Genomic DNA, 55,850 nt, shown 5'->3' on the forward strand with positions numbered 1-55,850 from the left:
GGTAGCTCGTGCCCGACGAGCTCGGCGGTCCGCTGGATGACTTCGATCAGGGCGGTGCCGGAGGCGACCTTGCGGTGGGCCTTCATATCGCCGTCGCGGTAGGCGTTGCGCAGCCGGAACTCCAGCGGGTCGATGTGCAGTGCCCGCGCCACCTGGTCCATCTGCGACTCGATGGCGAAGTCGGCGATGGTGACCCCGAACCCGCGCATGGCGCTCGACGGGGTCCGGTTGGTGTAGACGCAGTGGCAGTCGGCATAGACGTTCGGGATCGTGTACGGGCCGGGCAGGTGCGCGGCGGCCTTGGTGGCGCCGTAGGGCGAGTGGCGTGCGTACGCGCCGGCGTCCACATAGAGCATGATCTTGCGGGCGATGATCCGCCCGTCGTTCATGACGCCGTCCTTGATGTAGATGCGCTCGGCCGCCCGGGGCGACGAGACCTGCATCTCCTCCTCGCGGCTGTAGACGAACTTGACGGGCCGGTTCGTCATCGCGGCCGCGATGCAGGCGAGCGGCTCGACCATGACGTCGACCTTGCCGCCGAAGCCGCCACCGACCGTGCCGCCCTTGACCTGGAGGTCGGTGAACGGCCGCTTGAGCGTCAGCGCGGTGTTGTCGAGAGTGAAGAAGGCGGCCTGGGTGTTGCTGTGGATCAGCAGGCGGCCGCCGCTCTGCGGCACGACGATGCAGCCGGTGGTCTCGGTCGGCGCGTGCTCGATCGGGGCCGAGCTGTAGCGCCATTCGAAGATGTGGTCCGCCTCGGCGAAGCCGGCCTCGACGTCACCGAACCGGATCCGGCGTGCGTGGTGTCCCTCGTACACGAAGTAGTTCGTGCCCGCCCGCTTGAAGACGGGCGTGTCCGGGAGCATCGCCTCCTCGACGTCGAGGACGGCTTTCAGCTCGGTGTAGGTCACCTTCACCTTGCTCGCGCCTTCGAGCGCGGCCGCCTCGGAGTCGGCCACCACGGCCACGATCGGCTCGCCCTTGTAGAGGACCCGGTCCTCGGCCAGCACGGGCTCGTCGTCGGGTCCGATGCCGATCAGCCGCAGGACGCCGTACCAGTTCTCCGGAACGTCCTTGTACGTGATGACCCGCAGGACGCCCGGGACCTTCAGCGCCTCGGAGTAGTCGACGTCGTTGATGAGCGCGTGGTGGTGCGACGAGCGGTGGATCTTGAGGTGGGCCAGGTTAGGGAAGGTCCGGTCCTCCATGAACTCGGTGCGCCCGGTGACGTGGCCGAGCGCGTCCGACCGCTGGACCGCGGTGCCGATGACTTTGAAGTCCGACGCGCGTTCGTCCCTGAAATATTCTGTGTCGATGCGTGCCATCAGCGCGTGGCCTCCTGCTCTGCCGTGCCCGCACGATCGCGGCGGCGCCGCGCCGCCTCGAGGATGGCGCTGACGATCGGCGCGTAGCCGGTGCAGCGGCACACGTTGCCGCTGATCGCCTCGTTGACCTCGTCTGCGGTCGGGTCGGGATTGCGGGCCAGCAGCGCCTCCGCGGACATGATCATGCCGGGCGTGCAGAAGCCGCACTGGGTGGCGAATCCGTCGACGAACGCCTGCTGGACGTCGTTGAGCTCCTGGCCGTCGGCCAGCCCCTCCACCGTCGCCACGGCGGCGCCGTCGATGGTGGCCGCGGGCACCAGGCAGGAGACCACGGGCGCTCCGTCGAGCAGGACCGTGCACGAGCCACAGGCGCCCTGTGCGCATCCGCGCTTGGCACCCATCAAGCCGAGCTGTTCGCGCAGGGCGAGCAGCAGCGTGGTGTCCGGCTTGGCCATGAACGCCTGGTCGACGCCGTTGACCTTGACATTGACGATCCTGAGGGGCATGGGGTCTGTTTCCCTATCAGCGGCCGAGCAGCGCTCGGCGGAGGTGGACGGGGAAGACGCGGGTGCGGTACCACGCGGAGGCGTAGGCGTCGTCGGCCGGCTCGATCTCGCCGCGGCCGGCCTCCCCTGCCGCGCGCACCGTCTCGACTGTCAGCGGTTGGCCGACGAGGGCCGCCTCGACGGCGTGCGCCCGGATGACGCGCGGGCCGACGCCGCCGAGTGCGACTCGGGCACCGGTGACAATCCCGTCGGACTCGGTGACCGTGGCGGCGACTGTGACCAGGGAGGCGGAGTTGTAGCGGCGGCGGGCGGCCTTGACGTACTTGAAGGTGCCCGGCTGCGGGCGCTCGAAGGTGACGGTCGTGACGAGCCCGGAAGGCTGGTCGCCCAGCTCTTCCACCGACAGCTCGCGGCTCCCGGTGTCGTCGACGAGCGTGACCCGGGCGTCGAGCGCGACGAGCGCGACGGCGAGGTCGCCGTGTGGCTGGCGGGCGAACAGGTTGCCGCCGACGGTGGCCAGGGTGCGCACGGGCGTCGAGGCGATGCTGCGTACGACCGCGTTCAGGTCTGCCAGTCGCTCGTCGTGTTCGACCTGCGCGAGGGTGGTCGCGGCGCCGAGCTCCACGGTCTGGCCGTCCACGCGGATGCCGGCCAGCCCCGTGCGCCGCAGGCTCACGAGCTCTGTCGGCGGCGAGGCGTAGTCGTTGAGCCACGGCAACACACTGGTCCCGCCGCCGATCGCCGTGGCTCCTCCGGCTATCAGCCTCACCGCGGCCGAGACGTCGTCGGGGACGTGAACCTCGGTCAACATGCGCGCCCCCTTTATCGATATCGATAATGAACGTATACGGTCTCTCCTATGTTGGTCAACGAGTCGCCGACGGCCCGCCCGTCGAAGCCGACCCTGAGCGAGAGCATCCGGGACGGATTGGTGGAGCTCATCGTCTCGGGTGAGCTCAAGGCCGGCGAACGGCTCATCGAGACCCGGATCGCCGCGGACTTCGGCACGAGCCAGGCCCCCGTACGCGAGGCCCTGCGCGAACTGGAAGGCCTTGGCCTGGTCGAGAGCCGCCCGCGGCGCGGGCGCCATGTGCTGCCGTTCGTCGAACAGACGATCCGGGAGGCGTACGTCGTGCGCGCGGCGCTGGAAGAGGCCGCGACCCGGCTCGTGATGCTCAACGACCGGCTTCCCCGCGATGCGATGCGCGCCGACGTCGACGACATGTACCGGTGCGCGGCCGTGGACGACGTGCGGGCCATGGGCCTCGCCAGCGCGCGCTTCCACCGCCGGGTGGTGCTGGCCGGCAGCAACTTCCTGCTGGAGCGGGCCTGGGAGGGTCTGCAGATCGAGTCGCGTACCGCCATCGCGCTCGTGGTGACGAAGCCTTTGTTGTCGCACGTCGCCGACGAGCACTCCGAGCTTCTGGCGGTGCTGGAGTCCGGCGATGTGGAGGCGGCCTGCCTGCACACCCGGGCACACCAGTGGGCGTACGCGGACCTCCCCCACGACATGCACGGCGCCGCCCGGGCGGTGCGCTTCCCCTAGTCGGTGTTGAAGGTGCGTCGATAGGCGTCCGGCGCCACGCCGACCGTGCGGTGGAAGTGTCGGCGCAGCGTCGTGGCCGTGCCCATGCCGGCCGCCTCGGCGATGGCGTCGATGCTGTCGTCGGTGTTCTCCAGCAGCTCCTGTGCCCGGCGGACGCGCTGTGTCGAGAGCCATTGCAGCGGGGTGGTGCCGGTCGCCGACCTGAACAGGCGGGCCAGGTTGCGCGAGCTCATGTTGGCGTGGCGGGCCAGGTCCTCCACGGTCAGCGGCTGGTCGAGCCGGGTCATCGCCCACGGGAACAGGTTGGCCAGCGGGTGGTCGTCGCGGGCGGGCACCGGTGTGGTGACGAACTGGGCCTGGCCGCCGGCGCGGTGGGGCGGCACGACCAGCCGGCGCGCGACGGCGTTGGCGACCGTCGAGCCGTGGTCACGCCGGATCAGGTGCAGGCACAGGTCGATCGCGGCGGCCTTGCCGGCGGAGGCGAGCACGTCGCCGTTGTCGACGTAGAGCACGTCCGGGTCGACCGTGACCCGGGGATAGCGCTCGGCGAGCACGTCGGTGTGGGCCCAGTGGGTGGTGGCGCGCAGGCCGTCGAGCACCCCGGCCTCGGCCAGCACGAAGGCGCCGGTGCAGAGGGAGACCAGCCGTTTGCCGTTGGCGTGAGCGGCTCGGACGGCGTCGATCAACTCGGGTGGCAGGTCCGCGTCCACGTCCTCCACGGCCGGGATGATGACCGTGTCGGCTTGGGCGAGGTGGTCCAGCCCGGCGTCGGGTTCCAGGCGGAACCGGCCGACCCCGGTGGGGCCCTGGCCGCAGATCATCAGGTCGTACCACGGGTCGGCCAGGCCCGACGGGTCGCGGACGAAGATCTCGCAGGCCATCGCGATCTCGAAATGCAGCATCCCGTCGGTGGCGGCGAGCGCGATCGTGGTCATGTCCGAAACTGTACGGTGCTTGTCGTTCCAGACACTCCCCCGGGGCCGGCGGTTGCTGGAGGATCGTCCTTGTCAATCTTGCTTGGAGGGGTTCAGATGGTTTCGGTGGCAGTGTTCGGCGCGTATGGACACACTGGACGGTTCGTGGTGGCGGAGTTGATGTCGCGCGGGTTCGACCCGCTCCTCCTCGGTCGTGACGCGGCCAGGTTGGCGGCACCGGGCCTCCCGTGGCGCGTCGCGTCGGCTGACGACCAGGCCTCGCTCGACGCGGCGTTGGCGGGCGCGGTCGCGGTCATCAACTGCGCCGGCCCCTTCGCCTCGACCGCCGCACCCGTGATCTCGGCGGCGCTTCGTGCCGGGATCCCGTACGTGGACGTAGCGGCCGAGATCGAGGCCAACGTCGACACGTTCACGCACTTCGCCGAGAGCGCGGGCGTCGCGGTGGTGCCGGCGATGGCGTTCTTCGGCGGGCTGGGTGATCTGCTGGTCACGACCGCGATGGGCGACTGGACTTCGGCTGACTCGGTGGACGTCGCGTACGGGCTGAGCAGTTGGCATCCCACCCCGGGAACGCTCGCCTCCGGGACCGTCTCGCGGGATCGACGCGCCGGCCAGCGGGTCCGCTTCACCGGGGGCAAGCTGGAGTACTACGTCTCCTCGGCAGAGTTGCCCAGGCAGGAGTGGGACTTTCCGGCGCCGCTGGGGCGCCGCACTGTGCTCGGCGACTTCACGATGGCCGATGTCGTCACCGTGCCCAGCCATCTGCGTATCCCCGAGGTGCGCACGTACATGACCGCCGGTGCGGCCGCGGACCTGGCTGCCCCTGACGCGGCCGGGCCAGCCGCGGTCGACGACTCTGGACAGTCGGCGCAGACCTTCACGGTCGACGTCGTCGTGCGCCGCGGCGACGATTCGCGGCGCATCGTCGCCAGCGGCCGGGACATCTACGCGTTCAGCGCACCGCTGGCGGTCGAGGCGGTCGTTAGGATCCTCGACGGTCGGACACGGACGACCGGCGTCGCCTCGGCCGGTGCGATGTTCGACGCTCCTGACTTCCTTCGATCGTTGTCCGCGCACCTGCGGATCTCGTGACGCGCGCGCCGGCAGGCTGGGCGCCCAGCCTGCCGATCGCTCCTACTTGGACAGTCCGAACCCACCGATCGCCGCTGTGAGGTTCTCGGCCAGCAGCTTGCGGATCTCGGCTCCCTGCGGCGTGGCCCAGTCCTTGGCGAGCTCACCGAGGATCGCGGCCGTCGTCGTCAGCTTGACGCCGGCCTGCGCCATCCGCAGGTTCGCCGCGTTGTCCGAGATCTCGAACACCGAACCGCCGGCGTCGAGCACCGCGTACACGTCGTACCCGGCCTCCTTGGCGCTGATGGCGGTGTAGATCAGGCAGCCGTCGTTGGTCGTGCCGGCCATGATCAAGGTCCGGCGCCCGGTCGCCTCGACGGCGCGACGGAACTCAGGGTCGTCCCACGAGTCGATGATGCCGGTCCGCTTGACCCGCTTCGCGTGCGCTGCGGGGTGCAGGTCGGCCAGCTCCGGGATCCACCAGTCCTTGTTGTCGTCCTCGGTGCTGCTGGTCCAGACGTTGGGGAGGCCGAGGACCTGCGACGCCTTGACCAGCGTGACGCTGTTCAGCTTGGCCGTCTCGGGCTCCTGTGTCTTGATGAACCCCATCGAGATGACCTGGTGGTCGATCAGGATCAGGGCGCTGTCCTGCGCCTTCAGGTTGGTCATAGTTGATTTCTCCTTCTCTTAGTCGCACCCGTCCGGGGTGCACACGCCGTCGGCGCCACCGACCACCGGCAGCGGGTTGCTCTCGTTCCACGCGCGGTCGATGATCGCGCGCAGGTCGCCGGCCCCGATGGCCCCGGGCACGGCGAACCGGCCGTCGAACACCAGGAACGGCGCGCCGCGGGCGCCGAGCCGCAGTGCCTGGCGCTGGTCGGCGTCGACCCGGCCCCGGTAGCGACGACTGCGCAGGGCTTCGGCAGCGCCCTCCAGACCCACGTCTGCGGCGAAATCGAGGACCTCGTCTTCCGTCCACAGCTTGCGGGCCTGCCCGAAGTGCGCCCGGAACATCGCCGTCCAGACCTCGTTGCCGCGGCCCTGGTCCGTCGCGTACGCGAGCAGTTCGTGCGCCAGATCCGTCGGTCCGAGCGTGCGGTCGACCGCGCGGTAGGGCGTCAGTCCCTCCTCCTTGGCCTGCCGCTCGATCGGCCGAAGGACCTGGTCCACGGTCGTCGGGGGTGCGCCGGCCATCTTGATCAACTCGCGCTGCGTCACGCCCTCGCGCGGCAGGTCAGGATGGAGTTGAAACGACCGGTGGATCACCTGGACCCGATCGCCGTACGGAAGCCGGCCCAGCGCCTGGTGTATCCGGTGGTCCATCAACCCGCAGTACGGGCAGACGATGTCCGACCAGAATTCGATCTTCATGGCACCCACCTCAATTCTCACTTTCCGTTCGTAGCCCCATGATGCAGAAGAATCGTGGAGCCACAAAAGGCACATGAATGTGCCTAAACAGCGGGGTGGGTTAGATGTGCCGGCGGTCACTCGGATCGGAGGACGGCCGTCGGTCCAATAGGGACGTTGCACTTCGGTCCGGAGACCGTACGATCGGCGCAGCCTCGCCCTCGTATAGGAGTTTGTGCATGACGATCTCGGATGCCGACCTCACGGCACAGCTGCAGCCCGACATCCCGCACGCGGCCCGCATGTGGAACTACTGGATGGGCGGGACCGACAACTACCCCGCCGACCGTGCGGCCGGGGACGCCGTCGCCGGGGTCTATCCGGAGATTCGACTGATGGCCGGCCAGTCGCGCCAGTTCCTGACCCGTGCGGTGCGCTTCCTCGCCGCCGAGCAGGGCATCCGGCAGTTCCTCGACATCGGCACCGGCCTGCCGGTCATGCAGAACACCCACGAGATCGCGCAGGACATCGCGCCCGAGAGCCGCATCGTGTACGTCGACAAGGATCCGCTCGTGCTCGTGCACGCCCGGGCCCTGCTCGGCGAGGCCGGCTCGAACGACCAGGTCACCTACCTGCAGGCCGACTACTACGAGCCCGAGAAGATCCTCGCCGAGGCCGCGAACACGCTCGACTTCACCCAACCGATCGCGGTGATGTTCATGGGCGTGATGGGCTACGAGCCCGACCTCGCGGTGGTCCGGTCCATCATCGACCGTGTGGTGGCGGCGACGGTCTCGGGCAGCTACCTGGTCTTCTGGGACAGCACCGACACGACACCGTCGGTCGTGGAGGGCGCGAAGAAGCTCGTCGAGAGCGGCGGCGACGAGTACCACCTGCGCAGCCTCGCCGACCTCGGCGCCGTCTTCACCGGCCTCGACCTGGTCGAGCCCGGTCTGGCGCAGATCACCGCCTGGCACGCCGACGACGAGGACCCGGTGCGGACCGACGCGTTCGGTGGGGTGGCCCGCAAGCCCTGATCACCAGTGGCCGCGGTGGACGACCTCGTCGAACGGGCGGCGGTTGGGGCGCTTGACGGGCCGCAGCGGCCGGTCGGCGGGGTGGCCGACGCCGAGCAGATAGGCCACCTCGTGCGTCTCCGGCACGCCCAGGATCGTGCGGGCCCTGGCCTGGTCGCCCACCGCGGAATGCCCCGTGCCGATGCCAAGATCCGCTGCGGCGAGCATCATCGCGTACGTGGCCTGCCCCAGGTCGTACTGGTCCAGCAGCCGCTGGCGCTCGTCGGCCGGCACCGGCAGCACCAACGCGACGGTCGCCGCCGCCCGGGCGATATGGCCCGCCGCGGGCCACACCGTGGCGAGCTCGGCGAGTTGCTGACGGTCGGTCACGAGGACGAAGTCCCAATGCTGACCGTTGGACGCCGACGGCGCCCGCCACCCGGCCTCGGCGATCTGGGTCAACTGCTCGTCAGACACCGGGTCGGAGGTGTAGTCGCGAACATTCCGCCTGGCCCGGATCGCATCCCATGTCTCCATCAGCTCCCATTTTATTTGAATGCCGGCCCGGTAAGGCGGAATTAGGGTCTGGCGATGGACCAGCCGTGGCAGAGCGGACCCCTCTGAAGGCGGCAAGCTACGCTGTAACTGACCGTGCACTGCAATGACCCGGGAGAATTTCATGTCCGACGACGAGAACACCACGCCGGACGAGACGCCGGAGGACGAGGCGGTCGAGGAGACTCCGACCTTCGCCAACCGGGCCGAGCGTCGCGCCGCCAAGGGCAAGGGCAAGGGCAAGACCGGCCAGGCCCATCAGCACGGCGCGGGTGGTTTCACCGGCAAGGGCGGCACCTTCCAGCCTCCGCGCAACTACGGCAGCCGCCGCAGCGGCTGAGTCACATGAAGTTGCGGGTGTGCAGCGCTGACAGTTCCGCAGCTTCGTCGGGTGGGAAACCGAGCCGTTCCAGGCGTTGCCGGCGGCCGTCGTCCATGGCCGCCTGGAGTCGCTGGACTGCCGCGTAGCCCCGGGCTATCGCCGCCGGCGTCCATTCCCCGGCGGCGAGCACGACGAGCGCGTCGTAGACGTCCGCGTTGAGGCCCGCGGTGTCGACCAGGGCGTCATGGCGTCGTTCGACCGCGGCCCGCAGCCGCCCGCGCAGCGTCGGGTCCAGCGCCGCCTGGTGTTCGAGGTGGGCCACCCCGAACGCCACGTGCCGGGCCTCGTCGACCCGAGCCAGCCGGGTGACCTGGCGGGTGACCGGGTCCGGTGCGTGTTCGTCCAGGAAGGCGAGCAACGCCAGGAAAGCGCCCTCGCCCAGGACCGACAGCAGGAACGACGCCAGCGAGAAGTCCGCCTCGAACAGCAGGCTCGTCAGCGAAGCACGACCACCCGCCGACGAGGTGCCCAGCTCGCTGCCCGTCAGCAACGCCCGCCGACTGAAGACCTCGATATGCCGGGCCTCGTCGGCGGCCTGGACGGCGAGGAGCTGCTGGACCTCCCGGAAGTGTGGGTGGATCCGGGCCAGCAGCCGGGCCGGGATCACCAGGGCCGCCTGTTCGTTCTCGACGAGGTACGTCATCACCTGGACGACCGCGGCCTCGATGTCCTCCGGAAGCTCAGTCGCGGCCGACCAGTCGACCGCGACCGCCGGGTCCCACTGGGCCGCCGCGGCGTGCGCGTACAGCCGGGGCGCGAGGTCGGCCCAGACCACGTCACGGTCGGCGATGTCGAACCCGACCGGGGTCGGACCGCCGGCCTCCACCAGCGCGCCACGGGCGGCGAGGCCCCAGTGCGGTGGCGGTCGGCGAACGATGCCGTCCGGGCGGGGTCCACCGGCCCGTTCGGCGCCGGCCCACCGCTGGCGCTCCGCGGGTCCCGGCGAGACCAGGCTGCCGTGCTGGTCGGCCGAAAAGACGTGTCCGCGGCTCCGGCACCACCCGCGCAGGTGCACGGCGAGCGCCGGATCGTGCCCGACGACGTGCAGCCGGTCCCCGGGCGGGAGGCCGCGCAGGGCGCGTTCCACGAGGATGTGGGCGCCCTGCGCGAAACCGAGCCCTTCGAGGTCGAGCCGCGTCATGGTGCGTAGTCGGCCGCCGTGACCTGGCCCTTGGCGTCGTAGAAGCCCGACTGGTCGACCGCCGCCGCCAACTGGGCGTACCCGCTGGTCCGGCCCTCCTGCCAGACCTTCAGCCCTTCGAGGTCGAGCAACGGACGGACCTCGGCGTCCGCGTACGACATCGACAGCAGCAGTCCGACGAACCGGTCGGCCAGATCGGCCGGCGCGGTGTCGACGAGCGTCATGTTGCAGTGGTCGTACGGGGCCGTCTGGGCGATGATCCGCGTACCCGGCGGCAGGGTGCCCTCCTGGGTGAACGCGAGGTGGTTGGCGTCGATCATGCACGCCGCGTCGACCTCGCCGGCCGCCAGCGCACGGGCCGCGTCCCGCTCGCCGCCGACATGGTCTCCGTGCAGCCCGACGCCCACGTCGAACCGGCGGACGGTCAGGTCGGCCGCACCCGCCGCCCGCAGGTGGGCCAACGGGATCAACGTGGCCTGTGGTGAGTCGATCGCACCCACGGCGACGGTACGAATATCGGCCAGCTTCACGTCCGGGCCGGAGCGGACGACGACCACCGACGTCAGGTCGCGGTCGGTGTCGCGCATGGCGGCGGCGCGCACCGTGTGGCCCTCGGCGGCGGCCAGTCGCTCGGCGCGCACCCAGGCCAGGGGCGAGTTCCACGCGGCGTGGATCCGTCCGGCGACCAGGTCCTCGACCTGCCGCTCGTAGTTGGAGTAGAGCACGAAGTCGAACGGCAGCCCGCTGTCACGCAGCCACCGCCGGAAGCCCTCCCAGATGGTGACGACCTTCGGGTCGTACGCCACCGCGCCCATCACGAGGTCCGTCACGGCGCCTCGTCGAAGAGCGGCAGGCCCAGCGTCGCGCGGCCGACGAAGTCACGCAGCGCCGGCGTGGTCGGCGCCATCACCCGAGCGGCCAAGGTGTCCCGGAACCGGCGTTCGACACCGAGCTCCTTGCGGAACGCGGCGCCGCCGCACAGCCGCATCACTCCGTCGGCAACCTCGGAGCTGACCTCCGACGCGACCGCTTTGACCTGGAGCACGCGCAGGGTCGCATCGGGCCGTCCGGTGGCGACCGCGACCAGGGTGTCGGCGAGGAAGGCACGGGCCTCGTCGCCCCGGGTACGCAGTCGGGCGTACTCGGCCCGCGCTACCGGCTGCTCCGCGAGGGTCTGGTCGAGGTGCTCCAGGCGGGTGTTCGTCAGGTGCGTCGCGGCCTCGTCGAGCAGCGCGGTGGTCAGGCCGACGGAGAACGCGGCGTTGCCGGTCAGGAACACCGGCAGCACCGTGCCGAGCGCGATGTCGAGGCCGGCGCCGTCGTCGCCGAGCATGGCTTCGCGCGGCACTTCGACGCCCTCGGCCACGATCGGCCTGGACGCGTTGCCGCGCAGGCCGACGCCGTCGAACTGCCCGGCGACCCGCAGGCCGGCCGTTTCCGAAGGGACGAGCCACAGCGTCATCGGTCCGTCCGCGGCCAGCGGTGTGCTCGACCACACGTAGCTGTCGGCTTCACCGGCCGAGGTGACCCAGCTCTTGCGGGCGTCGAGGCGCACGGTCGTACCGTCGCCTCGTGCCGTGCTCATCGGCGCCCAGAAGTGGCTGCGCGAGCCGGCCTCGGAGAACGCCAGGGTGCTGACGTGCTCGCCACGGGCGATGGCGGCGCGGACCTCGCGGGGGCCGTGTGCCTCCAGCGCGCTGGTCGCGGCGTAGTGCATCAGCACCACCATCGCGGTGGAGCCGCAGGCGGAGGCGAGCTGTTCCACGACGTCGGCCGCGTCGAGGAGGGTGCCTCCCCGGCCGCCGACCTCGGTCGCCGACAGCAGGCCGAGGATGCCCGCCTCGCCGAGCGCGTCGAGGGCGGCGCGGGGGTAGGCGCCGGTGCGGTCCACCTCGGCGGCCGCGGGCGCGATGGTGGTCGCGATGACCGCTTCGAGGGTGGCGCGGTAGTCGGTGCTGGTCGCGGTGCTCAAGCGGGACCTCCTACAGATCGGCGTTTGCCAGCCTAAAGGCCCGTTTGGGGACGTCGCTACACGAAACGCCCGCGTCGGGCCAGCCACACCGTCCGGGTGGTGCGCACGCTGAGGTCGTCTCGGCCGGCCAGTCCCGCGACGGCCTTGTCCAACGCGGTCAGGTCCGATGTGGACAGGCGCCCCTCCAGCCGTTCGCGCATGCGGTGCAGGGTGACCTCGGCGTAGCGTGCGGCGGCGGCCGGCAGCGGTGGCCGCAGGTCGATGTCGAAGTGCCGTCGCGTCACCGCTTCGAAGCCGGCGTGGGTGGCCCGGTCGCCCCAGTTCTCGTGCATGTGCATGCCGGCCTCGTGGCGCAGGTGGGCCACAGCCTCGTGGCCGCGTCGCTCGACCTCCTCGTCGGCGGTGCCGGTCAGGAACAGCGGGAACGAGTCGAGCTCGGCGATCACCAGCAGGCCGCCTTCCCGGAGGGCCGCGTACGCCGAGGCCAGCGCCTGCTTGGGGTCGGCCATGTGGTGCATCGATGAGGCGGCCCAGACCACGTCGGCGGGCCCGAGGTCGGGCCAGGGCTGGTCGAGGTCGGCCTCGACGGTGCGGATCCGATCGCCGAGGCCTGTCTTCGCCGCCTGGTCGCGCAGGTGGGCCAGCATCTCCGGGTCCACGTCGACGGCGGTGATCTCCGATCCGGGCAGTTCCCGGGCGAGGGCGAGCGAGCCGGTGCCGCTGCCGGCGCCGATGTCGACGACGCGGGGGTGGTCGGCGGCCTCGCGACCGACCCAGCCGATCAGCTCGCGGTGGTAGTCGGCCAGGACCTCGGCGTCCAGGTCCAGCATTTCGATCATGTGGTCGTGTTCCATGCGTACGACGGTAGCCGCGCCTTGCTGGTTTGGCATAGGCTCTTGCGTATGAAGCAAGACGATGGTGTGGAGGTCCGGGTACGGCAGCGGATCCGCGGGCTGCGGGTCACCCGGGGCTGGTCGCTGGACGAGTTGGCCGCCGCCTGCCTGCTCAGCCCGTCGACGCTCAGCCGCATCGAGACCGGCCACCGGCGGATCGCCCTCGATCAGCTCACCGCGATCGCCCGGGCGCTGGGCACCACGCTCGACCACCTCGTCGAGTCGGACAGCGACGACGACGTGGTGATCCGGCCCCACCGCGACGAGGCGCGCGGCGTCACCACCTGGCTGCTCTCCCGCGACAAGGGCCAGACGGTCAGCAAGATGCGGGTCAGCCGCAAGGTCCCGGACGACTTGCGCGTGCACCCGGGCCGCGACTGGTTCACGGTGCTCTCCGGCACGATCGTCCTGCGGCTCGGCGAGCGGACGATCCTGGTCGGTGCGGGCGAGGCGGCCGAGTTCTCGACGATGGTCCCCCACGCCTTCGGCGCACACGGCGGCCCAGCCGAGATCCTGTGCATCCTCGACCACGAGGGCGAACGCAGCCACCTCGGCCCGCACGGCGAGGCTCACGCGCACGGCTGATGCGCCGCGGTGGGCCGTCCGGGAGGCTGTCGGGATGATGCCACCCGCCCTGCTCGACCATGTCTCGATCGCGGTGACCGACGCGCGGCCGGTGTGGCCGCTGTTCCGGGGCCAGCTCGGTGGCGAGTGGGCGATCAGCGGCAGCGCGCCGGGCTTCCGGTTCAGCACCCTGCGCTACGCGAACGGGATGTGCCTGGAGCTGCTGGAGCCACATCGGACGGACGAGAACCCGTTCGTGGAGCGGTTCCTGTCGCGCGGAGGGCCTGGGTTGCACCACCTGACGTTCAAGGTGGCCGACCTCTCGGCCGCGGTGGAGGCGGTGACGGCGGCCGGCTATCCCTGCTTTGGCGTACGCACCGTCGACCCGTTCTGGAGCGAGGCGTTCATCCATCCGAAGGACGCCGGCGGCACGCTGGTGCAGCTCGCGCAGGCCGGCCCGGCACCGCTGCCAGCCGCGCCCGATGACCTGCCGCCGGCGGGCGCCACGACGGCCGTGCTGCGGGCGGTCACCTTGCCGGCCACCGAGGAGGCGCGCGCGGTCGGATTGCTCCGGCTGCTTGGTGGCCAGGTCACGGGCATGGGCGAGCTCATCTTCCGCGGGTCGGACGTACGGATCCGGATTGGCGCGTCGGCCCGCCTTGAGTTCACGGGCACCGATGCGGTGACCCGGGTGGCGTACGCCGGGAGCGCGGGGATCCCTTTCCGGGACCCGCACCTGGGCGTCGACATCGTCCTGACCTGAAAACTCTCCGCCGTTCCGGTCTTGGTGAATGGATGATCGGCGCTGTCCGTGTCGGGTCGGCAACAGGGTGCGACCGGGCGGGTCTTCTCCGCGTGGTCGACCGCTCCTTATCGTCCCTTTCTGTGACCGGGACAGGTGGAGCGACCGGGCGGACTCCGCCCCGACCACGACGGCGGCGACCGCATCGCCCGTGGGATGCCGTCGGTGCGGTGGCCGGGATCGCCAGCGCACTGATCGCGGTGGTCTTCGGGATCGCCCAGTGTGGACCGTCCTCCGACCCGAAGCGAGTCAGTGACGCCACGACCAGCACGCCCACTCTGCCGCCGCCGACGTCAGAACCGGCCCGGCCGGAGACGCCCGCTGACGATCTGCTCGAACTCGTCGAGATGGAGTACGGGCAGGAGGCGGCCGAAGTCGAGGTGACCGGCATGCTGGAACCCGGGGCTCCGACCGCGGACCCGCCGGAGCCGGACACCAAACCCGTCAAGGTTCGCCCGCTCGTGCTGACGTTGCGCAACACCGGCGACAACCCGCTCGTCCTGACCGGGCTGAAGGTGGTCGTCCACGAGGTCTTGATGGTGCCAGCCTGCGCCACTGAAGGGGGAGGCGGGGTAGCTCCCACGCTCAACTACGAGTTCCGCTTCCCCGTCCCGCCGACCAGCGAGTGGTCGGCGACCGGGCCGCAGAACTTCGCGGTAGAACCGCGCAGCGTCGACGCGCTTTCGGTCACGATCGGCCCCGCCGCGAGCGGCGATGCCGTATACGTCTGGCGCTACTCCGTCCACGCGGTCGTCAAGGACGGCCGCGAAATCCTTTGGGGAGGCGGGGTAGGCACCGACGGGTTCGAGGTCTCCGTCGATGACTACCTGGCATACACGGTGTACGGCCAGGACTCGGGCGCATCGCCGGCCGCGATTCGGGCATGCGCCGACGAGGTGGTCGAGACCGTGCAGGGCTACATCGACCAGTCGACGGCGCCGGCGTTCGCGGTGCAGTCCGAGGTCGAGCACCTGATCGAGGCGTACCAGCGGCTGGCCAGCAAATAGACGGAGAGCCCGACCGATCCCTGCTGGGACCGGCCGGGCTCATCCGTTCTAGTGGGTCAGGAAAGGTCGAACCGGTCGAGCTCCATGACCTTCGTCCAGGCGGCGACGAAGGCGGTGGCGAACCGCTCACCGGCGTCCTGGCTCGCGTAGACCTCGGCCAGCGCCCGCAGCTGCGAGTTGGAGCCGAAGACGAGGTCGACCGCGGTGGCGGTCCACTTCACCTCGTCGGTGGTCACGTCGCGGATCTCGTACACGTGCTCGTCGGTCTCCGACGCCTTCCACCGCGTGCCCGGGGAGAGCAGGTTGGCGAAGAAGTCGTTGGTGAGCAGGCCCGGCCGGTCGGTGAGCACGCCGTGCTTGGCGCCGCCGACGTTGGCACCGAGGGAGCGCAGGCCGCCGACGAGGACGGTCATCTCGGGCGCGGTCAGGTTCAACATGTACGCGCGGTCGATCAGCAGGACCTCCGGCTGGGTCTTCTCCCCGGCACGCAGGTAGTTGCGGAACCCGTCGGCGCGCGGCTCGAGCACCCGGAAGGACTCGGCGTCGGTCTGCTCCGCGGTGGCGTCGGTGCGGCCCGGGCGGAACGGGACGCTGACGTCGACACCGGCGTCGCGCGCGGCCTTCTCGACCGCGGCCGAACCGGCCAGCACGATCAGGTCGGCGATCGAGATCTTCGCGCCGCCGGCCTCGTTGAACTTGCGCCGGATGCCCTCGAGGGTGTCGAGGACGGTCGCGAGCTGCTCGGGCTCGTTGACGTCCCAGCCGCGCTGCGGCTCGAGGCGGATCCGGGCGCCGTTGGCACCGCCGCGCTTGTCGGTGGAGCGGAAGCTCGCAGCCGAGGCCCACGCGGTCGAGACGAGCTGGGCCGTGGTGAGGCCCGACTCCAGGACCATCGCCTTGAGCGTCGCGACGTCGGCCTCACCCACGAGCTCGTGGTCGACGGCCGGCAGCGGGTCCTGCCAGAGCTGCGGCTCGGCGACCCACGGGCCCAGGAAGCGGCTGACCGGACCCATGTCGCGGTGCAGCAGCTTGTACCAGGCCTTGGCGAACGCCAGCGCGAACTCGTCCGGGTTCTCCAGGAAACGACGGGAGATCCGCTCGTACGCCGGGTCGACGCGCAGCGACAGGTCGGTCGTGAGCATGGTCGGCTTGTGCTTCTTGGCCGCGTCATACGCGTCCGGGATGATCGCCTCGGCGTCCTTGGCCACCCACTGCTTGGCGCCGCCGGGGCTGGTCGTCAGCTCCCACTCGTACCCGAAGAGGATCTCGAAGAAGCGGTTGCTCCACTGGGTCGGCTTGTCGGTCCAGGTGACCTCGAGGCCGCTGGTGATCGTGTCGGCACCCTTGCCGCTGGCGTAGCTGCTCAGCCAGCCCAGGCCCTGCGCATCGATCGACGCGCCCTCGGGCTCGGCGCCCACGTGGTTGTCGGCCGGGCCGGCGCCGTGGGTCTTGCCGAAGGTGTGACCGCCGGCGATCAGTGCGACGGTCTCCTCGTCGTTCATCGCCATGCGGCCGAAGGTCTCGCGGATGAAGTGCGCCGCCGCGGCCGGGTCGGCGTTGCCGCGGGGACCCTCCGGGTTGACGTAGATGAGACCCATCTCGGTCGCGCCGACGTTGTCGGACATCGTGGTGTCATCGACGTAGCGGTCGCCGAGCCAGGTGTCCTCGGGGCCCCAGAAGATCTCCTCGGGCTCCCAGACGTCCTGGCGGCCGAAGCCGAAGCCGAAGGTCTTGAAGCCCATCGACTCCAGGGCCACGTTGCCGCCGAGCACGAGCAAGTCGGCCCACGAGATCTGCTGGCCGTACTTCTGCTTGACCGGCCACAGCAGACGGCGGGCCTTGTCGAGGTTGGCGTTGTCGGGCCAACTGTTGAGCGGCGCGAACCGCTGGCCGCCGTCACCGGCACCACCGCGACCATCATGGATGCGGTACGTGCCCGCGGCGTGCCAGCTCATCCGGATCATCAGGCCGCCGTAGTGGCCGAAGTCCGCCGGCCACCAGTCCTGCGAGGTGGTGAGCACCTCGGCGATGTCGCGCTTGATGGCCTCGACGTCGAGTGACGCGAACGCCTGCGCGTAGCTGAAGTCCTCGCCCAGCGGGTTGCCCTTGGCCGAGTGGGCGTGCAGCACCGAGAGGTCGAGCTGGTTGGGCCACCAGTCGCGGTTGGTGTGCGGCCTGGTGTTCTTCGGGGTTGGCGCGTCGATCGCCGGGTTCTCGCTCTCGCTGCCGTGCGCGGTCACGGAGTCATGCGCGACCGGGCAACCGCCGCTCTGGTCCTTGTCCTGTATGTCGCTCATTCGCATCCTTCCGCAGCCGCGCCTCGACGAGGCCGATCGCCGTACGCGATGACGCTAGGCCACATTCTGGAACAATTCAAGATTACTGGCGGCGTTGGTTCGTTGACTGTTCGCGGTGCTCGCGATCATCCGAGAGGATGTTCTCCTCCGGAGAGGACAATCCAACATGACCGAGTTGTACGCGGAACGGGCTCGTCAAGCGATCGTCGAACACACCCTTCGTATGGCGGAATCGGCCGCCGCGGCCGGACCTGAGGCCGCCGTGCCGACGGCCTCCGAATGGACCGTCGCTGACCTGGTCGAGCACGTGGGTCAGACCCAACACTGGGTCGCGGAGATCATCGAGCGACGCATCACCGACCCGGCTCAGCTGCCCACGGAGATGGCCGTGTTTCCTGCCGACCCTGGCGCCTGGCCGGCGTGGCTGGCGGAGTCCGCGCGGCGGGTCGCGAGCGCGTGCTCCGACGACGCGCTCGACGCGCCGGTGTTCAACCCGGCGCGGGACGAGCGGACCGGGACGCGATTCTGGTTGACCAGCTCCGTCAACGAGGCGGTCGTGCACGGCTTCGACGCGGCCGGTGCGGCGGACCGACCGCTCGAGGTCGACGCTGACGTCGCGGGCACGCTCATCAGCAACCACTTCGCGATGCTCACCTCCCCCACCTGGGAGCTGCTGCGGTCCGAGTCCGCACACGCCATCCGGGGCAGCGGGCAGACCCTGCAGTGGGTGGCCACCGACGCGGGCGCCTGGTTCGTCGAGCGGCGGCCGGGCGGGGCGGCGTGGCAGCACGCGAGCCAGCAGGCCGACGTGACGGTGACCGGCCCGGCGCGATCTCTGCTGCTGACCTTGACCCGACGGCTCCCGCTCTCTTCAGCCACGGACGTCAGCGTCGACGGCGACGCCGATCTGGTGCGGCACTGGCTCGACAACACCGCCCACGTCGCCGACTGAAAGTTGTCGTAGGCCCGTGTGACCATCACGGACATGGATGAACGGTGGGGACTGCTCGGTGTGCCGTCCAGTGCCGGCGCGCACACACCAGGCCTGGAGAAGGGGCCGGCGGCTCTCCGTGCCGCCGGGCTGGCTTCTCTGCTGGTCGGCGGGGTCCATGACTACGGCGACGTGCCGGGCTTCCGCTGGCGGGCTGACCTATCGCGGCCCACGGCCAAGAACGTCGACGCCGTCGCGCGGGTCGCGTCCGACACCGCGGCCGGGGTCGAGCGCATCCTCGCGGCGGGTCAGTTGCCGTTCGTCATCGGTGGCGACTGCTCGATCACCGTCGGGGTGGTGGCCGGGTTCGTTCGTGCGGGCATGGGTCCGGCGTTGCTCTACGTCGACGGCGGGCCGGATCTCTACACCCCCGGCACGCGGGCCAACGGCAACCTCGACTCGATGGGCCTGGCCCACCTGCTGGCCATCCCCGGCCACGTGCCGGCGCTCGCCGGCATCGGGCCGGTGACGCCGCTGCTCTCCGCCGCTTCAGTCGTGTCCTACGGGCATGCGCTGCCGGCTGTCGACGTCGAGTTGGACCTGCTCAACGCGCTCGGCATCACCCACCTGCACGCCGACGAGGTGCACGCCGACCCGGTGCGGGCCGCCGAGCGCGCGCGTGCCGCGATCGAGTCGGCGGGGCCACGGTTCGTGGTGCACTGCGACGTCGACGTGCTCTCCTTCAACGACACTCCCCTGGCCGACGTGCCGGACTCGGGCGACGAGCCGATCGGCCTGCGACTACCCGAGCTGGCCGCGAGCCTGTCGGTGTTCGCGTCCAGCCCGCGGTTCGCCGGGCTCGTGCTGACCGAGGTGAACCCCGACCACGCGCCCGAACCGGACGTTCTCCCCCACTTCGTGACGACCCTGGCCAAGGCCCTGGCCGGACCGGAGGTAAGCCGTTGACGGCTCCTATGCTCTCGGCGTGCCGACGTTCGAGGAACTGAGGAAGCTCAACGAGCTGCTGCCGGACCCGTCCACCCTGCTGTTCGACGTGCGGCTCGGCGAACGCGACGACCCGGCCGGCCGGCGGGGCGCGGTCGAGCACTGGGCCTTCCTCGCCGGCCGCAAGGGCTACACCGTGACGCCGCGGGACGCCCGGTCCGAGCACACCGCCGCGACCTACTGCGGTGAGGTCGATGTCGACGGGCTCGGCTACGAGGTGCACCGCGGACCACGGCGACGGCTCGTCGAGATGTCCCAGGACGCGGCCGGCACGTCGCAGGGACGGTTCGTGCTTGGCGAGGCGATCTGGGCTGTGCCAGTGCCGCCGGAGCCGGAGCCGGTCTACTGCCCGTGGTGCACCGACGGCCCGCCGGACACGTTTCGGCTGGCCGGGTCGAGCACCAACGACGGCATCTTCTCCGTCTGGGCGGTCGAAAACGCGGACGGCACAGGGCGCGGCCTCGTCGTTCAGCAGGACCCTGACGAGGACGAACCGGACACCGTCTGCTTCGAGCCCGCGCACGCGGTCCTTGAGGCCGGCGTGCGCGGGTGGACGCTGTCCACCGACGAGCTGGCGCTGCACTTCACCGACGAGGCGGCCGGCGAGTTGGACCTTGCCGATGGCGCCCGCTGGCTGCGGTTCCAGCTCTCGCTGAAGCCGGCACAACACCGCAAGCTACGTGCCGGCCTCGAGAAGGTATTCGGCCCGGCCGCCTGAACCGCCCGGAGCCCGGCCGCCTGAGAGACCTGGCGTGTCGGGCTGTTGAGCGCTCACCCTGCCGGGCTGCTGCGGGCCTAGCGCTCCGGACCGCCCGGCGGCCCGGGCCGGCGGTAAGCTCCGCACCCCGGACAGCCCGGCCCGCCGGGCCGCCTGGCGGCTCATGTCGCGCAGGAGCTAAGGACTCCCGACCGCCAGAGCCCTCGGCCTGCCGGGCCGCCGCCAGCTCAGCCTTGGGCCAGGCCGCGCTCGATCGCTTCGATGATGCGCGGCCGTAGCTCGGCGGCGCTGATGATGGCGTCCACCGAGCCGACCTCGACCGCGCGCTGGATGCTGTGGACCCGGTCGAACTCCGCGGCTACCTCGCCCAGCTTCTCCGCCCGCACTGCCGACGCGACCTCGGCGAGGCGTGCGTTCAGCGCCGCCCGCTCCGCCCCGCTGGCCGACGACACGGCGGCCTGCAGGTCGGTGACGCGCGGGTCGGTGGCGGTGCGGTTGTTGACCTCGCCGGAGAAGACCACGGCCGCCGCCGGCGCGCCGCCGAGGACCGAGGCGAACGAGCCCTCCAGGGCCAGCACGGTCATGTTCGGGTTCAGGGCCTTCGAGAAGACCACGAACGCGCCGCCGTGGTAGCGGGAGATCACGCAGAAGACGATCGGGCCCTTGAAGTTGACGATCGCCCGGCCGATCTCGGCGCCGTATTCGAGCTGGAGATTGCGCATCGACTCCGGTGAGCCGTCGAAGCCCGACAGGTTGGCCAGCACGACCAGTGGGCGGTTGCCCGAGGCCGCGTTGATCGCTCGGGCGGTCTTCTTCGACGAGCGTGGGAACAGGGTTCCCGCGGTGTACGTGTCCGGGCCGTCGGTGGGCGGGAAGCCGCGCCGTGGGACCGAGCGGGACTCGATGCCGACGAGACATACGGGCCAGCCGCCGATGTGGACGTCCTGGATCGCCGAGGTCTCCGCGTCCGCCATGCCGGCCCAGCGTTCCAGCACCGCGTGGTCCTGGTCGGACAGTGCCCGCATCACCGTGCGGATGTCGAAGGCCTTCTTGCGGTCCGGGTTGTGCGCCGGGGAGAAGATCTGGCCGACCGTCGTGAAGTCGCTGCCGGCGACCACGTGCGGGAAGTGCGACACGTCGCGGTCGGTCGGGTCCGAGGTCTCGGCGCGGCGCGGGCCGGACTCGCCGGGCACGACGTACGTGTGGTCGTAGTGCGCCATCAGCACGTCGCGGGCGGCGGTCAGGTTCGGCGCCCAGTACTGCGCCTGGCCGTTGGGGCCCATCACCCGGTCGTAGCCGCCGATGCCGAAGTTGTCCTCGGCCGACACGCCGCCGGAGAAGTCCAGTGACTGCTTGCCGGTGAGCACCATCGCCGAGTCCGGCGTCATGACCAGGATGCCCTTGGTGTGCATGAGCATCGTGGCCTCGGCGTTCCAGTACGGCTGCGCCCCGACGTTGATGCCCGCGACCACGACGTTGATCTCGCCGCCGCCCTGGGTGAACGTGACGATCCGCTTGAGTGCGGCCGCGACCCAGTCCATGTTCTCGGTGCCCGAGGTCATCGAGATCCGGGCGCCGGCCGACAGCGCGAACCACTCCAGCGGCGCCCGCATCGACTCGGCCAGGTCCAGCGCCGCGATCACCCGCGCGCACTCGGGCTCCGACAGCGCGCCCAGTGCCTTGGTCGGGTCACCGAGCAGCACCACCCGGGTGATCCCTTCGGGGTGCCGGTCGGTCACGGTCGTGACTACGCCGGCCACGATCGCCGCCGTGTTCTTGCCCTTCGGCCGGTCGACGGGCGCGAGCACGCCGGAAGCGTCGAGGTCGTGCTCCACGAACGAGCCGAGCAGACCGGTCAGCTCGTACGGGTAGACGTTGCCCCGTCGGGCCGCCCGGAGCACCTTCTGCCGGTAGTCGTCCAGCGGCCGCAGCGGTTCGGTCGGCGGCTTGTCGACGTGCAGCGTCGCGTCGTGCCCCGGGTCGAGGGTGATCCGGACCGCGACCTCGGCCAACTCGCCGGCGGCGTTGCGCTGCCGCGCGATGAACTGCACCTCTTCGAGGCCCGCGCCGGCCGTGGTCGGCAGGATCCGGGCGACCAGCGCCTGGAGCTCGTCCATGGTCAGCTCGGTCGACGGCCAGACGTACATCATGATGCGGTTGGTGTCGTAGCGCTTGTTCTGCGGCCGCTGCGCCTGGATGTTGCGGATCGCGTCCAGGCCGGCCGTGATCGCGTCTTCGAGCGCGGGCAGCGCGACCAGCCGGCCGTCGGCCTCGCGCAGTGGCGTCAGGTCGCGGACCTGGCCCATCGCGATCAGCCGCTCGTCGGCCGGGTTGCTGCGGGCGGCCGCCTTGAACAGGTAGATCTCCTCGTCGGCGGACGGCAGCCGGGTGAGGTGGAACTCGCGCAGCCGGTTGAGCTGGAGCCGCTGGGCGATCTGCGGGTGCAGGCCGCGGATCAGCCGGTCCTCGACGAAGCCCGAGCCGGTCTCGGAAGGACGGAACGTGAAGTGGTGGTGCACCACCGCGCCGCTGGTGCCGGCGATCGTGGTGGTGATCCGGCGTACGCCGGCCGGCAACGAGGCCGCCGCCACCAGCGCACCGAGCCGCACCGCCACGGCGTCGCCGTCCGGCTGGTCCTCCCACGTGACATAGAGGTCCGCGACCAGCCCCCGCGAAGGCGTGTCGGTCGCGAACGCGGCGACCGCACCGAGCGCGTCCGGCAGAGCGGCGATGTCGACGGCGGTGGTCACGACCTGGGTGGCGCCGCGCGGCCCGATGTGTGACGCGGTCACGAACCGGCAGCCGGCCGTCTCGTGCACGGTGACAGCGGACAGTGCCCGGTTGCCGTAGTAGCGCCGGGTCAGCACCTCCAGCAGCGGCGCGTGGTCCAGACCGGCCCGGCCGGCGCGCTGACCGATCAGCCGGACCAGCGGCTCGTTGCTGGCGACCATCGCCTGGATCCGCTCTTCGCGGTCGGCGGCGGACGGGTTGGCGTCGAGGTAGCGCAGGTCGGCGCGGACGGCGGCGTACACCTTGGCGCGGTTGCGGCGCAGCAGCGGCTGGGCGAACCACCGGAACACCACGCCGCGCGCCAGATCGGAGACCGCCGGGAAGCGGACCTGGGTGGCGGCGATGACGTGTTCGAGGGTGAGCCCGACGCGCTCGCTGAGTGCCTCGGCCGGCGGGGCGCCGACCAGCCACTGACGCAGCAGCTCCGAGGCGATCCGGACGGAGGTGGTCATCTGCTGCTGGGCCAGGAAGATCCGGAAGACCGCGGACTCGAGCTCCGGCGTACGGTCGAAGCCGTCGATGCCGTAGTGGGCGAGAACGGTGGCCAGCTTGGCCTGGAAGCTCTCGCTGAGGCCGGCGCGCTCGATGTCGAGGCTCCGCAGGTAGCTGTGGAAGGCCTCGCGCGGGCTGTGCACCGGGCTGTCGGGCTCGGCGTCGAGCTCGCCGCCGGGCTTGTTGCGGCTGAGCTCGGACAGGTCGGCGAAGACGGTGAGCAGGCCGAGCTCGCCCTCGACGGGCTGGCCGCCCTGTTCGGTGCGGGCGGCCAGGTAGGCGGCCAGCACCCGCTTGTGGTCGCCGGCGTCGCCGTCGAACCCGAGCAACAGGCCGCGCAGGTCCTGCAGGCCGCGGGCCACGCGGGCGGTGGCCGAGCCGTTCGCGGGCGGCGCGGGCAGCTCGAGCTGGACGGCGGCCGACGAAGCTTCGGCTTCGGCCTCCTCGCCGCCGAGCGGCTCCAGCCGCATCAGCGGGGCGCCGGTCTCCACCTGGCTGCCGACGGACACCGGGCATTCGCGGACCCGGGCCCGGAACGGCGCGCGCAGCACCGTCTCCATCTTCATGCTCTCCAGCACGAGGATCGGGGCGCCGGACTCGACCTCGTCGCCGACGGCCAGCGGGGTGGCGACGACCAGCGCCGGGGCCGGTGAGCGGACGACGCCGCCCTCGTCGCGGCTGATCCGGTGGGTGACGCCGTCGACCTCGACCAGGTGCACCGGGCCGTGGGTCGCCGAGATCATCCGGAACCTGTTGCCGTTGACGACGACCTGGCCGCTGTGCTCGTCGAACCGGTCCAGTTCGACGTCGGCCCAGTCCTCGCCGAGTCCGACCCGGAACCGCTTGGGGCCGACCCGGGCGACGCTGACCCGGTAGCCGCTGCCGCGCAGCTTGAGGTCGAGCGGGCGGCCCGGGTCGTGGTGCACCTGCGGGCGGCCGCCGTGGGCGGTGGACAGCAGCCGGCGGCGGCTGATCTCTTCCTCGTCCTCGTAGGCCTCGATCGCGGCGGCGGCCAGGGCGACCGCGGAGTGGCGGTGGCTGACCAGCCGGCCCTGTGCGCGTACCCGGTCGATCCAGCCGGTGTCGGCACTCGCGTCGACGACCTCGGGCTGGTTGAGCAGGTCGAGCACGAAGCTCTTGTTGGTGGCGCCGCCCTCGATGATGACCGTGGTCTCGGCCATCGCCCGGCGCAGGCGGCCGAGCGCCTGTTCGCGGTCACGACCGTACGCGATGATCTTGGCGATCATCGAGTCGAAGTCGGCCGGGATGGTGTCGCCCTCGCTGACGCCGGTGTCGACGCGGATGCCGGGGCCGGTGGGCAGCACCAGGCGTGCGATGCGGCCGGGCGCGGGCGCGAAGTCGCGGTCCGGGTCCTCGGCGTTGAGCCGGGCCTCGATGGCGTGCCCGGACTCGGCCGGCTGGTCGCCGGTCAGCCGGCCGCCGCCGGCCACGTGGAGCTGGAGCCGGACCAGGTCGGTGCCGGTGGTGAGCTCGGTGATCGGGTGCTCGACCTGGAGGCGGGTGTTGACCTCGAGGAACGCGAACAGCTTGTCGCCGGGGTGGTAGAGGAACTCGACGGTGCAGGCGCCGCGGTAGCCGACGGCCACGGCCAGCCGCTCCGCGGACGTCTTCAGCTCAGCCGCCTGCGAAACCGAGAGCACCGGCGAGGCGGACTCCTCGATGATCTTCTGGTTGCGGCGCTGCACGGAGCAGTCGCGCACGCCCAGCGCCCAGGCGGTGCCCTCGCCGTCGGCGATGACCTGGACCTCGACGTGCCGGGCGCCGGTGACCAGGCGCTCCAGGAAGACCACGCCGGAACCGAACGCGCGCTGCGCCTCCTGGCTGGTCCGCTCGTACGCGTCGGCGAGGTCCTCCCCCGACGCCACCATCCGGATGCCGCGCCCGCCGCCACCGGCGGTCGCCTTGAGCATCAGCGGGTAGCCGATCCGCTCACCGGCGGCCAGCGCGTCCTCGAGGGTGGCCACCTCGCCGCGGCTCCACGGCGCCACCGGGACGCCGACCTCCTCGGCGATCAGCTTGGCGCCGATCTTGTCGCCCAGCTTGCGCATCGCGTCGGCGCTCGGGCCGACGAAGGTGACGCCGAGCTTCTCGCAGAGCTCGGCGAACGCCGGGTCCTCGGCGACGAAGCCCCAACCGACCCAGGCGGCGTCGGCGCCGGTCTCGACAAGTGCGCGTTCCAGGACGCCATGGTCGAGGTACGGGCGGGCGGAGGCCGGACCCAGCGGGTACGCGATGTCGGCGGCCCGCACGAACGTCGCGTTGCGGTCGGCGTCGGTGTAGAGGGCTACCGTCTCGATGCGCGCTCCGGTCTCCGCGGACAGATCCCGGACGGCGTGGATGAGCCGCATCGCGGCTTCTCCACGGTTGACGATGGCGACACGACTGAACACCGGCTGAGCCTCCCACTGACGAATGCGCGAAAGCGAAGCCCGGATCTCGGGCCGTCGCCGGCACTCGCCCTTACCCTGCCCGATTACCCTCCGGTACACCAACGCGCCACCTCGCGCATGGCGTGGCCGACATGTTGTGGAGACCCGACAAGAGGTGGACCGGATTACTTCACGGTCCGTGTTGGACCGATAACGATCAGGAGATCGTGCACCGGATCTCGCCGTGCAGGACCACGAACCAGCCGTCTTCGGCTGCCGCCCAGGCTCGCCAGCCGGCGGCCAGCCTTCGCAGGTCAGCCGGGGAAGCCAGGCCGAGTTCGATCGCGCGCTCCCCGATCGCCGAGCCGACCACCCGGTCCGCCCACATCCCGCCCCACCAGGCGCGGTCCTCCGGGCTGGCGAAAGTCCAGGTCGACGACGTCGCGATGACGTCGTCGAGACCGGCGGCGTGGGCCCAGGAGAGCAGCCGGCGTCCGGCGTCCGGCTCGCCGCCGTTGGCCCGGGCGACCCGGCGGTAGAGGTCGAGCCACTCGGACAATGCGGGCACCTCGGGCCACCAGGTGAACGCCGCGTAGTCGCTGTCCCGGGCGGCGACCACGCCGCCGGGCCGGCAGACGCGGGCCATCTCGCGCAGCGCGGTCACCGGGTCGGCGACGTGCTGGAGCACCTGGTGCGCGTGCACGACGTCGAAGGTGTCGTCCTCGAAGCTGAGCGCGTGCACGTCCTCGACTGCGAAGTCGATGGCCAGGCCGCGTTCGGCGGCGACCGCGCGGGCGGCATCGAGAGCGGCGGGCGCGGTCTCGACCGCCGTCACCGAGCCGACCCGGGCGGCCAGGTCGGCGGTGATCGTGCCGGGGCCGCAGCCGACGTCGAGCAGCCGGGCGTCGGGGGTCAGCGTGGGCAGCAGGTAGGCGGCGGAGTTCTCGGCGGTGCGCCAGCGGTGGGAGCGCAGCACGGACTCGTGGTGCCCGTGGGTGTAGACGGCCATGCCGCTGACCGTACGCCTGTCATCCCGCGATTCGGGAGGGTACTCCTACTTCTTGGGACAGCGCCTCGAGAAGCGACTGCGTGAGGGGGTCGTTGGAACGGCGCCGGGCGGTCGCGACGCCGATCCGGCGCGACGGCCGCGGCGGCTCCAGCGGGACCATCGCGAGGCCGGCGGCGTCGGCGATGAGCGCGGTGTGCGGAATCAGGCTGACGCCGACGCCGACCCGGACCAGCGCCTGGGCGAACACGTAGTCGGTGCTGCGGCAGGCCACGTCGACCTCGAAGCCGGCGAGGGCGGCGTAGTGGCCGAGCATGTCGGCGGCCGTGAGGCAGCCCTGGACGAAACGCTCGCCGGCGAGGTCGGCCATGGCGATCTCGTCGCGGGCGGCGAGTCGGTGCCCGGCCGGCAGCACGACCCACATCGGATCATCGAGCAGCGGGGTCCAGGTCAGGCCGGACCGGTCGTCGGGGCTGACCGGCGGCGGTCCGTCGAAGTGGTAGCTCAGCGCGAGGTCGGCCGCGCCCGAGCGGACCTGGAGAAGGCTCGCGTCGGGCTCGCTCTCCAGCACGGTGATCGACACCTCGGGGTGCAGGGCGGAGAACCGGGTCAGCGCACCGGGCAGCAGCCGCTGGCCACCGCTGGCGAACGTCGAGATGGTCAGCCGCGGGCCGACGTCGGCGAGCCGGGCGATCTCGCGCTCGGCGTTCTCGAGCTCTGCGGCGATCACGTCGGCCGCCTCGACGAGCACCCGGCCGGCCTCGGTGACCTCGATGCCGCGGGTGCTGCGGCAGACCACGCCGGCGCCCAGCGAGCGTTCGAGCGCGCTGATCTGTTGCGAGACCGCGGACGGGGTAAGCCGGAGCACGGCCGCCGCGCGGTTGAAACTGCCCTGCCGGGCAACCTCGCGGAAGACCCGGAGCCGCTGCACATCAATCATCAGTTTTCCTTAACACGAGCAGCCCAAATCATCACTACCGCTGAATACGGTACGGGACGAGGCTCAAGGTGTGAACAGACGAGCCTGGATCCTTTTCGCAACGGTCGCCGTCCTCTGGGGCATCCCGTACCTGCTGATCAAGATCGCCATCGAGGACCTCTCGCCGCTGATCGTGGTCTTCGGCCGGGTGGCCATCGCAGCCCTCGTCCTGGTGCCGATCGCCGCCGCGCAAGGCACCCTCTCATCGCTGCGCCGCCACCTCGGCCCGATCACCTTCCTCGGCCTCGTCCACATCGTCGGGCCGTTCCTGCTGATCACCTACGGTGAGGTGCACATCAGCTCGTCGCTGACGGGCCTGCTGATCGCCATCGAGCCCGTGCTGATCGCGCTGCTCATGCTGCGCGCGGAGCCCCTGACCCGGGTGCGCGGTGCCGGCCTGACACTGGGTCTGGTCGGCGTGGCGGTGCTGGTCGGCCTCGACGTCTCCGGCGATCGCCTGGGCCTGCTCGGCGCGGGCATGGTCCTGCTGGCGACCCTGCTGTACGCGGTGGCCACGGTCTACGTGCAGCGGAAGGCGTCCGACGTGCCACCCACGGCCCTGGTAGCCGGCACGACCACAGTGAGCACGCTGGTGCTCGCCCCGTTCGCGGCCTTCAACCTGCCGACGACCCCGGTCAGCGGCGGATCGTGGGCGGCGCTGCTGGCCCTGGGCCTGCTCTGCACCGCGGTCGCGCTGCTCGCCTTCTACCGCCTGATCGGCGAGGCGGGCCCGGGCCGCGCGGGCCTGGTCACCTACGCGAACCCGGTGGTCGCGGTCCTGCTGGGCGTCGCGATCCTGAACGAGCCGCTGCACACCAGCACGATCCTCGGCTTCGCCCTGATCGTCGCGGGCTGCTGGCTCTCCACCCGCCCGACCCGCAGTGCGAGCCCGCGGCCCTCGACCGAATCCGCCGCGCCGGTCGAGGTCGGCGCGGCGAGTCGGTAGGACCGCAGCCGCTCACGCTCGTCGTCGCCACTGACGACGAGCGTGAGCGGCTTTCGGCTTTGTGGTCCGATTGGGGTAGGTTCGATGATCATGAGATCGCAGACCCGTCGTGATGCCGGCTTCACCGCGGTGTTTCTCGGCTTCTTCGCGTCGGCCTGGTTCGGGTGGGCGCAAGCCGACCAGTCGTCGGCGTGGCTCACCGCCGGCAGCATCGTCTCGGTGCTCGTGGCGGTCATCGGCCTCGTGACCGGGCTGCGCGCGCCCGCCGAGGGCTCCGCGATGAAGGACCGGGCGGCCAGCCGGCGGTACGGGATCATCGTCGGCATCGAGTTCGCGGTGATCTTCGCGGGCGCCATCCTGCTCGGCCGGCTCGGTCAACCTGACTACATTCCGGTCTGGGTGGCGTTCGTCGTGGGCATCCACTTCGTACCGTTGGCGCCCGTGCTCGGCGACCCGCTGCTGCGTCCGCTGGCCGTCGCGACCTGCGTCGTCGCGGTCGCCGGCCTGATCACCGGGCTGGCCACCGACGTCGCGCCGAGCCTCGTGGTGGGTGTCGGGACCGGGTCGCTGCTGCTCGCCTACTCGCTGCAGGCGCTGGCCCGCGGCGCGCGTCGACGGGCAGAATCCTCGCTGTGACCACATGGGAGTACGCCCGCCTGGAGTACCGGTCCGCCGGCACCTACGGCGAGGACCAGTTCATGGACTGGAACGCCACCTTTCACCACTCCGGCGGCGCCCAGCGGTGGGGCACCGACGAGCGGTTCAACGACATGCTCCACCTGAACCGGGCCGGGGCCGCGGGCTGGCAGGCCTACGACCGCAGCGCCACCCACTTCCCCAACGAGCCTCATCGGCTGTACGGGGTCACGTACTCGCTGCGCCGCCCGGTCGAGTAGCCACGCCGTCCTCGATCGCCCAGCGCAGGAAGTCGAAGGTCTCCTGGCCGCGCTCGACAAGGTCGTCGTAAGCGGTCGGCTGCCCCGGGTTCTCGCGGATGCGCAGCGCGTCGACGGCCAGGCGGTGCCACCGCGGGTCCAGCTCCTCTGCCACGTACCGGCCGGCGCCGCTCTTGGAGGTCAGCTCGTCCTTGGCCAGCAGATGGTGCAGCCGCGCGACGCCGAGCACGATCCACGCGACGGACGGCTCGTGGCTTCCGATCGCTTCGACGCCGGCCTCCTCGATCTGCGGGACATAACCCCGCCAGTACGTGTCGAGGTTCGCGCGGGTGAACCCCCGCAGCTCGGTCCGGTCGGTACGGGTGACACCCACCGGGGCACGTTAGCCCGCCGGGTCCGTGCGACCTGCGCCACGCACAGGTTGTGCAGTTCTCGGCTACGCCGCTATAGGTGAGGCTGACGATGGGGGTACGTGATGACACTGCGGGACGACTCGACGGCGATGCAGGACGACCTGGTGCGGGTGCGGCGCGACCTGCACCGGCACCCGGAGGTCGGGCTCGACCTGCCGCGCACGCAGCGGTTGGTGCTGGACGAGCTGGCCGGGCTAGGCGGGTTGGAGATCGCCCTCGGCACCGCATTGAGCTCTGTGACCGCCGTCCTGCGCGGCGGGCGACCCGGCGCGGCGGTGCTGCTGCGGGCCGACATGGACGCGCTGCCGCTCACCGAGGCGACCGGCCTCGACTACGCCAGCCAGGTCGACGGCGCGATGCACGCCTGCGGGCACGACCTGCACACGGCGATGCTGGTCGGCGCGGCCCGGCTGCTGAGCGCACACCGCGACGAGGTGGCCGGCGACGTGGTGTTCATGTTCCAGCCGGGAGAGGAGGGGTGGAACGGCGCGGCCCGCATGATCGACGAAGGGGTCCTGGACGCGGCCGGGCAGCGGGTCTCCGCGGCGTACGGCATGCATGTGAGCTCGAACGGGCCGGCCGGACAGTTCGGCAGCCGGCCGGGAACGTTGATGGCGGCCACCGCGGACCTGAAGGTGACCGTGCACGGAGCCGGCACCCACGCCTCCATGCCGCACCTGGGCCTGGACCCCGTCACCGTCGCGGCGGAGATCGTGACGTCGTTGCAGACCATGGTCACCCGACGCTTCGACGTCTTCGACCCGGTGGTCGTCACGGTCGGGTCGATCCATGCCGGCACCAAGTCCAACATCATTCCGGACACGGCCGAGATCGAGGCCACAGTACGCACGTTCTCGGCGGCGAACCACGCGCGACTACGCACCGAGGTCACCCGGTTGTGCCGGCACATCGCCGAGGCGCACGGGCTGACCGCCGAGGTCGACTACGTCGACGGCTACCCGGTGACGGTCAACGACAAGCAGGAGTACGAGTTCGCCCGCGCGGTGGTCTCCGACGTGCTCGGCACCGAGCGGTTCGCGCCGATGGCGCACCCGATCAGCGCCGCGGAGGACTTCTCCGAGGTGCTCGACAAGGTGCCCGGCTGCTATCTCCACCTGGGCGCGAGCGTCGCCGACGATCCGGCGACGGCACCGGTCAACCACAGCCCGCGGGCGGTGTTCGACGATCGGGTGCTCGCCGACGGCGCGCTGGTCCACGCGGAGCTGGCGATGCGGGCGCTGCGCCGATCTGAGGGTATGCGGTCGGGGCCTGACTGACGCGGGCCCCGACCGCACGCCTTCAGTCGAGCTCGCGCTTCTCCTCGTTCGGCAGAGCCGCCTCGATGTGCTCCTTGCGGATCTCGCCGCTGACCGTCTGCTGCTCGGTCACGGTCTCCTTGACCATCCGCACCCGCTCGACGGGAATGGTCTCCTTGCTGATGACGGCGCGCTCGGCGAAGAGCTCGACGTCCAGCTCGGCGTCGATCAGTTCCGCGGCACTCGCCGTCGTTCCCGTGATCGGCTCCCGCACCAGGCGGACCTCCTCGTGGGAGACCGGCACGGTCATCTGCTGCTGTTCGGTCACCACGTACTTGCGCAGGTGGGCGTGGCCGATCCGTTCGCGCTCGGTGCCGACCGACAGTCGTTCCTCCGAGCGGGTCAGGAAGTCAGCGGTGCCGGTGGCCCGGTCCTCGACCACGTCGTCGGCCGTGTAGCCGGCGCTCGTGGTGGCGGAGGACCGGCTCGCGCCCTGCGGGCCGTAGTACTCGTGCAGGCGGGCGAACTCGTTGGCCGCGAGCGGTTCGGTGCTCGACCCGTCGATTCTCGGCGCGTCCTTCACCTGCGACTTGTTGAACGGCACCATCAGGCGGCCCCGCCGCAAGTTCGCTTCCGCGAGCGGAACCATCGACTCTTTCGCCCCGAACAGGCCCGTTTTCACGCTTGCCCACGCCGGTGCGCCGGAAGGGTCGCCCCATACGTGCCCGACGGTGCCGATCTTGTCGCCGTTACTACCGAACACATCTCGGCCGGTCAGCTTGGCGGCATCTTGAGTGGTGATCATCTGCCCAACTCCTCTCTCACCGCCGGTACCCGCGACCTGGTAAAACTCACCTCTTCCCAAGACCATGATGGAATTTCCCGAAGTTCGCCCTACGACGGCGATCAAGGGTGTTCAGTTGAACAAGGGGCCCTGGTATGCCAGCGACTCACCAGGTGGCGAAGACCCGGGCCTGACCGCCCGAACCTCCCTCGTACGGGATCAGCCCGACGTTGACCGTGGCTCCGTGGCGGGGCAGGCGGTGCAGGTTGGCGACGTTCTCCACCCCGTAGCGGTCGGCGCCGAGCAGGACCAGGTGGGTGTCGAAGGTGGCCGACACGCCCGGATCGATGCTGAGCGTGTCGACGCCGAGGCTGCGAATTCCCCTGCGGCGCAGCAGCCACTCGCACGCCTCCGGGCTGAAACCCGGGAAATGCAAGGTGCCGGCTGAATCCGTTCCCCGGTACGCGGCCGCGTCGCCGACCTTCGCACCCCAGCCGGAGTACATGAACACGGCCGCGCCGCGCGGGATCCGGTCGTAGCGGCGCTCGTACGCGATGAGGTCGTCGACCGTCACCGTGGTGTCCGGGTCACGCGAGGCCCGCCGGGCGATGTCGACCACCACGACCGGCGTGACGAGCTCCTCGATGCCGATCTCGGTGGCCAGCCGGCCGCCGGCGACGAAATGCCCGGGCGCGTCGACGTGCGTGCCGTAGTGCTCGAGGATCCGCCACTCCTGCATGTAGTAGCCGTTGTCCTCGATGGTCACGTAGGTCCGCCTGGCCGCTTCCTCCCCCGGTGCGAACGCCGGGAACGAGGTGGTCAGCGGGTGGGTCAGGTCCGCGATGCCGCGCCGGCCCGAGGCCTGGGCCGGTGCGGCGGGCGCCAGTGCGGCGCCGGCGGCGACCAGCGCGCCCCCGAACAGGGCCGCCCGTCGCGTGACGGTGTTGGTGGTCGGTGTTGGACACTCCTGCGTCGTACACATGCCGACATCACACCATTGACAGGGCCCGATAGCACGTGTGAACCTCACCGGCGAGGCCGAGGCGTGGGAGCCGGGCCGGGTGCGGCGCCAGGGCAGGCGCGCCGCACCTCCGTTCCGCTCCGTCCGCGCATGTCGGGTGGCGGCGGCCTCATGCCCTCCGGAGTGCGCACACACCCCGAGAGGCAGACATGCGCTCATTTCGCACGTGGTGGCCGGCCTTACTTGCGGCCGTGCTCGCCGCCGCGGCCACCCTCGTCTTCGCGCCGGTGCGGTCCACCGCGGCCGCCGCCGACTCGTACACCTGGAAGAACGTCCGGATCGATGGCGGTGGCTTCATCTCCGGCATCGTGTTCAACCCGGGCCAGCGCGACCTGATCTACGCGCGCACCGACATCGGCGGCGCGTACCGCTGGAACGCCAGCGCGGGCTCCTGGGTGCCGCTGCTGGACTGGGTCGGCTGGGACCGCTGGGGCTGGAACGGCGTCCTCAGCATGGCCGCCGATCCGGTGCAGACCAACAGGGTGTACGCCGCGGTCGGCATGTACACCAACAGTTGGGACCCGAACAACGGCGCGATCCTGCGCTCCACCGACCGGGGTGCCACCTGGCAGGCGTACCCGCTGCCGTTCAAGGTCGGTGGCAACATGCCCGGCCGTGGTCAGGGCGAACGGCTCGCGGTCGACCCCAACGACGGCCGGATCCTCTACTACGGCGCCGAGGGCGGCAACGGCCTGTGGCGCAGCACCGACTACGGCGCCTCGTGGGCACGGGTGACCGCGTTCCCCAACGCGGGCAACTACGCGCAGGACCCGTCGGACCCCAACGGCTACCTGACCGGCAACCAGGGTGTGACGTGGGTCGACTTCGACTCGTCCACCGGCACGTCCGGTTCGGCGACCCGGACCATCTACGTCGGCGTCGCCGACAAGCAGAACCCGGTCTACCGCTCGACGGACGCCGGCGCCACGTGGCAGCGGATCCCGGACCAGCCGACCGGATATCTCGCGCACAAGGCGGTCGTCGACCCGGCCGGCGGCTTCCTCTACATCGCGACCAGCGACACCGGCGGCCCGTACGACGGCGCCAAGGGTGATGTCTGGAAGCTGTCCCGGTCGACCGGCGCCTGGACCCGGATCAGCCCGGTCCCGTCGACCAGTGCGGACGACTACTTCGGCTACAGTGGACTGACCATCGACAAGCAGAGCCCCGGCACGCTGGTGGTCGCCACGCAGATCTCCTGGTGGCCCGACGTCATCTTCTTCCGGACTCGCGACGGTGGCGCTACATGGTCCCGCGTGTGGGACTTCAACGGCTATCCCAACCGGGCCAACCGCTACACGATGGACATCTCCGCCAACCCGTGGCTCGACTTCAACACCGCGCCCTCCGCGCCGGAACAGACGCCGAAGCTCGGTTGGATGACGGAGTCCCTGGAGATCGACCCGTTCAACTCGGACCGGCTGCTCTACGGCACCGGCGCCACGCTTTATGCCACCACCAACCTGACCGCGTGGGACAGCGCGAGCGGCACGTTCACGGTCCGGCCGATGGCCCGTGGCATCGAGGAGACGGCGGTGCTCGACCTGGCCAGCCCACCCTCGGGTGCGCCGCTGGTGAGCGCCCTCGGCGACATCGGCGGTTTCCGGCACGACGACCTGACCGCGGTGCCGGCCAACTTCCACGACACACCCAACCTGGGCAGCAACACCAGCCTGGACTTCGCCGAGGCGAACCCGGCGGTGATGGTCCGCGTCGGCAACGGCGACCGGGCGGCCAACCCCAACCTCAACCGGATCGGCGTCTCCACGGACGGCGGCCGCACCTGGTACCAGGGCCAGGAGCCCGGAGGCGTGACCGGTGGCGGGACGGTGGCTTTGTCGACTGACGCCAGCGCCGTGGTGTGGAGCCCGCAAGGCGCGGGCGTGCACTACTCGACGAGCCGGGGAAGCTCGTGGACCGCGTCGTCGGGCATCCCGGCGGGCGCCGCCGTGGAGGCGAGCCGGGCCAACGCTTCCCGCTTCTTCGGGTACGCGGCGGGACGGGTCTACGCGAGCGCGGACGGCGGGCGGACCTTCACCGGGGCGGCCTCGGGCCTGCCGGACGGCGGCAAGCTGAGGACCGTCGGCGGTGACGTCTGGGTGGCAGGCTCCGGTGGGCTCTACCGGTCGACCGACAACGGCGCGACGTTCGGCCGGCTCAGCACGGTGTCGGCCGCGGTCAACGTGGGCTTCGGCAAGGCGGCACCCGGGCGTTCGTACCCGGCGGTCTTCCTGGTCGGCACCGTAGACGGCGTCACGGGCGTGTTCCGCTCGGACGACACGGGCGCGTCATGGGTGCGGATCAACGACGACCAGCACCAGTACGGGAACGCGGGCGAGGCGATCACCGGCGACCCGAGGGTCTTCGGCCGGGTCTACCTGGGCACCAACGGCCGAGGCATCCTGGTCGCGGACCGTCAGGGCCCGGACCCGACCGCCTCGCCGACAACCTCACCCACGGCCACCCCGACGGCGACGCCCACGACCGGACCGACGCCTACGCCTACTGCTGGCCCTGGTGGCTGCAGCGCCACGTACCGGGTGACCGGCTCGTGGCAGGGCGGCTTCCAGAGTGAGGTGACGGTCCGCAACACGGGCAGCACGCCGACCACGGCGTGGACGGTGACCTACACCTATCCGAGCGGCACGCAGGTCACCCAGGTCTGGGGCGGCACGTACAGCCAGTCAGGCACCACGGTGACGGTCCGCAACGCGACCTGGAACGGTGCGCTGGCACCGAACGGGATCACCACGTTCGGCCTGCTCGGCAGCGGTTCCGGGACACCATCCGCAGTGACCTGTCAACGGAGCTGATTCCACGAACGGAGCGCTACCGCGCCCGGCGGTAGCGCTCCGTTCGGATCGTTCACGGACCCGAACGTTCCCAGCACACCTCGCCGGTCAGGGGGTCGACCAGGACCAGGTTCCCGCGCCAGCAGAGTGGCCGGTGGTCGTGGTTGATTCCGCAGGTCTCCCGGATCAGCAGGTGCCGCCCGTCCGGAGTGAACACGACGGCCGGGAGAAGGTGACGCACGCGGTGCGCTCGCCCGCCTCGGCCTCGCCGATGATCCGCCTGTTGGCAACGTCGACCAGGACCACCCGCTCGTCCCGGAGCGCGACGGCGACCCGGCTGCCGTCGGCCGACAGTGATTAGGCGCTTCGCGGTCGCTTCGTAGGGGAGGATTCGGTCTTCCGTGCCGTGGACGACCAGTACCGGCACGTCGATTTTCGGCAGGTCGGGGCGGAAGTCGGTGAGCCAGGTGTCGACGCACGCGTACGTCGCGAACGGGGAGCTGCCCGCGGCGACCTGGAAGCTCGCCTCCCAGGCTTGCTCGCTGATCCTCTCGGGCATCAGCTTGTCGACGTTGTAGAGGTTGTCCAGGAACCCCTTGAAGTAGGCGTAGCGGTCCTGCACGATCGCCGACTTGATGCCTTCGAACACCTCACCGTCGACGCCCTCGGGGTTGTCGTCGGTCTTGAGCAGGAACGGCGGGATCGCGCCGAGCAGCGCTGCCTTCTTCACCCGGCCCGAACCATAGGTCCCGAGGTAGCGCGTCACCTCGCCCGAACCCATCGAGAAGCGGCGCGGGGTGCGCCGTCCCGCACCGGCGACGCACCCCGCACGTTCCTTACGCGGTCTCGGCATGTACGCCGGGACGACCCTCCTCGACCACGAAGCTGGCGATCGTCGATACAGCGGCGTCCGGAGTGGACACCTGCGGCACGGCGCGGTAATCGCTGCGCCAGGTGCGGTTGTCCACCGTGCACCGGACGTAGCCGCGGCGGCCGTCGTAGAACTTCATGTGCGGGTTCGAGGCCAGCCACTCGGTGCCGCGGGTGTCCATCGGGGCGCCGTCGCCGCCCGAGGTCACCGAGGTGCCGAGGAACTCGACGCCGACCGTACGCGATGCCGGGTCGTCGAAGTTGTGTTTGAGGTCCGCGACCATGCTGCAGTGCGCGTCGCCGGTGATCACGACCAGGTTCTCCACGCGGCGCTTGACCACGCCGTCGAAGAGGCGCTGGCGGGCCGGCTCGTAGCCGTTCCAGTTGTCGTTCGGCAGCAGCTCGCCCGGGCCCGGGCGAGCTGCTGCCGGCCTTGGCCATCACGGTCTGCTGGGCCACGATGTTCCAGGTGCCGGCCGAGTGGCTGAGACCGTCGATCAACCAGCGTTCCTGGTCGGCGCCGAGCATCGAGCGGGCCGGGTCGTCGAGCTCGACCGGGTCGGTGGTCTGGTCGTCGCGGTACTGGCGGCCGTCGAGCAGGTTGAACTCGGCCAACCGGTCGTAGCGCAGCCGCCGGTAGATGCGCATGTCCGGCCCGTGCGGCACGGCGGAGCGGCGCAGCGGCATGTGCTCGTAGTACGCCTGGTAGGCGGCGGCCCGCCGGCGCAGGAACGACTCCGGGTCCTGCGCCGCGTCCTCCGACCGCTCGTCGGCGTAGTTGTTCTCCACCTCGTGGTCGTCCCAGGTGACCGCCCACGGGAATCGGGCGTGCGCGAGTTGGAGGTCCGTGTCGGTCTTGTACTGCGCGTGCCGCACCCGGTAGTCCGCCAGCGAGAAGATCTCCGTCGCCGGCAGGTGCGCCCGGCCGAGCGTGCCGGCGGCCGGGCCTTCGTAGATGTAGTCGCCGAGGTGCACGACCAGGTCCAGGCTCTCGGCGGCGAGGTGGCGGTACGGGGTGAAGTAGCCGGTCGGGTAGTTCGAGCAGGACACGAACGCGAACGCGAGCTCGCGGGGCCGGGCCGACGCCGCGGGCGCGGTCCGGGTGCGGCCGACCGGGCTCGTGGAGTTGCCGGTGCGGAACCGGTAGAAGTACTCGCGATCGGGCCGCAGCCCGTGCACCTCGGCGTGCACCGCGTGGCCGAGCGCCGGGGTGGCGCGCTCGACGCCCTGCTTGACGACGTGGCGGAAGCGCTCGTCCTGCGCGACCTCCCAGCGGACGGGGACGACGTGCCGGCTCATGCCGCCGAGGCCGTCGGGGACCAGTGGCTCGGGCGCGAGGCGGGTCCAGAGCACGACACCGTCGGGCAGCGGGTCACCGGAGGCGACACCGAGGGTGAACGGGTCGAGGTGGTGCTTGGGGTCGGCCATGACCGGGGCGGCGCTGACGCCGGCGATGGTCGCGGCCAGTCCGACGCCACCGGCGCCGGCAAGAGTGAGGAGTTGGCGTCGGTCGATACGGTGCGACATGGGTGGGGGTTCGCCCTTCCGATTGACAACGCGTGCGCCATCGATGATCAAGAGTTCAGGTGAGTGCCGGGTTGCGTCCGGCTGAGCATCCGGGGGCGACCGCCTGTCCGTTCCGGCGCGCCGCCGCCGGGCGGACGGGGTGCACCGGCCGTACCCTGGCGCTCTGTGTCGACCGTGTGGGCCGTGCTGCTGCTGGCCGTAGTGCTGGCGTTCGCCGTGGTCCGGCCGCGCGGCCTGCCGGAGGCGGCTGCCGCCGTGCCGGCCGCCGCCATCGCCGTCGGCGGCGGACTGGTGTCGTGGGCCGCGGCCCGCGACGAGATGATCATGCTCGGCCCGACCGTCGGCTTTCTGGCCGCGATCCTCGCCCTGGCCCACCTGGCCGACGCGTGGGGCGTGTTCGGTTTCGCCGGTGCGCTCGCGGCGCGCGCCGCCCGGGGCAGCCCGACCCGGCTGTTGACCGTCGTGTTCGGGATCGCCGCGGCGGTCACCGCGGTGCTCAGCCTGGACGCCACGGTCGTGCTGCTGACGCCGGTGGTGTTCGCGACCGCGGCGGCCGCCGGGGTGCGGGCGCGGCCGCAGGTCTACGCGTGCACGCACCTGGCCAACGCGGGGTCGCTGCTGCTGCCGGTGGCCAACCTGACGAACCTGCTGGCGTTCAGTGCGACGGGGCTCACGTTCCTCGGCTTCGCCGGGACGATGGCGCTGCCGTGGCTCGCGGTGCTCGCCGTCGAGTACGCCGTGTTCCGTTGGTTCTTCGCCGGCGACCTAGCCACCCCTGCGCGGCCGCAGCCGGTCGCGCCCTCCCCCGCACCCCGGTTCGCGCTGGTCGTGCTCGCGCTGACCCTGGCCGGCTTCGCCGCCGCCGAGCCGATGGGTGTGGCGCCGGCCTGGGTCGCCGCCGGCGGCGCCGTCGTGCTGGCGGTGCCGTTGGTGGCACGGGCTTCCGCGAAAGGCCGCACCGCCCGGGACATCGCCCTGTCGACGAACCCGCTGTTCTGCTTCTTCGTCTTCGGGCTCGGCGTGGTGGTGCTGGCGCTGCGCCGCAACGGCCTCGACGACCTCATCGCGGCGCTGACACCGAGCAGCGCGGACCTGCTGGGCCTGCTCACGGTGGCCGCGCTGGCCGCGCTGCTGGCCAACATCGTCAACAACGTGCCAGCGACGTTGGTGCTGGTGCCGGTGGTGGCGCACACCCCGGGGCTGGTGCTGGCCGCGCTCATCGGGGTCAACATCGGGCCCAACCTGACGTACGTCGGCTCGCTGGCCACCCTGCTCTGGCGGCGCATCCTGCACGCCCGCGACGAGCCACCGTCGACCTCCGCTTTTCTCCGCCTCGGCGCGATCTCCGTACCGGCGTGTCTGCTCGCGGCGGTTGTGGCGCTATGGGTGGCTCTGAAACTATCCACAGTGTTATGAAGGTCGTCGTCTGGTTGGCCGAGGGCACCTGGCAGGCGTGCGTCGATGCCGCCGCCGAGGTGGCCCCGCCGTCCGCGTCGATCACCCTGCTGCACGTCACCGACCCGGCTCTGGCCTCGGACGTGTCCGACGCGTACGCCGGGCTGGTCGGTCGGGGGTCCGGCACGCGCGACCCCGGTCGTGCCCTCGACGCGGAGGCCGCGCACGCCGCGGAGGCCATGCTCGCCGCCGCGGCCGCGCGGCTGGACCGGGCGTCGTCGCCCCAGCAGCGGCGTGGGCGACTGGAACGCGAGGTCGTCTCGGCGGCCGAGGGCGCCGACCTGCTGGTGGTGGCCCGCGACGGGCCGGTCACTCGGCTCGGGCCGCGCAGCCTCAACCCTCCGACCCGGTTCGTTGTCGATCACGCCCCGTGCGCCGTCCTGCTGGTCTGGCCGACGGCCCCGCCGCCGGTCGACACGATCCCGCCACCGCCACCGCACAAGGCGGCACCACCTCACAAGGCAGCCCCGCCACCCCCGCCGCACCATCGTTGATCTAGCGAGGTCTTTCGAGCTCGTCCGACAGCGGGCGTAGTCCTGCGCGCATGGCGTCTTCGTCGCGGCCGTGCTGGGAGTACGCCGCTTGGAGTTGCGCTACCGCGCGCCGGTACGAGCTCTCGTAGAGCTCCGTGTCCACGGCGGCCAGGCCCTGGTAGAGCGCGACTGCCTCGTGCCGCGCGGCGAACTCACCGGTGTGGTCACTCAACGCGCAGGACTGGATCGCCAGGTTGGTCAGGGCGCTGGCGAGAGTGGGTTGGTGCGCGCGGTTGTCGGCGGCGAGAACGCGGCAGAGGGTGACGGCCTCGGCGGTGGCGGCATGGGCCTGCCGGTGTTCGCCCAGGTTCCACAGGCGCACGCCGAAGTTGTCCAGTGCCATCGCGAGGTTGGGTTCGTGGGCCGGGTTGTCGGCGGCGAGGGCGCGATAGAGCGTGATGGCTTCGGCGGTGACGGTGTGAGCTTGCTCGTGTTCGCCCAACGCCGCGAGACGGACGCCGAGGTTGGTCAACGCCATGGCGAGGTTGGGTTCATAGGCGGCGTTGTCCGCAGCGAGGAGACGCCGGAGCGCGACGGCCTCATCGGTAGCCAGGTGGGCCTGCCGGTGTTCGCCCAGCTCCCCCAGGCGGATGCCGAGGTTGTCCAGGGCCATGGCGAGGTCGCGTTGGTGGGCCGGGTTGTCGGCGGCGAGGGCGCGCCACAGGGTCACGGCCTCGTCGGTGGCGGCGTGGGCCTGCCGGTGTTCGCCCAGCTCCCACAGGCGAACGCCGAGGTTGTTCAGGCCGCCGGCGAGGTCGGCTTGCTTAGCGGGGTTGTCGGCGGCGAGGGCGCGCCACAGGGTCACGGCCTCGTCGGTGACGGCGTGGGCGTGCCGGTGCTCGCCCAACGCCCACAGGCGCACGCCAAGGCTGTTCAGGGCCGAAGCGAGACGGGGCTGGTGTTCGGGGTTGTCGGCGGCAAGGGCACGCCACATGGTCACGGCCTCGTCGGTGACCGCGTGGGCCTGCCGGTGCTCGCCCAGCTCCCACCGCCGGACGCCGGAGCTGGTCAGCGCCGTCGCGAGGCGGAACTGGTGCTCAGGTTCGTCAGCGGCGAGAGTGCGCCAGAGGGTCACGGCCTCGTCGGTGACGGCGAGGGCCCGCCGGTGTTCGCCCAACTCCCCCAGCCGGATGCCGAAGCTGGTCAGCACCGACGCGAGGCGAGCTTGGTGTGCGGGGTTGTCAGCGGCGAGAGTGCGCCAGAGGGTCACGGCCTCGTCGGTGACGGCGAGTGCCTGCCGGTGTTCGCCCAACTCCCCCAGCCGGATACCGAGGGCGTTCAGAGCCGCGGCGAGGGCGGGCCGGCCGGTGGGGTCGTCGGTGGGCCGGGCGCGCCGACAGCTCACGATGCGCCGCGCCGAAGCGACCGCGGTGCGGGGCAACTGGCAGTCGATGATCTGTTGGTCGAGCGCTTCGAGGGTTGCCTCGTCGGTGTCCACGTCGGTGATGAACGCGGCGAGATGATGGTCGAGCGCGGCGGTGTGCTGCACGGCCACGAGCCGGATCGCCAGGAAGACCACGTCGGCGCCGCCGTCTCGCCAGAGCTGCACGAGCGCCGGAAGCGCGGCCGGGAAGACGCTCGCCGCCCGCGTCAACACCGCGGCGGCCCACCGGCGCTCCCGCTGGTCCAGATCGGCGAGCAGTTTCGCGGCCAGGTCGGGCTGCCGGGCCAGTCGATCGACGATGAACCAGTCGCCGAACAGATCCGGCTTGATCCGTACGCGGGTGTCGTCCGGCTCTGAGTAGAGGTGCGCGACCCACCGGGCGACATTGCGCAGCTTCTCCTCGGCCGCGTCGGACAGATCGGGGACGCGACGCAGCGCGCGCACCGCGGAGTCTTCGTCGGCGGCGCCCCGCAGGGCCATCGCCAGAATGCAGCGCTGCCGGGTCAGCGAGCTGAGCGAGGACACCCCCCACGTCGAGGGCGTCGCGGCCGACTCCCACCACGCCTCCTCGTGGGTGAACAGCGCCCCGATCACGTCGTCGACCGGCAGCCGCCGCACCGAGCCGGCGCTGGTGGGGTGCCCGTCGACGGCCAGCGCGGTCAGGAGCGCCCTGGCGAGGATCATCAGCATCGTTTCGTGGTCGTCGCCGACCCGCCCGGCCAGCACGGTCGCGGGCGGCGCCAGGACCTGGAGGTCCCGGGCGAACCGGCCGACGGCCTGGACGTACCAGCGCTCCCGGTCCCCGGGGCCGCCGTGTGCGCCGATCTCCAGGATCGGACCCCGGGTCAGCGAACGGGTCGTATCCGGCACCAGGGGCCGCAGCCCCGCCAGCAGCCCGGCGCCGTCGCGGGCGATCAGCAACACCCGCACCGGTGGGGCGCCGCGCTGCCCGGCCAGTGTCGAGAGGAATCCGGGCAGGTCGGTGCGGGTGTCGGCGTCGTCGACGAGGATCAGGACCGGATCGCCACACGCGACGATCGCCGGCAGCGCCTGCTCGGCCAGACCCGCGACCAGCGACCCCGCGAACCACGGCTCCGCCAACTCATCGGCGAGCTCGATGCCGAGTCTGGTCTTGCCGACCCCCGCCGGCCCACACACCACCAGCACCGAGACCGCGGCGTCACCGCCACACCACGCGAGCAGCTCGTCGAGCTCCCCGCGCCGACCCTGAAACGGCAGCGCCCGCCGCGCCGCCACCAGCAGCCCGAAGACATCACCGTCCGCGGCTTCGACCTGATCGATCGGAGCCAGCACCCGCGACCGTGCCTCGACGGCGGCCGTACGCTGGTCCCGCTGCCGCAGCCGTACCTCCCAGACCACCCAGCACCCGGCCGCCACCACGACGCTGAGGATCAACGCCCACGACAGTTTCGAGGTCGCGAGGTTCGTCAACGCGCCGACCACGACGGCCAGCAGCGTCGACACACCTGCTGGCATACCGTGCCGCGCCCATTTCGGATTCATCCGCGACTCCTCGACCGACTCCCAGCCGCCTTCCAGACTTCACTCCCCGTTGCCGTGCCGGGATCACCCAGTAGGTCAGAAATCGGCCCGGAACCGACATCCCATTCGCGAGACAGCAGGTGAGGCAATGCGGAGCCGACGCGAAATTCGGTCTCGCGGAAACCGAACTTTCCGGCCGCGGGCCGCATCCCTAGTTCGGACCTGCCGTCGGAACGTGAGATAGGACGACATGAAGAACCTCAGCCCTGGTACGCACAGCTTCACCGTGGACGGGACCCGTCAGGTCTACCACGTGGCCGGACACGGGCCGGTGATGATCGCCCACCCCGGTGGACCCGGTGTCGAGTACTCCTACCTGCGTTCAACGCGGCTCGAGGAGCACTTCACCATGGTGTACGTCGAGCCGGTGGGCACCGGGGAGTCAGGCCCGCTCCCGGCCGGAGCGACCTATGTGGACACTTACGTTGACTTCCTGCACGCCCTGGTCGAAAACCTCGATGTGCCAAAGGTTTTCCTGCTGGGCCACTCCCACGGTGGCATCGTGGCCGTGCGCTTCGCGCTCCTGCACCCCGATCGGACCGCCGGTCTGGCCCTCTACAGCGCGACCCCGTGCACCACGGACGAGTTCTGGGCGGCCGAGGAGGCCAATGCCGCCGTGTACGGGGAGCGCCACCCGGACGTTCCCGAGGCGGCCGCGATCGTGGCGGCCGCGACCCAATGGGACGAGGTGAAGACCGATGAGCAGCAGACCGCCATCCTCCGGACCTTCCTGCCGGTCTACTTCGCCGACTTCTGGGGCCGCCGCGCCGAGTTCGACGTGCTGCGGGAGAACGTCCGGGCGTGGTACACGACGTTCGAGTCGAAGAACGTCGACTACCGCCCGGATCTCTGGGCGATCACCGCTCCCACCGTGGTGCTGACCGGTCGGCACGACTTCATCTGCGGGCCGGTATGGGCGCGACTGTTGCACGAGGGCATTCCCGGCTCCGAGTTGGTGATCCTCGAGAACAGCGGCCACTTCGCGCAGGTCGAGGAGCCGGACGGTTTCCTCGATGCGATGAGCCGACTCCTGGGCCTCAACGCCCGGGCCTAGCGTCTGGATCGCAGTACTGCGATGCGGGCGGCGTGGGGTCCGGACCCGGTCCGGCACGAGGGCGAGTTCTACCGGATCACCCCGGTCGCAGGTGAACCCCAACCGGTCCAGGCCCACATCCCGATGCTGCTGGCCGCCACGTCACCGGCCGCCGTGAAACGCGCCGGCCGGATCGCGGACGGCCTGCTTCCCCTGACGTCCTCGGCGCAGGAACTGCGTGGCGTCGTGTCCGCGTTCCACGATGCCGCCCGGGAGGCGGGCCGCGACCCGCGCGACCTCACGGTGGTCAATCAGGCGCCCTGGCCGACCCCGGTCACCCGCGAGCCGATCGGGGACGGTCGCCCCTTCCTCGGCGGGTCGCCCCGGCAGATCGCCGAGGACCTCATGGCCGCCCGCGAGAGCGGCGCGACCCCGGTGTACCTCGCCGCCGGCCAGGGTCTGGGCCTCGACGTGGGCGTACAGGCCGCGGACGTGGACGAGTGGCTCGGACTGCTCGGCGAGGTGATGGAGGCAGCCGACCGCCTCGGCGTCCTCGCCCCGTGAAAGTTGACCTCAAGGCGGGTTCAGGTGCTTCGCTGTCGGACGTGAATCTTGAGGGACTGCGGGTCGCGATCACCGGTGGGGCACGGGACACGGGACGCCTGCTGGCCGAAGCGTTCGCCGAACGCGGCGCGTCGGTCTTCCTGTCGGCCCGGGATCGGGCGGCGGCCGATCGGGTCGCCGGCGCGATCGGCGGCGAGGGGTTTCACTGTGACCTCGCCCAGCCGGACTCGGTGCGCGCGTTCGCCGCTGCCCTGGCGGCCCGGACGGACCGGATCGACGTGCTGGTCCACAACGGTGCCGCCTACATCGAGGGTGCCGACCTGGGCGACGTCGCGGACGACCGGATCGAGGACGTGTTGGCCGGCAGCACGGGGACCGTGCTGCTCACCAAACATCTGTTACCGCTGCTGCGGGCCTCGCGTCGGCCCGACATCGTCAACATGATCTCGGCGTGCGGCGAGGTCGGGCACCACCGTTCCGGGGCGCATCCGGCGTTCTACGCGGCGAAGCACGCGCACGCCGGGCTCGCGGACATCTTGTCGCACCGGCTGCGGGCCGAAGGGATCCGGGTGATCTCGTTGTTCCCGCCGGACTTCGTGCAGGACGGACCGCGTCAGGCGGGCAGTGACCTCACCGCGTCGTCGGTCGTCGACTGCGTACTGTTCGCGGTCGGCCAACCGCGAGACTGCTTCATCCGGGAGTTCCACTTCGAGCAGGTCTAGGAGTCGCAGGCGGCGGCGAAGTCGGCCTCGCCGGCCCGGTGGAGCTCGAAGCGTACGGTCGGGGTGTCGCCCGTCCCTGTGTCGCCCGCGAAGCCGGCGGCGCCGTCCTGGTCGATCTGGAGCAGCGAGGTGGAGATGGTGAGGCCGTCGTGGCCGTCCCAGGCACCTTCGAGCCGGCCCAGATAGAGGCCGGCCGCGTCACCGGCGAACTGGGCGTTCAGAAAGAAGCTGGTGCCCTGGTAGTCCCGCGCATCGCCGGAGATCTCATAGGTCTCTGTCTGCGCGGCGCCACATACCTTGGCGCTCCCGCCGATCTCCGAGCCTTCGTCGCCGCCACCGACCCCGTCCCGCAGGCGCAGGACCATCGTGCGGCTGTCCCCCGAACCGAAGGCGACCTCACCCTGCCAGTAGCCGACCAGGCCGGGCTTCCACGGCGCGGCCCAGGGATGCATCAGCCACTTCGCCGGGTAGATGAGCGCGAGCCCGACCACGAACACACTGCCCGCCAGAACGAGACGCGATCGCCCATTTCGCGATCCCCGCGAACGCTGCCCGATGCCCATCGGCCCCCTTCCAGGTCGCCTCACGCTACGTGCGCGCCGGAAACGAGAAGATGAACGCCTGGTCGGGATTGCCGAAAGAGCCGATGTCGATCTTGTACGCCGTCGGGCCCTACTCGCCCTCGCCGGGCGTCCAAGCAGCCCGGCACGCCGGGTCGGTGATCTGACATGGGCCGCGGTTCTCCAGCCGGGCCGTGTCAGGATGTGCCCGCCTGGTCCTCGTGATCATGAGGCCAGGCCTAGCCGTTATGAAGGGATGCCCAGTGGTCCGGACCAGAGTCCTCGCGCTTGTTTGTCTGTCCGCGTTGGCGCTGAGCGGTTGTTCGAGCACGACGGATGACAGCCCGGCGTCTACCGGGACGTCGGCTCCGGCGAGTGCCGCGCCCGCGAGTGATGCGCCGGCCGATTCGGGGACGGTGTCCGCGGCGGCGCTCTGTGACTATCTGCGCGGCGAACTGCCGAAGGTGAAGGCGGTCGGGAGCGAGGTCGGCGCAATGGCTCAACTGACCGTCGGCTTGGCCAACTTCTTCTCCGAGAACGGCAAGGTGGCCAACGGGTCGGTGATGGACGAGTTGACCACGAAGGAATGCCCGGACGTCCGGACCGAGACGCTCAAGGCCATCGGCATGGCCAGCTTCGCCGAGCTGTAGACCTCGGTCAGTTTCGGCCGCACCTGGATCACCCTCGACACAGAGGAGGACCGCTGACGGCCGCACCGACCAGCCGATATCTCGCCACGGCTGATCTGGTCGTCGTGACGGCGCCTCGGCACAGTCATCTGTCGTCCGCGGAAGAGCGGAGCTGAGGTCGCAGTGGCAGCTCGCGTCCTGGCCAGCGGGCACGGAGCCACCGGTCGTGACTGGCGACCACGATCGCGCCCGGTCCGGTGCCCAGCGCCTCCTCCAGCTCGTCGCAGAGTCGCGGTGAAAGGTGGTTGGTCGGCTCGTCCAGCAACAGCAACTCCGGCGGGTCGGCCACCAGCAGCGCCAGGGCGAGACGGCGGCGCTGGCCTACCGACAGCTCGCCGACCGGGCGGTTCAGGTCCGCCGAGCCGAGCAGCCCCAGCGAGCGCAGCGGTACGGACTGGGCGCGCTCGGCATCCAGCGCCGCCTCGTAAATCTCCCGCGCCGTGCGGTCCGGTCGGTTGAAGGTGGTGTCCTGGACGAGCAGGCCGACCCGCAGGTCACGCCGCCGGTGCAGCTCACCGGTGGCTTCGAGACGGCCGGCCAGCACCGCGAGCAGGGTCGACTTTCCCGCCCCGTTCGGTCCGGTGATCAGCAGCCGGTCGGTGGCCGGGACGTCCAGTTCGTCGAGCGCGAGCCGCCCGGGCACGCGGATGTTCCGCAGGGACACCAGGAGCCCGTCGGCGGCGGTGCCGGCCAACGCGCTGACCCGCAGCCGGAGCGGTTCCGGTGGCCGACCGACCTGCTCGCGTTCCAGCTCTGCGAGGCGGCGGGCCGCGTTGCGTACCCGGCGCGAGATCTGGTTCTGCACTCGCCCTGCGGTGTGTCCGTAGCCCATCTTCTCGTTGTCGCGTCGGGCGCGGCCCGGTGCCACGTCGTGCACCGTCACCGCGACCGAGCCGCGCAGTTCGGCGAGCTCCTCCTGCTCCTCGGCGAAGCGACGTTGCCACCGTTCACGCTCCGCCCGCTTGGCGGCCTGGTAATCCGTGTAGTTGCCGCCGTAGCGGGTCGGGCCGTCCACGGCCGGGTCGAGGTCGATCAGGTCCGTGCAGACCGCGTCGAGGAACGCCCGGTCGTGGCTCGCCACCACCACGACACCGGGCAGTTCCCGCAACTGTCCCTCGAGGAAGGCCGCGGCATCGTCGTCCAGGTGGTTGGTGGGCTCGTCCAGCAGCAGCGCCGTTGGTCGCCGCACCAGGAGGGCGGCCAACGCCACCCGCCCGCGTTGCCCGCCGGACAGGGATGCGAGCGTGCGGTCGGGTGGCAGCGTCCCGAGGCCGAGGCCGGCGAGCATCAGCTTGGCGCGCCGGTCGGCGTCCCAGGCATCGGTCGCCTGCGCGTGGTCGAGCCGAGCCCCGTACGCGGCGAGCAGGTCCTTGTCCTCTGGGGTGTCGGCCAGCGCCTCGCTGAGCCGGTCCAGCTCGGCGAGCTCCGCCCGGGCCTCGCGCAGCGCGTCGTCGAGCACGGCGGCGATCGTCGCGGATGGGTCGAAGGGCATCTCCTGGTGCAGAAAACCCAGCTCTGGCGGGCGTACGACGGTGCCGGCGTCGGGCTCGTCCGCCCCGGCGAGCAGTCGGAGCAATGTGGACTTACCCGTGCCGTTCTCGCCGATCAGCCCGATCCGCTGGCCCGGCGCGGCGGTCAGGGAGACACCGTCGAGCACCCGGCGCGCGCCGAGCGTGCGCACCAGGTCGTGGGCGAGCAGGGCAGATGTGGACATGTGGGCGGTCAGGAGACGTCCGGCGCGCTGGTCTCCAACAGGCGGCCCTCGGTCAGCCGCAGCCAGCGGTCGACCTTGATTTCCCGCAGGAACCGCTCGTCGTGGCTGACCACCACCAACGCTCCCTCGTACGCGTTGAGCGCGCTCTCCAACTGAGCGACGCTGACCAGGTCGAGGTTGTTGGTCGGCTCGTCGAGGAGCAGGAGTTGCGGCGCCGGCTCCGCGCCAAGGACGCAGGCCAGGGTGGCGCGCAGCCGCTCGCCGCCGGAGAGCACTCCGACCGGCAGGTGTGCCCGGGGGCCGCGGAACAGGAAGCGGGCGAGCAGGTTCATCCGCTGCGCGTCCGGGGTCTGCGGCGCGAACGCGGCCAGGTTCTCCGCCACGGTGCGGTCCAGATCCAACAGATCCAACCGTTGCGACAGGTACGCGATGCGTCCGTCGGCGCGCTTGATCTGGCCACCGTCTGACTCCAGGTCGCCGTTGACCAACCGCAGCAGGGTGGACTTGCCGGCGCCGTTGGGGCCGAGCAGGGCGATCCGCTCCGGCCCCCGGATCGTCAGGTCGACGCCGTCGCCGGCGAACAGGGACCGGGCCTGCATCCGTTCACCGGCAAGGAGAGTGCGTCCGGTGGGTACGTTCGTGCCGGGCAGCTCCAACGAGATCTTCTGGTCGTTGCGCAGCGCGCGACCGGCCTCGTCGAGCCGGGCCTTGGCATCGGTCACCCGTGACGAGTGCACCTCGTTGGCCTTGCCCGCGGACTCCTGCGCGTCCCGCTTCATGGTGCCGGCGAAGATCTTCGGTAGGCCGGCGTTCTTGAGGTTGCGGGAGGCGTTGCTGGCGCGGCGGGCCGCCCGCTCGCGGGCCTCCTGCATCTCCCGCTTCTCGCGTTTGAGCTCCTGTTCGGCGTTGCGGACGTTCTTCTCCGCCACATCCTGCGCGGCGCTCACGGCCGCCTCGTACTCGGTGAAGTTCCCGCCGTAGAACCGCATCTCGCCGCGGTCGAGCTCGGCGATGCGGTCCATCCGGTCGAGCAGGGCGCGGTCGTGGCTGACCAGCAGCAGGCAGCCGTTCCACTGCTCCAGCACGTCGTACAACTTGTGCCGGGCCTCGAGGTCGAGATTGTTGGTCGGCTCGTCCAGGAGCAGCAGGTCGGGGCGCTTCAGCAACTGCGCCGCCAGGCCGAGGGAGACGACCTGGCCGCCGCTGAGGGTGTCCAGGCGCCGGTCGAAGGCGAGGTCGCGCAGGCCCAGCCGGTCGAGTTCGGCGCGGGTGCGCTCCTCGATGTCCCAGTCGTTGCCGATGGTGGTGAAGTGCTCCTCGCTGGCATCACCGGATTCGATGGCATGCAGTGCGGCGATCAGCGGAGCGATCTCCAGCACCTCGGCCACGGTCAGGTTGCCGACCAGCGGGAGGCTCTGCGGCAGGTAGCCCAGCACGCCCTCGACCGAGACGGACCCGGCGTTGGGGCGGTACTCGCCGGCGATCAGCTTGAGCAGCGTGCTCTTGCCGGCGCCGTTGGGCGCGACCAGGCCAGTGCGACCGGCACCGATCGAGAAGGACAGGGTGTCGAAGACCGGGGTGTCGTCCGGCCAGGAGAAGGACAGGTTCGAACAGACGATAAAAGACATTGGGAAAACAACCTCAAATACGAGGGCAGGCGGACCCTAGCCGCCCGACAGGGGGACATGGCCGAAAGGAACGACGAAAGGACCACGGCCACACGCGCTCGTAGGCGCGGGCCGGTGGTCGGTCACATGTCCGGTCTTACCCGGAGATGTCGTCGTCACCCACCATGTCTCGTCTCCCATGCTTGTCTGATTTCAGATCAGTCGCGATCTACCGTAGCACCGGCTGCGGCGGCCACCCCATCGGCCGGCGCCGTTCCACAAAGGACCGTCCTGGCGTCTGGATCGTGGGGTTTGTGGGCCGGATTCGCGTGGCTGGCCAGGTCAGACGGTGCCAGCCTGGAGAACATGACTGTCAGTGATTCGTCCCTCCCGCCGGTATCGCGGGAGGACGCCGCGCAGCTCCTGGCCGCGGTGGTAGGTGAGGTTCTCCTGCCGGGCGACGACGGGTACGACGAGGAACGCGCTGTCTTCAACGTCAAAGCTGGTGCCCGCGGTGATCGTGGTGCCGGAGAACGCGGTTGATGTCCAGGCCGCCGTCCGGTTCGCCGCGGGGCAGCAACGACCGCGGCCAAGGCCGGGCTGGCACCGCTGAACGGGTCGAATCCCACGGTGGGCGTGTCCGGGTACACCCTGGGCGGCGGCCTCAGCCCGACCCTTGGCCGCTCGCACGGCTACGCCGCCGACCATGTGCGCTCCCTCGACGTGGTGACCGCGGACGGCGAGCTGCGGCACGTCGACGCGGGTCCGAACCCTACCTGTTCTGGGCGCTGCGCGGCGCGGGGTGGCGCCGCTGCGGGCGCTGGGTCCGGCGGTCCTGGACACCGTGCGGGACATGCCTTACACGGAGGTCGCGTCGATTCACAGCGAGCCGACCGAACCGCTGCCCTACTACGAACGAAGCATCACGCTGCGCGAGTTCCCGGCGGCGGCGCAGGACAAGCTGGTCGAGCTCGTCGGCCCGGATTCAGGGACCACGTTGGTGATCGCCGAACTGCGTGCCCTGGGCGGAGCGTGGGACCGGGAGCCTGCGGTGCCGAACGCGGTGGCGACCAGAGGCCTGCCGTACGTCCTGCTGGGCGTCGCGTCCGGTGAGGTCTCGCAGGAGCAGCGGCTCAAGAGGTCGGTCGCCGAGCTCCTCGACGGGCTGGCGCCGTGGCAGGGCGACCGGCGCGTGGTGAACAACCTCGCGCCGGAAGAGGCGACCGACGGGGCGGCGATCTACGGCCCGGAACGCTTCGCGCGCCTGGTGTCGGTCAAGAAGAAGTACGACCCGGCCAACCTGTTCCGCATCAACCACATCGGGCTGAACTGAATCGCCTTGGTCGCATAGGATCCGTCGACATGAACGAGCCGCGCGGAACAGAAATCCTTCGGCATCAGTCGTCGCACGACGGGTGGGTGGCGCCGCAGGGGCCGCAGGAGGACTTCGTCGAGGCCATCGGCCGGCATATCGAGCAATACTTCGGGCCTGTCGAGTTCGTCTATCACGAGGTCGCGTCGCACCTGGTCCGCATGCACGTCATGGTCGTGGAACCGACCGAGCAGCGCCCGCACCGGACACTGATCACGTCCGGGATGAGTGACCTGCCGATGACGGTCCCGGAGGGTCAGGACATCAGCCCGTACGCCGAGCTGATGATCAGCTTGCCGGCGGATTATCCGCTGACGAGGTCGGCCGGGATGGACGACGATCCGGCCGGCTGGCCGCTGCACGTCCTCAAGCAGGTGGCCATGCTGCCGCACGAATACTCGACCTGGATCGGCGAGTTCCATACCGTGCCCAACGGCGATCCATGCCAGCCGTACGAGGCGGAAACCCCGTTCGCCGGAGTCGTCGTCGCACCGATGCGGCGGGTCCCGCCCGAGGCCCGCACCATCGTGGTTCGCGACGGCGTCGAGATCGCGTTGCTCGCCCTGATCCCATTGCACCCCGACGAGATGGCGGTCAAGCTCGAACGCGGCACGGACGCGCTGATCGAACTGCTCGACCGCGGTCGGGTCAGCGAATTGCTGAAGCCGGACCGGCCTTCGTACGCCTGATGCCGATCGCCAGCAGTCTCCTGGAGCGTTTCGACGACGCGGCGTTCTGGCAGGAGTATCGGTTGGGATGACCTGGTCCACTGGCACCCGTACGCGTTCAGGTGGTCCGAGCTGGATCTGGTGTGCCGTGCGGCGGCCGTCCTCGACCCGTCGCTGCCCCATCCTGGTCCCGCGCTGCTCCTGCTGAGCCGGTTCGTCGGTGTCCATGGTGGCGACGACGTCGAGCTGACCGGACGCTGTGCAGCTGACGCAGTTGCGGATCAGACGTGTCCCGCCTGGTTACCGACTTCTACGGGTGACAACTCCGGCCTGACGTCGGCCGCCGCCGCGACCCTGCGGCAGGACCAGCGACCGGACCGCCTGGCCCGCGGGCGCGTCTGGTCGCGAGACCTGCGGTACCGCTGCGACGAGGGAGCCGGCGCGGGGGTCGCACGGTTCCCGCGGTGCCGGAGCACGAGGGCGGCCGTGGCGGCGAGCATGGCCACGGCGACGATCGCGTCCAGCCAGTAGTGGTTGCCGGTCGACACCACCACGAGCAGGGTGATCAGCGGGTGTGCGAGCCACAGCCACCGCCATCTCCCCCGGCCGGCCGCGACAAGGGCCACCGCGACGGCGAGCGCCCAACCGACATGCAGCGAGGGCATCGCGGCGTACTGGTTCGTCAACGTGTCCGTGTCCGGCGGCCCGTAGACGCTCGGACCGAACAGCGCTCCGGTGTCGAGGAGGCCGGTCGCCGGGACCAACCGCCCCGGGGCGAGCGGGAACCAGACGTGCACGACCAGCGCGGCCGCCGTCAGCCAGGCAAGGACCCGGCGCGTGCGCAGATACAGCGGCGCGCGGAAGAGATAGAGCCAGATGAGCACGGCGGCGGTTGCCGGGAAGTGGACGTAGGCGTAGTAGCTGTCGGCCGCGGTGACCAGCCAGCCGTGGCCGAGCAACGTGTGCTGGACGGTGAGCTCGCTCGGCAGGTGCAGCCACCGTTCGAGGCGCCAGACCGATGCCGCGTTCGCCGTAGCCTCGCCGGCATGACCCGAGATGATTTGACGGCCGGGTTTGTACGCGAGAAAGAGCGCGACGACCAGCATCAGTTCCCGAATAGCGGGGCGTAGCTTGCCGCGGCGTGCCTCGGGCTGTGCGACGGGCCGAAGCTGCCGCCTGGCTCCCGCGGCACCGGCTCGACGAGCCCGCATACCGGTCCGGCACGGAACGGTCCGGACGACGGGATTCTCCTGCGGTTCGGAGATGGTCGCCTGGGTGTGCGTCAGCCCGTCTGCGCCCTGGTCGGCTGCGGCAGCGGTCGGGCTGGTCATCTCACCTCGGAAAATGGATCTTCGACCTTGACCATGGCAGCTCCGCGTTCGCCGATCAAGGAGGAACGTTCACGTTTGTCCTTCGTCACATGCCGTAGGTGCGTTAGATCTCGATATCGATCGGCTCGTTGCCGTTGAGGTAGAGCACGTAGCCCGCCTCCTCGTCACCGAGCAGATCCACGGGCACCACCTCGATGACAAGCTCCGGCCGCGGCAGAAATCCGCAGTCGGCGGGTGGCTCGCGGGCGTCGAACGCCTCGGTAGAGATCAAAAGCCGGTCACCGACGGCGTAGCGTCGAACGAATCAGGTGCATTGCTCCGCCAGCCAATCACCGGGCAGCGCCTGCCGCACCGACACGATGGCGTCGGCCGATGTCGCCCTGGCCCACAGCCACGTCTCAGCGTCCTGCCGCAAGATCGCCCCGACTCCTTCGAACCACCGCATCGGGCAGCGGCGGCCGAGACGGCGGCCAGGTGCGTCGCGCAGCTGAGCATTCACTTATCAGTCGTGGCGATCTCGTCTGCTCGTTTCGGTTCTTGCCCGACCCGCTGGCCACGGCGTTCGCTGGCGGCATGTCGAGCCCTGGGCCCGTGGCGCCGACCGCCGCCGCGGCCTGTCGGCTGCGTCCGCTGCCGCTTGGTGCCGCCCGGATCACCGGTGGTGTCTGGGCCGTGCGGCAGCGGGCCAACCGCGCCGCAATTCGCAAAGGGTCGGCCGCGGACGTCTACGAGTGGCTGGAGACCGCCGCCTGGGAGTACGGCCGGGAGCCGGACGCGGACCTGCTGCGCGCCCTGCGCGCGGTGACCCCGCCGGTGCGGGTCGGCCAGGCCGGTCACCTCCTGCGGGCCGCCATCGCGCAGGTGCGCGCCACCGGCGACCGTCGCCCGCTCCAGGTCGCCACCGAGGTCGCGGACGTGCTCGACGGCAGCGACGACAGTCACCCCGCTCTGGCGATGGCGCTCGTGGAGCTGTTCCGCGAGACAGACAACCACCGCTACCTGGACCTGGCCCGGCACATCGTCGACACCCACCGACCGACCAGGCCTGGTTACCTTGCCGCCGGTGCGGCCGACGTCGCCATCGAGCAGGACGACGGGGACCTGCTCGATGCGCTCGCCCGGGACGAGCCCGCCGACAGCGGTCCGGGTGGCCTGCACTGGGCCTGGCGGATGTTGCTCGCGACCGGCGAGCCGCACTACGCCGACCTGGCCGAGCGCCTGCTGGACACCAGTGACCCGCGCACCCTCGCGAGCCTGGACAACTACCTGGCGACCAGCGACGCTGACGGCGTCCAGCTGCACCTCTATGCCCCGTGCCTGGTGACCGCACGGTTGGGCGAAGGACAGATTCAGGTGGCGGTCGAGGTCGAGGGCAACCGGATCCGGGCGCGCATCCTCGACGCACCGCGCCGCGAGTGGACGCTGTCCATCCGCGTGCCCGCCTGGGCCGGCGCCGCACAGCTCCGCGTCGACGGGGGCGCGCAGCGGGCGTGGGCCGGCACGTACGCCGAGGTCGTGCGCGCCCATCGCCCCGGGGACACGATCGACCTCGTCCTGCGCTGAGCGATCTTTCTCGTTTCGTACCCGGCCGATCTGTAATTGCGAACATCAATTCGTGGACGTCCTGTCCGTGGGGCGGCGAGGCTCAGTCGACGCGCCGGCGTGGAAAGGACGGGAGCCATGACGAACCATCCCGATCCGCGAGGGATCACCCGCCGCCGACTGCTGGGAGTCACCGCCGCGGCGGTCGGGCTCGGCGCGACCGGTGCGTGCTCCTCGGTGGCCAGCGGCCTGAGCACCTCCCGCGACACGGGCACGCTCGACTTCTGGAACCTGTTCGGCGGCGGCGACGGCGTACGCATGCAGCAGATGCTCGACGCCTTCCGCGCGGAGCACCCGGAGATCGAGCTCGCCGCGGTCACGCTGGCCTGGGGCAACCCGTACTACACCAAGCTGTCCCTGGCCACGCTCGGCGACCGCCCGCCCGAGGTCGCGATCGCGCACCTGACCCGGATGAAGAACCTGGTGCGCGCGGACCTGCTGGAGGAACTGCTGCCCGAGGACCTGGCCCGGCACGGCATGACGCCGGACAAGTTCAACTCGCGGGCCTGGGAGGCCGGGCTGGTCGATGGCAAGGCGTACGCGCTCCCGATCGACACGCACCCGTTCGTGATGTTCTACAACACCGACATCTGCAAGGAAGCGGGCCTGCTCGACGAGGCCGGCAAGCTCAAGCCGTTCGACAGCGAGGCCGGGTTCGTCGACGCGATGACCAAGGCCAAGCAGGTCACCGGCACGTACGGCGGCGCGGTGGCGTTCACCTCCGAGACCTCGACGCCGTGGCGGATGTTCCAGTCGTTCTACTCGCAGCTCGGTGGCCAGATGCTCGCGGACGACGGCACCCGGGTGGTGATCGACGACGCGAAGGCGACGCGGGCGCTCGAGTTCATGGCGGGCCTGACCCGTGACGGGCTGTT

The 55,850-nt window shown here is 70.9% G+C and carries 52 protein-coding genes and 2 pseudogenes (2 of these 54 cut by a window edge); 27 read left to right on the forward strand and 27 right to left on the reverse strand.

The features are described 5' to 3' along the window. The 3 genes in view from BLV39_RS28720 to BLV39_RS28730 are tightly spaced (at most 16 nt apart) and all read right to left on the reverse strand, a layout consistent with a single transcriptional unit that may run on beyond the window. Positions 1-1,325 carry the 5' portion of a xanthine dehydrogenase family protein molybdopterin-binding subunit gene (locus BLV39_RS28720; protein ID WP_090799658.1) on the reverse strand. The gene continues 52 nt to the left of window position 1, outside the view, so only the first 1,325 of its 1,377 coding nucleotides appear in the window; it begins with the start codon at positions 1,323-1,325; its stop codon lies off the left edge, out of view. After that, on the reverse strand, positions 1,325-1,831 hold the full coding sequence (locus tag BLV39_RS28725; protein WP_090799662.1) for a (2Fe-2S)-binding protein: 507 nt from the start codon (positions 1,829-1,831) through the stop codon (positions 1,325-1,327). Before BLV39_RS28725 ends, BLV39_RS28720 begins: the two co-directional genes overlap by 1 nt. A gap of 16 nt (positions 1,832-1,847) precedes the next feature. Further along, complete coding sequence (locus tag BLV39_RS28730; protein ID WP_090799664.1) at positions 1,848-2,642, reverse strand: FAD binding domain-containing protein; 795 nt, start codon at positions 2,640-2,642, stop codon at positions 1,848-1,850. A 48-nt stretch (positions 2,643-2,690) separates the two neighbouring features. On the opposite strand from BLV39_RS28730, the gene BLV39_RS28735 reads away from it, so the two are divergent. Further along, a complete protein-coding gene (locus tag BLV39_RS28735; RefSeq protein ID WP_090799666.1) occupies positions 2,691-3,377 on the forward strand; it encodes a GntR family transcriptional regulator in 687 nt (228 codons plus the stop codon). On the opposite strand, the gene BLV39_RS28740 is transcribed toward BLV39_RS28735, so the two are convergent. Then, complete coding sequence (locus tag BLV39_RS28740) at positions 3,374-4,312, reverse strand: helix-turn-helix domain-containing protein (protein ID WP_090799669.1); 939 nt, start codon at positions 4,310-4,312, stop codon at positions 3,374-3,376. The two genes, BLV39_RS28735 and BLV39_RS28740, sit on opposite strands and share 4 nt — an antisense overlap. A gap of 96 nt (positions 4,313-4,408) precedes the next feature. On the opposite strand from BLV39_RS28740, the gene BLV39_RS28745 reads away from it, so the two are divergent. After that, complete coding sequence (locus BLV39_RS28745; protein WP_090799672.1) at positions 4,409-5,404, forward strand: saccharopine dehydrogenase family protein; 996 nt, start codon at positions 4,409-4,411, stop codon at positions 5,402-5,404. Positions 5,405-5,446: 42 nt separating this feature from the next. Here the strand turns inward: BLV39_RS28745 and BLV39_RS28750 are convergent, their stop codons facing one another. Then, a complete protein-coding gene (locus tag BLV39_RS28750; protein ID WP_090799675.1) occupies positions 5,447-6,052 on the reverse strand; it encodes an isochorismatase family protein in 606 nt (201 codons plus the stop codon). 18 nt (positions 6,053-6,070) lie between these two features. After that, positions 6,071-6,754: a DsbA family oxidoreductase gene (locus BLV39_RS28755; RefSeq protein ID WP_176985119.1), complete on the reverse strand. Its 684-nt coding sequence runs from the start codon at positions 6,752-6,754 to the stop codon at positions 6,071-6,073. A 218-nt stretch (positions 6,755-6,972) separates the two neighbouring features. On the opposite strand from BLV39_RS28755, the gene BLV39_RS28760 reads away from it, so the two are divergent. Further along, positions 6,973-7,770, forward strand: coding sequence for an SAM-dependent methyltransferase (locus BLV39_RS28760; protein ID WP_090799681.1), 798 nt, complete (start codon positions 6,973-6,975; stop codon positions 7,768-7,770). Here the strand turns inward: BLV39_RS28760 and BLV39_RS28765 are convergent, their stop codons facing one another. Beyond that, positions 7,771-8,286: a nitroreductase family protein gene (locus tag BLV39_RS28765; RefSeq protein ID WP_090799684.1), complete on the reverse strand. Its 516-nt coding sequence runs from the start codon at positions 8,284-8,286 to the stop codon at positions 7,771-7,773. A 142-nt stretch (positions 8,287-8,428) separates the two neighbouring features. Here BLV39_RS28765 and BLV39_RS28770 point away from each other — a divergent pair, with 142 nt between their 5' ends. After that, positions 8,429-8,644, forward strand: a complete 216-nt coding sequence (locus BLV39_RS28770) for a hypothetical protein (RefSeq protein ID WP_143049915.1) — start codon at positions 8,429-8,431, stop codon at positions 8,642-8,644. A gap of 1 nt (position 8,645) precedes the next feature. Here the strand turns inward: BLV39_RS28770 and BLV39_RS28775 are convergent, their stop codons facing one another. Genes BLV39_RS28775 through BLV39_RS28790 form a run of 4 tightly spaced genes read right to left on the reverse strand, consistent with a single transcriptional unit; the run spans position 8,646 to position 12,653 of the window. Further along, positions 8,646-9,827, reverse strand: coding sequence for a hypothetical protein (locus BLV39_RS28775; RefSeq protein ID WP_090799690.1), 1,182 nt, complete (start codon positions 9,825-9,827; stop codon positions 8,646-8,648). After that, positions 9,824-10,657, reverse strand: coding sequence for a phosphate/phosphite/phosphonate ABC transporter substrate-binding protein (locus BLV39_RS28780; protein ID WP_239083424.1), 834 nt, complete (start codon positions 10,655-10,657; stop codon positions 9,824-9,826). Before BLV39_RS28780 ends, BLV39_RS28775 begins: the two co-directional genes overlap by 4 nt. Then, positions 10,654-11,799 (reverse strand): acyl-CoA dehydrogenase family protein, encoded by a 1,146-nt coding sequence (locus BLV39_RS28785; RefSeq protein ID WP_090799693.1) that lies wholly within the window; start codon positions 11,797-11,799, stop codon positions 10,654-10,656. The genes BLV39_RS28780 and BLV39_RS28785 overlap by 4 nt, the downstream gene beginning before the upstream one ends. A 56-nt stretch (positions 11,800-11,855) precedes the next feature. Next, on the reverse strand, positions 11,856-12,653 hold the full coding sequence (locus BLV39_RS28790; protein WP_176985120.1) for a class I SAM-dependent methyltransferase: 798 nt from the start codon (positions 12,651-12,653) through the stop codon (positions 11,856-11,858). Positions 12,654-12,701: 48 nt separating this feature from the next. Here BLV39_RS28790 and BLV39_RS28795 point away from each other — a divergent pair, with 48 nt between their 5' ends. From BLV39_RS28795 to BLV39_RS28805, 3 genes are all read left to right on the forward strand, one after another. Continuing rightward, a complete protein-coding gene (locus BLV39_RS28795; RefSeq protein ID WP_090799700.1) occupies positions 12,702-13,277 on the forward strand; it encodes a helix-turn-helix transcriptional regulator in 576 nt (191 codons plus the stop codon). 34 nt (positions 13,278-13,311) lie between these two features. Further along, positions 13,312-14,019: a VOC family protein gene (locus BLV39_RS28800; RefSeq protein ID WP_090799703.1), complete on the forward strand. Its 708-nt coding sequence runs from the start codon at positions 13,312-13,314 to the stop codon at positions 14,017-14,019. 209 nt (positions 14,020-14,228) lie between these two features. Beyond that, positions 14,229-15,065: a hypothetical protein gene (locus tag BLV39_RS28805; RefSeq protein WP_090799705.1), complete on the forward strand. Its 837-nt coding sequence runs from the start codon at positions 14,229-14,231 to the stop codon at positions 15,063-15,065. Between the two features lie 56 nt (positions 15,066-15,121). Here BLV39_RS28805 and katG read toward each other — a convergent pair whose 3' ends face one another. After that, a complete protein-coding gene (gene katG / locus BLV39_RS28810) occupies positions 15,122-17,362 on the reverse strand; it encodes a catalase/peroxidase HPI (protein ID WP_176985121.1) in 2,241 nt (746 codons plus the stop codon). Positions 17,363-17,528: 166 nt separating this feature from the next. Between katG and BLV39_RS28815 the strand changes: the two genes are divergently transcribed. Genes BLV39_RS28815 through BLV39_RS28825 form a run of 3 tightly spaced genes read left to right on the forward strand, consistent with a single transcriptional unit; the run spans position 17,529 to position 20,016 of the window. Next, positions 17,529-18,314 carry a maleylpyruvate isomerase family mycothiol-dependent enzyme gene (locus BLV39_RS28815; RefSeq protein ID WP_090799711.1) on the forward strand — a complete coding sequence of 262 codons (786 nt, stop codon included), beginning with the start codon at positions 17,529-17,531 and terminating at the stop codon, positions 18,312-18,314. 33 nt (positions 18,315-18,347) lie between these two features. Beyond that, complete coding sequence (locus tag BLV39_RS28820; protein WP_090800764.1) at positions 18,348-19,259, forward strand: arginase family protein; 912 nt, start codon at positions 18,348-18,350, stop codon at positions 19,257-19,259. Between the two features lie 19 nt (positions 19,260-19,278). After that, on the forward strand, positions 19,279-20,016 hold the full coding sequence (locus BLV39_RS28825; RefSeq protein ID WP_090799714.1) for a hypothetical protein: 738 nt from the start codon (positions 19,279-19,281) through the stop codon (positions 20,014-20,016). A 227-nt stretch (positions 20,017-20,243) separates the two neighbouring features. Here the strand turns inward: BLV39_RS28825 and BLV39_RS28830 are convergent, their stop codons facing one another. The 3 genes from BLV39_RS28830 to BLV39_RS28840 form a co-directional block, all read right to left on the reverse strand. Next, a complete protein-coding gene (locus tag BLV39_RS28830; RefSeq protein ID WP_090799716.1) occupies positions 20,244-25,709 on the reverse strand; it encodes an ATP-binding protein in 5,466 nt (1,821 codons plus the stop codon). Positions 25,710-25,905: 196 nt separating this feature from the next. Further along, complete coding sequence (locus BLV39_RS28835) at positions 25,906-26,697, reverse strand: class I SAM-dependent methyltransferase (protein WP_090799718.1); 792 nt, start codon at positions 26,695-26,697, stop codon at positions 25,906-25,908. 19 nt (positions 26,698-26,716) lie between these two features. Further along, a complete protein-coding gene (locus tag BLV39_RS28840; protein WP_090799720.1) occupies positions 26,717-27,634 on the reverse strand; it encodes a LysR family transcriptional regulator in 918 nt (305 codons plus the stop codon). A 70-nt stretch (positions 27,635-27,704) separates the two neighbouring features. Between BLV39_RS28840 and BLV39_RS28845 the strand changes: the two genes are divergently transcribed. From BLV39_RS28845 to BLV39_RS28855, 3 genes are all read left to right on the forward strand, one after another. Beyond that, positions 27,705-28,619, forward strand: a complete 915-nt coding sequence (locus tag BLV39_RS28845) for a DMT family transporter (RefSeq protein WP_090799722.1) — start codon at positions 27,705-27,707, stop codon at positions 28,617-28,619. 90 nt (positions 28,620-28,709) lie between these two features. Continuing rightward, positions 28,710-29,255 carry a hypothetical protein gene (locus tag BLV39_RS28850; protein ID WP_143049916.1) on the forward strand — a complete coding sequence of 182 codons (546 nt, stop codon included), beginning with the start codon at positions 28,710-28,712 and terminating at the stop codon, positions 29,253-29,255. Further along, positions 29,252-29,515 carry a hypothetical protein gene (locus BLV39_RS28855; RefSeq protein WP_090799727.1) on the forward strand — a complete coding sequence of 88 codons (264 nt, stop codon included), beginning with the start codon at positions 29,252-29,254 and terminating at the stop codon, positions 29,513-29,515. Before BLV39_RS28850 ends, BLV39_RS28855 begins: the two co-directional genes overlap by 4 nt. On the opposite strand, the gene BLV39_RS28860 is transcribed toward BLV39_RS28855, so the two are convergent. After that, positions 29,484-29,888, reverse strand: coding sequence for a hypothetical protein (locus tag BLV39_RS28860; protein WP_090799730.1), 405 nt, complete (start codon positions 29,886-29,888; stop codon positions 29,484-29,486). The genes BLV39_RS28855 and BLV39_RS28860 overlap by 32 nt on opposite strands. 102 nt (positions 29,889-29,990) lie before the next feature. On the opposite strand from BLV39_RS28860, the gene BLV39_RS28865 reads away from it, so the two are divergent. Further along, positions 29,991-31,205, forward strand: a complete 1,215-nt coding sequence (locus BLV39_RS28865) for a M20 metallopeptidase family protein (protein WP_090799732.1) — start codon at positions 29,991-29,993, stop codon at positions 31,203-31,205. A gap of 22 nt (positions 31,206-31,227) precedes the next feature. Here the strand turns inward: BLV39_RS28865 and BLV39_RS28870 are convergent, their stop codons facing one another. Next, the gene (locus BLV39_RS28870) at positions 31,228-31,989 is read right to left on the reverse strand and encodes a PRC and DUF2382 domain-containing protein (protein WP_090799735.1); all 762 of its coding nucleotides are present in this window, start codon (positions 31,987-31,989) and stop codon (positions 31,228-31,230) included. A 145-nt stretch (positions 31,990-32,134) separates the two neighbouring features. Next, the gene (locus tag BLV39_RS28875; protein ID WP_090799737.1) at positions 32,135-32,950 is read right to left on the reverse strand and encodes a cyclase family protein; all 816 of its coding nucleotides are present in this window, start codon (positions 32,948-32,950) and stop codon (positions 32,135-32,137) included. A 188-nt stretch (positions 32,951-33,138) separates the two neighbouring features. Here BLV39_RS28875 and BLV39_RS28880 point away from each other — a divergent pair, with 188 nt between their 5' ends. Then, complete coding sequence (locus BLV39_RS28880) at positions 33,139-35,802, forward strand: cellulose binding domain-containing protein (protein ID WP_090799739.1); 2,664 nt, start codon at positions 33,139-33,141, stop codon at positions 35,800-35,802. Positions 35,803-35,854: 52 nt separating this feature from the next. Here BLV39_RS28880 and BLV39_RS43725 read toward each other — a convergent pair whose 3' ends face one another. From BLV39_RS43725 to BLV39_RS45145, 3 genes and pseudogenes are all read right to left on the reverse strand, one after another. Further along, complete coding sequence (locus BLV39_RS43725) at positions 35,855-36,511, reverse strand: alpha/beta fold hydrolase (RefSeq protein ID WP_218137098.1); 657 nt, start codon at positions 36,509-36,511, stop codon at positions 35,855-35,857. 106 nt (positions 36,512-36,617) lie between these two features. Further along, positions 36,618-36,992, reverse strand: a complete 375-nt coding sequence (locus tag BLV39_RS45140) for an alkaline phosphatase D family protein (RefSeq protein WP_373315201.1) — start codon at positions 36,990-36,992, stop codon at positions 36,618-36,620. Positions 36,993-37,131: 139 nt separating this feature from the next. After that, positions 37,132-38,178 (reverse strand): annotated as a pseudogene (locus BLV39_RS45145) (alkaline phosphatase D family protein); the annotation flags it as partial. Between the two features lie 165 nt (positions 38,179-38,343). On the opposite strand from BLV39_RS45145, the gene BLV39_RS28895 reads away from it, so the two are divergent. After that, complete coding sequence (locus tag BLV39_RS28895; protein ID WP_090799741.1) at positions 38,344-39,594, forward strand: ArsB/NhaD family transporter; 1,251 nt, start codon at positions 38,344-38,346, stop codon at positions 39,592-39,594. Further along, positions 39,591-40,127, forward strand: coding sequence for a universal stress protein (locus BLV39_RS28900; protein WP_090799744.1), 537 nt, complete (start codon positions 39,591-39,593; stop codon positions 40,125-40,127). Before BLV39_RS28895 ends, BLV39_RS28900 begins: the two co-directional genes overlap by 4 nt. Position 40,128: 1 nt before the next feature. On the opposite strand, the gene BLV39_RS28905 is transcribed toward BLV39_RS28900, so the two are convergent. Next, positions 40,129-43,074: a tetratricopeptide repeat protein gene (locus BLV39_RS28905; protein ID WP_143049917.1), complete on the reverse strand. Its 2,946-nt coding sequence runs from the start codon at positions 43,072-43,074 to the stop codon at positions 40,129-40,131. Between the two features lie 229 nt (positions 43,075-43,303). Here BLV39_RS28905 and BLV39_RS28910 point away from each other — a divergent pair, with 229 nt between their 5' ends. The 3 genes from BLV39_RS28910 to BLV39_RS28920 are packed head-to-tail and all read left to right on the forward strand — an operon-like array spanning position 43,304 to position 45,432. Further along, positions 43,304-44,167, forward strand: coding sequence for an alpha/beta fold hydrolase (locus BLV39_RS28910; RefSeq protein ID WP_090799747.1), 864 nt, complete (start codon positions 43,304-43,306; stop codon positions 44,165-44,167). 21 nt (positions 44,168-44,188) lie between these two features. Further along, entirely contained in the window at positions 44,189-44,710 is a 522-nt protein-coding gene (locus BLV39_RS28915; protein WP_090799750.1) for an LLM class flavin-dependent oxidoreductase, read from the forward strand. Positions 44,711-44,751: 41 nt separating this feature from the next. After that, positions 44,752-45,432 carry an SDR family oxidoreductase gene (locus BLV39_RS28920; protein WP_090800766.1) on the forward strand — a complete coding sequence of 227 codons (681 nt, stop codon included), beginning with the start codon at positions 44,752-44,754 and terminating at the stop codon, positions 45,430-45,432. On the opposite strand, the gene BLV39_RS28925 is transcribed toward BLV39_RS28920, so the two are convergent. Continuing rightward, positions 45,429-45,923 carry a hypothetical protein gene (locus BLV39_RS28925; protein ID WP_143049918.1) on the reverse strand — a complete coding sequence of 165 codons (495 nt, stop codon included), beginning with the start codon at positions 45,921-45,923 and terminating at the stop codon, positions 45,429-45,431. The two genes, BLV39_RS28920 and BLV39_RS28925, sit on opposite strands and share 4 nt — an antisense overlap. 563 nt (positions 45,924-46,486) lie before the next feature. Between BLV39_RS28925 and BLV39_RS43175 the strand changes: the two genes are divergently transcribed. Then, the gene (locus BLV39_RS43175; RefSeq protein ID WP_176985122.1) at positions 46,487-46,642 is read left to right on the forward strand and encodes a hypothetical protein; all 156 of its coding nucleotides are present in this window, start codon (positions 46,487-46,489) and stop codon (positions 46,640-46,642) included. A 124-nt stretch (positions 46,643-46,766) separates the two neighbouring features. Here BLV39_RS43175 and BLV39_RS28935 read toward each other — a convergent pair whose 3' ends face one another. Together BLV39_RS28935 and abc-f are read right to left on the reverse strand one after the other, a co-directional pair. After that, on the reverse strand, positions 46,767-48,395 hold the full coding sequence (locus BLV39_RS28935) for an ABC-F family ATP-binding cassette domain-containing protein (protein WP_090799755.1): 1,629 nt from the start codon (positions 48,393-48,395) through the stop codon (positions 46,767-46,769). Between the two features lie 8 nt (positions 48,396-48,403). After that, positions 48,404-50,023: a ribosomal protection-like ABC-F family protein gene (abc-f, locus tag BLV39_RS28940; protein ID WP_090799756.1), complete on the reverse strand. Its 1,620-nt coding sequence runs from the start codon at positions 50,021-50,023 to the stop codon at positions 48,404-48,406. Positions 50,024-50,368: 345 nt separating this feature from the next. Between abc-f and BLV39_RS43730 the strand changes: the two genes are divergently transcribed. From BLV39_RS43730 to BLV39_RS28955, 4 genes and pseudogenes are all read left to right on the forward strand, one after another. Beyond that, positions 50,369-50,545 carry a hypothetical protein gene (locus BLV39_RS43730; RefSeq protein ID WP_204082580.1) on the forward strand — a complete coding sequence of 59 codons (177 nt, stop codon included), beginning with the start codon at positions 50,369-50,371 and terminating at the stop codon, positions 50,543-50,545. A 93-nt stretch (positions 50,546-50,638) separates the two neighbouring features. After that, positions 50,639-50,698 (forward strand): annotated as a pseudogene (locus tag BLV39_RS45150) (hypothetical protein); the annotation flags it as partial. Positions 50,699-50,855: 157 nt separating this feature from the next. Continuing rightward, complete coding sequence (locus tag BLV39_RS44375) at positions 50,856-51,335, forward strand: BBE domain-containing protein (protein ID WP_239083423.1); 480 nt, start codon at positions 50,856-50,858, stop codon at positions 51,333-51,335. A gap of 29 nt (positions 51,336-51,364) precedes the next feature. After that, positions 51,365-52,063, forward strand: a complete 699-nt coding sequence (locus tag BLV39_RS28955; protein ID WP_090799760.1) for a suppressor of fused domain protein — start codon at positions 51,365-51,367, stop codon at positions 52,061-52,063. Positions 52,064-52,323: 260 nt separating this feature from the next. Here BLV39_RS28955 and BLV39_RS28960 read toward each other — a convergent pair whose 3' ends face one another. Both BLV39_RS28960 and BLV39_RS43180 read right to left on the reverse strand, forming a co-directional pair. After that, positions 52,324-53,148 carry a phosphatase PAP2 family protein gene (locus BLV39_RS28960; protein ID WP_239083422.1) on the reverse strand — a complete coding sequence of 275 codons (825 nt, stop codon included), beginning with the start codon at positions 53,146-53,148 and terminating at the stop codon, positions 52,324-52,326. A 328-nt stretch (positions 53,149-53,476) separates the two neighbouring features. Further along, a complete protein-coding gene (locus tag BLV39_RS43180) occupies positions 53,477-53,644 on the reverse strand; it encodes a hypothetical protein (RefSeq protein WP_176985123.1) in 168 nt (55 codons plus the stop codon). Between the two features lie 302 nt (positions 53,645-53,946). On the opposite strand from BLV39_RS43180, the gene BLV39_RS42505 reads away from it, so the two are divergent. Together BLV39_RS42505 and BLV39_RS28970 are read left to right on the forward strand one after the other, a co-directional pair. Continuing rightward, positions 53,947-54,936 carry a beta-L-arabinofuranosidase domain-containing protein gene (locus BLV39_RS42505; RefSeq protein ID WP_176985124.1) on the forward strand — a complete coding sequence of 330 codons (990 nt, stop codon included), beginning with the start codon at positions 53,947-53,949 and terminating at the stop codon, positions 54,934-54,936. A 117-nt stretch (positions 54,937-55,053) separates the two neighbouring features. Beyond that, a protein-coding gene (locus tag BLV39_RS28970; RefSeq protein ID WP_090799762.1) for an extracellular solute-binding protein crosses the window boundary here: on the forward strand, positions 55,054-55,850 show its 5' portion. The gene runs 541 nt beyond the window's last position; the window shows 797 of its 1,338 coding nt (coding positions 1-797); its start codon is at positions 55,054-55,056; its stop codon lies beyond the right edge, outside the window.

The organism is Asanoa ishikariensis, from assembly GCF_900107455.1.
Classification (GTDB): Bacteria; Actinomycetota; Actinomycetes; order Mycobacteriales; family Micromonosporaceae; genus Asanoa; species Asanoa ishikariensis.

What these genes read in the sequence shown, in the direction of transcription:
- BLV39_RS28725 (WP_090799662.1), bottom strand. Translation starts at nt 1,831, where the DNA reads ATGCCCCTCAGGATCGTCAATGTCAAGGTCAACGGCGTCGACCAGGCG.
- BLV39_RS28730 (WP_090799664.1), bottom strand. Translation starts at nt 2,642, where the DNA reads ATGTTGACCGAGGTTCACGTCCCCGACGACGTCTCGGCCGCGGTGAGG.
- BLV39_RS28735 (WP_090799666.1), top strand. Translation starts at nt 2,691, where the DNA reads ATGTTGGTCAACGAGTCGCCGACGGCCCGCCCGTCGAAGCCGACCCTG.
- BLV39_RS28740 (WP_090799669.1), bottom strand. Translation starts at nt 4,312, where the DNA reads ATGACCACGATCGCGCTCGCCGCCACCGACGGGATGCTGCATTTCGAG.
- BLV39_RS28745 (WP_090799672.1), top strand. Translation starts at nt 4,409, where the DNA reads ATGGTTTCGGTGGCAGTGTTCGGCGCGTATGGACACACTGGACGGTTC.
- BLV39_RS28750 (WP_090799675.1), bottom strand. Translation starts at nt 6,052, where the DNA reads ATGACCAACCTGAAGGCGCAGGACAGCGCCCTGATCCTGATCGACCAC.
- BLV39_RS28755 (WP_176985119.1), bottom strand. Translation starts at nt 6,754, where the DNA reads ATGAAGATCGAATTCTGGTCGGACATCGTCTGCCCGTACTGCGGGTTG.
- BLV39_RS28760 (WP_090799681.1), top strand. Translation starts at nt 6,973, where the DNA reads ATGACGATCTCGGATGCCGACCTCACGGCACAGCTGCAGCCCGACATC.
- BLV39_RS28765 (WP_090799684.1), bottom strand. Translation starts at nt 8,286, where the DNA reads ATGGAGACATGGGATGCGATCCGGGCCAGGCGGAATGTTCGCGACTAC.
- BLV39_RS28770 (WP_143049915.1), top strand. Translation starts at nt 8,429, where the DNA reads ATGTCCGACGACGAGAACACCACGCCGGACGAGACGCCGGAGGACGAG.
- BLV39_RS28775 (WP_090799690.1), bottom strand. Translation starts at nt 9,827, where the DNA reads ATGACGCGGCTCGACCTCGAAGGGCTCGGTTTCGCGCAGGGCGCCCAC.
- BLV39_RS28790 (WP_176985120.1), bottom strand. Translation starts at nt 12,653, where the DNA reads ATGGAACACGACCACATGATCGAAATGCTGGACCTGGACGCCGAGGTC.
- BLV39_RS28795 (WP_090799700.1), top strand. Translation starts at nt 12,702, where the DNA reads ATGAAGCAAGACGATGGTGTGGAGGTCCGGGTACGGCAGCGGATCCGC.
- BLV39_RS28800 (WP_090799703.1), top strand. Translation starts at nt 13,312, where the DNA reads ATGATGCCACCCGCCCTGCTCGACCATGTCTCGATCGCGGTGACCGAC.
- katG (WP_176985121.1), bottom strand. Translation starts at nt 17,362, where the DNA reads ATGAGCGACATACAGGACAAGGACCAGAGCGGCGGTTGCCCGGTCGCG.
- BLV39_RS28815 (WP_090799711.1), top strand. Translation starts at nt 17,529, where the DNA reads ATGACCGAGTTGTACGCGGAACGGGCTCGTCAAGCGATCGTCGAACAC.
- BLV39_RS28820 (WP_090800764.1), top strand. Translation starts at nt 18,348, where the DNA reads ATGGATGAACGGTGGGGACTGCTCGGTGTGCCGTCCAGTGCCGGCGCG.
- BLV39_RS28835 (WP_090799718.1), bottom strand. Translation starts at nt 26,697, where the DNA reads ATGGCCGTCTACACCCACGGGCACCACGAGTCCGTGCTGCGCTCCCAC.
- BLV39_RS28840 (WP_090799720.1), bottom strand. Translation starts at nt 27,634, where the DNA reads ATGATTGATGTGCAGCGGCTCCGGGTCTTCCGCGAGGTTGCCCGGCAG.
- BLV39_RS28850 (WP_143049916.1), top strand. Translation starts at nt 28,710, where the DNA reads ATGAGATCGCAGACCCGTCGTGATGCCGGCTTCACCGCGGTGTTTCTC.
- BLV39_RS28865 (WP_090799732.1), top strand. Translation starts at nt 29,991, where the DNA reads ATGACACTGCGGGACGACTCGACGGCGATGCAGGACGACCTGGTGCGG.
- BLV39_RS28870 (WP_090799735.1), bottom strand. Translation starts at nt 31,989, where the DNA reads ATGATCACCACTCAAGATGCCGCCAAGCTGACCGGCCGAGATGTGTTC.
- BLV39_RS28875 (WP_090799737.1), bottom strand. Translation starts at nt 32,950, where the DNA reads ATGTGTACGACGCAGGAGTGTCCAACACCGACCACCAACACCGTCACG.
- BLV39_RS28880 (WP_090799739.1), top strand. Translation starts at nt 33,139, where the DNA reads ATGCGCTCATTTCGCACGTGGTGGCCGGCCTTACTTGCGGCCGTGCTC.
- BLV39_RS28900 (WP_090799744.1), top strand. Translation starts at nt 39,591, where the DNA reads ATGAAGGTCGTCGTCTGGTTGGCCGAGGGCACCTGGCAGGCGTGCGTC.
- BLV39_RS28905 (WP_143049917.1), bottom strand. Translation starts at nt 43,074, where the DNA reads ATGAATCCGAAATGGGCGCGGCACGGTATGCCAGCAGGTGTGTCGACG.
- BLV39_RS28910 (WP_090799747.1), top strand. Translation starts at nt 43,304, where the DNA reads ATGAAGAACCTCAGCCCTGGTACGCACAGCTTCACCGTGGACGGGACC.
- BLV39_RS28915 (WP_090799750.1), top strand. Translation starts at nt 44,189, where the DNA reads ATGCGGGCGGCGTGGGGTCCGGACCCGGTCCGGCACGAGGGCGAGTTC.
- BLV39_RS43175 (WP_176985122.1), top strand. Translation starts at nt 46,487, where the DNA reads ATGGCTCAACTGACCGTCGGCTTGGCCAACTTCTTCTCCGAGAACGGC.
- BLV39_RS28935 (WP_090799755.1), bottom strand. Translation starts at nt 48,395, where the DNA reads ATGTCCACATCTGCCCTGCTCGCCCACGACCTGGTGCGCACGCTCGGC.
- abc-f (WP_090799756.1), bottom strand. Translation starts at nt 50,023, where the DNA reads ATGTCTTTTATCGTCTGTTCGAACCTGTCCTTCTCCTGGCCGGACGAC.
- BLV39_RS43730 (WP_204082580.1), top strand. Translation starts at nt 50,369, where the DNA reads ATGACTGTCAGTGATTCGTCCCTCCCGCCGGTATCGCGGGAGGACGCC.
- BLV39_RS44375 (WP_239083423.1), top strand. Translation starts at nt 50,856, where the DNA reads ATGCCTTACACGGAGGTCGCGTCGATTCACAGCGAGCCGACCGAACCG.
- BLV39_RS28955 (WP_090799760.1), top strand. Translation starts at nt 51,365, where the DNA reads ATGAACGAGCCGCGCGGAACAGAAATCCTTCGGCATCAGTCGTCGCAC.
- BLV39_RS28960 (WP_239083422.1), bottom strand. Translation starts at nt 53,148, where the DNA reads ATGCTGGTCGTCGCGCTCTTTCTCGCGTACAAACCCGGCCGTCAAATC.
- BLV39_RS42505 (WP_176985124.1), top strand. Translation starts at nt 53,947, where the DNA reads ATGTCGAGCCCTGGGCCCGTGGCGCCGACCGCCGCCGCGGCCTGTCGG.